Source organism: Faecalibacterium sp. i25-0019-C1 (assembly GCF_042854225.1).
Classification (GTDB): Bacteria; Bacillota; Clostridia; order Oscillospirales; family Ruminococcaceae; genus Faecalibacterium; species Faecalibacterium taiwanense.
The window spans coordinates 115,344-170,084 of sequence record NZ_AP031428.1 but is presented as its reverse complement, the minus strand read 5'-3'; the positions used below and the strand labels follow the sequence as shown (position 1 = coordinate 170,084).

At 59.0% G+C, this 54,741-nt stretch carries 57 protein-coding genes (2 of these 57 running past the window's edge); 17 read left to right on the top strand and 40 right to left on the bottom strand.

Annotation, left to right across the window (positions count from 1 at the left end; genetic code table 11):
* A protein-coding gene (gene trxA, locus ACGHUK_RS00830) for a thioredoxin (RefSeq protein WP_005943661.1) crosses the window boundary here: on the bottom strand, positions 1-160 show its 5' portion. Its footprint begins 149 nt before the window's first position; the window shows 160 of its 309 coding nt (coding positions 1-160); it begins with the start codon at positions 158-160; its stop codon lies off the left edge, out of view.
* Between the two features lie 175 nt (positions 161-335).
* Positions 336-2,390 (bottom strand): FAD-dependent oxidoreductase, encoded by a 2,055-nt coding sequence (locus ACGHUK_RS00825; protein WP_223388350.1) that lies wholly within the window; start codon positions 2,388-2,390, stop codon positions 336-338.
* A 202-nt stretch (positions 2,391-2,592) separates the two neighbouring features.
* On the opposite strand from ACGHUK_RS00825, the gene ACGHUK_RS00820 reads away from it, so the two are divergent.
* The gene (locus ACGHUK_RS00820; RefSeq protein ID WP_223388351.1) at positions 2,593-3,483 is read left to right on the top strand and encodes a LysR family transcriptional regulator; all 891 of its coding nucleotides are present in this window, start codon (positions 2,593-2,595) and stop codon (positions 3,481-3,483) included.
* A gap of 78 nt (positions 3,484-3,561) precedes the next feature.
* Here the strand turns inward: ACGHUK_RS00820 and ACGHUK_RS00815 are convergent, their stop codons facing one another.
* Together ACGHUK_RS00815 and ACGHUK_RS00810 are read right to left on the bottom strand one after the other, a co-directional pair.
* Complete coding sequence (locus tag ACGHUK_RS00815) at positions 3,562-4,509, bottom strand: transketolase family protein (RefSeq protein WP_223388352.1); 948 nt, start codon at positions 4,507-4,509, stop codon at positions 3,562-3,564.
* 1 nt (position 4,510) lies between these two features.
* On the bottom strand, positions 4,511-5,362 hold the full coding sequence (locus ACGHUK_RS00810; protein ID WP_097774567.1) for a transketolase: 852 nt from the start codon (positions 5,360-5,362) through the stop codon (positions 4,511-4,513).
* Between the two features lie 14 nt (positions 5,363-5,376).
* On the opposite strand from ACGHUK_RS00810, the gene ACGHUK_RS00805 reads away from it, so the two are divergent.
* Together ACGHUK_RS00805 and ACGHUK_RS00800 are read left to right on the top strand one after the other, a co-directional pair.
* The gene (locus tag ACGHUK_RS00805; protein ID WP_223388353.1) at positions 5,377-5,796 is read left to right on the top strand and encodes a hypothetical protein; all 420 of its coding nucleotides are present in this window, start codon (positions 5,377-5,379) and stop codon (positions 5,794-5,796) included.
* Between the two features lie 51 nt (positions 5,797-5,847).
* Positions 5,848-6,378, top strand: a complete 531-nt coding sequence (locus ACGHUK_RS00800; RefSeq protein WP_390575824.1) for an ECF transporter S component — start codon at positions 5,848-5,850, stop codon at positions 6,376-6,378.
* A gap of 341 nt (positions 6,379-6,719) precedes the next feature.
* On the opposite strand, the gene sstT is transcribed toward ACGHUK_RS00800, so the two are convergent.
* The 11 genes from sstT to ACGHUK_RS00745 form a co-directional block, all read right to left on the bottom strand.
* Entirely contained in the window at positions 6,720-7,967 is a 1,248-nt protein-coding gene (gene sstT / locus ACGHUK_RS00795; RefSeq protein ID WP_371290345.1) for a serine/threonine transporter SstT, read from the bottom strand.
* Positions 7,968-8,313: 346 nt separating this feature from the next.
* Positions 8,314-8,817 carry an N-acetyltransferase family protein gene (locus ACGHUK_RS00790; protein ID WP_371290147.1) on the bottom strand — a complete coding sequence of 168 codons (504 nt, stop codon included), beginning with the start codon at positions 8,815-8,817 and terminating at the stop codon, positions 8,314-8,316.
* A 200-nt stretch (positions 8,818-9,017) separates the two neighbouring features.
* Positions 9,018-9,407, bottom strand: coding sequence for a helix-turn-helix transcriptional regulator (locus ACGHUK_RS00785; protein WP_120080402.1), 390 nt, complete (start codon positions 9,405-9,407; stop codon positions 9,018-9,020).
* A 400-nt stretch (positions 9,408-9,807) separates the two neighbouring features.
* A complete protein-coding gene (gene phoU, locus ACGHUK_RS00780; protein ID WP_332375802.1) occupies positions 9,808-10,476 on the bottom strand; it encodes a phosphate signaling complex protein PhoU in 669 nt (222 codons plus the stop codon).
* Positions 10,477-10,490: 14 nt separating this feature from the next.
* Complete coding sequence (gene pstB / locus ACGHUK_RS00775) at positions 10,491-11,258, bottom strand: phosphate ABC transporter ATP-binding protein PstB (RefSeq protein ID WP_097774560.1); 768 nt, start codon at positions 11,256-11,258, stop codon at positions 10,491-10,493.
* 167 nt (positions 11,259-11,425) lie between these two features.
* Positions 11,426-12,283, bottom strand: a complete 858-nt coding sequence (pstA, locus tag ACGHUK_RS00770; protein ID WP_097774559.1) for a phosphate ABC transporter permease PstA — start codon at positions 12,281-12,283, stop codon at positions 11,426-11,428.
* Positions 12,276-13,187 (bottom strand): phosphate ABC transporter permease subunit PstC, encoded by a 912-nt coding sequence (pstC, locus tag ACGHUK_RS00765; RefSeq protein WP_390574606.1) that lies wholly within the window; start codon positions 13,185-13,187, stop codon positions 12,276-12,278. The genes pstA and pstC overlap by 8 nt, the downstream gene beginning before the upstream one ends.
* Positions 13,188-13,278: 91 nt before the next feature.
* Positions 13,279-14,172, bottom strand: coding sequence for a phosphate ABC transporter substrate-binding protein (locus ACGHUK_RS00760; RefSeq protein ID WP_390574605.1), 894 nt, complete (start codon positions 14,170-14,172; stop codon positions 13,279-13,281).
* A gap of 318 nt (positions 14,173-14,490) precedes the next feature.
* Positions 14,491-15,039, bottom strand: a complete 549-nt coding sequence (locus ACGHUK_RS00755; RefSeq protein ID WP_390574604.1) for a twin-arginine translocation signal domain-containing protein — start codon at positions 15,037-15,039, stop codon at positions 14,491-14,493.
* Positions 15,040-15,161: 122 nt separating this feature from the next.
* Entirely contained in the window at positions 15,162-15,761 is a 600-nt protein-coding gene (locus ACGHUK_RS00750; RefSeq protein ID WP_097774556.1) for a GNAT family N-acetyltransferase, read from the bottom strand.
* Positions 15,762-15,925: 164 nt separating this feature from the next.
* On the bottom strand, positions 15,926-17,392 hold the full coding sequence (locus tag ACGHUK_RS00745; protein WP_044953914.1) for a PTS transporter subunit EIIC: 1,467 nt from the start codon (positions 17,390-17,392) through the stop codon (positions 15,926-15,928).
* A gap of 456 nt (positions 17,393-17,848) precedes the next feature.
* On the opposite strand from ACGHUK_RS00745, the gene prmA reads away from it, so the two are divergent.
* Together prmA and ACGHUK_RS00735 are read left to right on the top strand one after the other, a co-directional pair.
* Positions 17,849-18,763 (top strand): 50S ribosomal protein L11 methyltransferase, encoded by a 915-nt coding sequence (gene prmA, locus ACGHUK_RS00740; protein WP_005943732.1) that lies wholly within the window; start codon positions 17,849-17,851, stop codon positions 18,761-18,763.
* Between the two features lie 239 nt (positions 18,764-19,002).
* Positions 19,003-19,746, top strand: a complete 744-nt coding sequence (locus ACGHUK_RS00735; protein WP_349137309.1) for an RsmE family RNA methyltransferase — start codon at positions 19,003-19,005, stop codon at positions 19,744-19,746.
* Between the two features lie 46 nt (positions 19,747-19,792).
* On the opposite strand, the gene ACGHUK_RS00730 is transcribed toward ACGHUK_RS00735, so the two are convergent.
* A complete protein-coding gene (locus tag ACGHUK_RS00730) occupies positions 19,793-21,400 on the bottom strand; it encodes a phosphoenolpyruvate--protein phosphotransferase (RefSeq protein ID WP_097781137.1) in 1,608 nt (535 codons plus the stop codon).
* Positions 21,387-22,577, bottom strand: a complete 1,191-nt coding sequence (locus ACGHUK_RS00725; protein WP_097774552.1) for a patatin-like phospholipase family protein — start codon at positions 22,575-22,577, stop codon at positions 21,387-21,389. Before ACGHUK_RS00725 ends, ACGHUK_RS00730 begins: the two co-directional genes overlap by 14 nt.
* Before the next feature lie 146 nt (positions 22,578-22,723).
* On the opposite strand from ACGHUK_RS00725, the gene ACGHUK_RS00720 reads away from it, so the two are divergent.
* Positions 22,724-23,374: an HAD family phosphatase gene (locus ACGHUK_RS00720; protein WP_097781135.1), complete on the top strand. Its 651-nt coding sequence runs from the start codon at positions 22,724-22,726 to the stop codon at positions 23,372-23,374.
* A gap of 188 nt (positions 23,375-23,562) precedes the next feature.
* Positions 23,563-24,549, top strand: a complete 987-nt coding sequence (locus ACGHUK_RS00715) for a glycosyltransferase (protein WP_120080428.1) — start codon at positions 23,563-23,565, stop codon at positions 24,547-24,549.
* 53 nt (positions 24,550-24,602) lie between these two features.
* Here ACGHUK_RS00715 and ACGHUK_RS00710 read toward each other — a convergent pair whose 3' ends face one another.
* Positions 24,603-25,325, bottom strand: coding sequence for a LytTR family DNA-binding domain-containing protein (locus ACGHUK_RS00710; protein WP_005943753.1), 723 nt, complete (start codon positions 25,323-25,325; stop codon positions 24,603-24,605).
* Positions 25,326-25,433: 108 nt separating this feature from the next.
* Here ACGHUK_RS00710 and ACGHUK_RS00705 point away from each other — a divergent pair, with 108 nt between their 5' ends.
* Both ACGHUK_RS00705 and ACGHUK_RS00700 read left to right on the top strand, forming a co-directional pair.
* A complete protein-coding gene (locus ACGHUK_RS00705; RefSeq protein WP_097774548.1) occupies positions 25,434-26,306 on the top strand; it encodes a glycosyltransferase in 873 nt (290 codons plus the stop codon).
* Between the two features lie 14 nt (positions 26,307-26,320).
* Positions 26,321-27,226, top strand: a complete 906-nt coding sequence (locus tag ACGHUK_RS00700) for a glycosyltransferase family 2 protein (protein WP_390574602.1) — start codon at positions 26,321-26,323, stop codon at positions 27,224-27,226.
* Between the two features lie 75 nt (positions 27,227-27,301).
* Here the strand turns inward: ACGHUK_RS00700 and ACGHUK_RS00695 are convergent, their stop codons facing one another.
* The gene (locus ACGHUK_RS00695; RefSeq protein WP_390574601.1) at positions 27,302-29,101 is read right to left on the bottom strand and encodes an aminopeptidase P family N-terminal domain-containing protein; all 1,800 of its coding nucleotides are present in this window, start codon (positions 29,099-29,101) and stop codon (positions 27,302-27,304) included.
* 471 nt (positions 29,102-29,572) lie between these two features.
* On the opposite strand from ACGHUK_RS00695, the gene ACGHUK_RS00690 reads away from it, so the two are divergent.
* The 3 genes from ACGHUK_RS00690 to ACGHUK_RS00680 are packed head-to-tail and all read left to right on the top strand — an operon-like array spanning position 29,573 to position 32,266.
* A complete protein-coding gene (locus ACGHUK_RS00690) occupies positions 29,573-30,802 on the top strand; it encodes a CobW family GTP-binding protein (RefSeq protein WP_332375798.1) in 1,230 nt (409 codons plus the stop codon).
* Between the two features lie 29 nt (positions 30,803-30,831).
* Positions 30,832-31,794 (top strand): outer membrane insertion C- signal, encoded by a 963-nt coding sequence (locus tag ACGHUK_RS00685; RefSeq protein ID WP_390574600.1) that lies wholly within the window; start codon positions 30,832-30,834, stop codon positions 31,792-31,794.
* Between the two features lie 25 nt (positions 31,795-31,819).
* On the top strand, positions 31,820-32,266 hold the full coding sequence (locus ACGHUK_RS00680; RefSeq protein ID WP_005943772.1) for a hypothetical protein: 447 nt from the start codon (positions 31,820-31,822) through the stop codon (positions 32,264-32,266).
* Between the two features lie 49 nt (positions 32,267-32,315).
* On the opposite strand, the gene ACGHUK_RS00675 is transcribed toward ACGHUK_RS00680, so the two are convergent.
* The 4 genes from ACGHUK_RS00675 to ACGHUK_RS00660 all read right to left on the bottom strand — a co-directional run bounded on the left by ACGHUK_RS00675 (position 32,316) and on the right by ACGHUK_RS00660 (position 35,151).
* On the bottom strand, positions 32,316-33,005 hold the full coding sequence (locus ACGHUK_RS00675) for a Crp/Fnr family transcriptional regulator (protein WP_005943776.1): 690 nt from the start codon (positions 33,003-33,005) through the stop codon (positions 32,316-32,318).
* A 6-nt stretch (positions 33,006-33,011) separates the two neighbouring features.
* Positions 33,012-33,869: an NAD(P)/FAD-dependent oxidoreductase gene (locus ACGHUK_RS00670; protein WP_223388366.1), complete on the bottom strand. Its 858-nt coding sequence runs from the start codon at positions 33,867-33,869 to the stop codon at positions 33,012-33,014.
* Between the two features lie 188 nt (positions 33,870-34,057).
* Entirely contained in the window at positions 34,058-34,387 is a 330-nt protein-coding gene (locus tag ACGHUK_RS00665) for a branched-chain amino acid transporter permease (protein ID WP_005943786.1), read from the bottom strand.
* Positions 34,384-35,151: an AzlC family ABC transporter permease gene (locus ACGHUK_RS00660; RefSeq protein ID WP_223388367.1), complete on the bottom strand. Its 768-nt coding sequence runs from the start codon at positions 35,149-35,151 to the stop codon at positions 34,384-34,386. Before ACGHUK_RS00660 ends, ACGHUK_RS00665 begins: the two co-directional genes overlap by 4 nt.
* A gap of 401 nt (positions 35,152-35,552) precedes the next feature.
* Here ACGHUK_RS00660 and ACGHUK_RS00655 point away from each other — a divergent pair, with 401 nt between their 5' ends.
* Positions 35,553-35,858 (top strand): hypothetical protein, encoded by a 306-nt coding sequence (locus ACGHUK_RS00655; protein WP_338427759.1) that lies wholly within the window; start codon positions 35,553-35,555, stop codon positions 35,856-35,858.
* A 49-nt stretch (positions 35,859-35,907) separates the two neighbouring features.
* On the opposite strand, the gene ACGHUK_RS00650 is transcribed toward ACGHUK_RS00655, so the two are convergent.
* Both ACGHUK_RS00650 and ACGHUK_RS00645 read right to left on the bottom strand, forming a co-directional pair.
* Positions 35,908-36,369: a MarR family winged helix-turn-helix transcriptional regulator gene (locus tag ACGHUK_RS00650; protein ID WP_005943797.1), complete on the bottom strand. Its 462-nt coding sequence runs from the start codon at positions 36,367-36,369 to the stop codon at positions 35,908-35,910.
* A 90-nt stretch (positions 36,370-36,459) separates the two neighbouring features.
* Positions 36,460-38,124 (bottom strand): Na+/H+ antiporter NhaC family protein, encoded by a 1,665-nt coding sequence (locus ACGHUK_RS00645; protein WP_097781122.1) that lies wholly within the window; start codon positions 38,122-38,124, stop codon positions 36,460-36,462.
* A gap of 72 nt (positions 38,125-38,196) precedes the next feature.
* Between ACGHUK_RS00645 and ACGHUK_RS00640 the strand changes: the two genes are divergently transcribed.
* Positions 38,197-38,376, top strand: a complete 180-nt coding sequence (locus ACGHUK_RS00640; protein ID WP_097774539.1) for a hypothetical protein — start codon at positions 38,197-38,199, stop codon at positions 38,374-38,376.
* A gap of 201 nt (positions 38,377-38,577) precedes the next feature.
* Here the strand turns inward: ACGHUK_RS00640 and ACGHUK_RS00635 are convergent, their stop codons facing one another.
* Together ACGHUK_RS00635 and ACGHUK_RS00630 are read right to left on the bottom strand one after the other, a co-directional pair.
* Positions 38,578-38,967: a thioesterase family protein gene (locus ACGHUK_RS00635; protein ID WP_120080450.1), complete on the bottom strand. Its 390-nt coding sequence runs from the start codon at positions 38,965-38,967 to the stop codon at positions 38,578-38,580.
* 37 nt (positions 38,968-39,004) lie between these two features.
* Positions 39,005-39,172 carry a hypothetical protein gene (locus tag ACGHUK_RS00630; protein WP_154255759.1) on the bottom strand — a complete coding sequence of 56 codons (168 nt, stop codon included), beginning with the start codon at positions 39,170-39,172 and terminating at the stop codon, positions 39,005-39,007.
* 212 nt (positions 39,173-39,384) lie between these two features.
* Here ACGHUK_RS00630 and ACGHUK_RS00625 point away from each other — a divergent pair, with 212 nt between their 5' ends.
* The 3 genes from ACGHUK_RS00625 (at position 39,385) to ACGHUK_RS00615 (ending at position 42,408) form a co-directional block, all read left to right on the top strand.
* The gene (locus ACGHUK_RS00625; protein ID WP_390574599.1) at positions 39,385-39,720 is read left to right on the top strand and encodes an ArsR/SmtB family transcription factor; all 336 of its coding nucleotides are present in this window, start codon (positions 39,385-39,387) and stop codon (positions 39,718-39,720) included.
* A gap of 19 nt (positions 39,721-39,739) precedes the next feature.
* On the top strand, positions 39,740-39,961 hold the full coding sequence (locus ACGHUK_RS00620) for a cation transporter (RefSeq protein WP_390574598.1): 222 nt from the start codon (positions 39,740-39,742) through the stop codon (positions 39,959-39,961).
* A gap of 554 nt (positions 39,962-40,515) precedes the next feature.
* Positions 40,516-42,408, top strand: coding sequence for a heavy metal translocating P-type ATPase (locus ACGHUK_RS00615; RefSeq protein ID WP_390574597.1), 1,893 nt, complete (start codon positions 40,516-40,518; stop codon positions 42,406-42,408).
* Between the two features lie 41 nt (positions 42,409-42,449).
* Here the strand turns inward: ACGHUK_RS00615 and ACGHUK_RS00610 are convergent, their stop codons facing one another.
* The 13 genes from ACGHUK_RS00610 to ACGHUK_RS00550 form a co-directional block, all read right to left on the bottom strand.
* A complete protein-coding gene (locus ACGHUK_RS00610) occupies positions 42,450-43,328 on the bottom strand; it encodes a beta-1,6-N-acetylglucosaminyltransferase (protein ID WP_120080454.1) in 879 nt (292 codons plus the stop codon).
* Between the two features lie 169 nt (positions 43,329-43,497).
* A complete protein-coding gene (locus ACGHUK_RS00605; protein WP_120080456.1) occupies positions 43,498-44,658 on the bottom strand; it encodes an iron-containing alcohol dehydrogenase in 1,161 nt (386 codons plus the stop codon).
* Between the two features lie 15 nt (positions 44,659-44,673).
* Positions 44,674-45,903 carry an FAD-dependent oxidoreductase gene (locus ACGHUK_RS00600; protein ID WP_120080458.1) on the bottom strand — a complete coding sequence of 410 codons (1,230 nt, stop codon included), beginning with the start codon at positions 45,901-45,903 and terminating at the stop codon, positions 44,674-44,676.
* Between the two features lie 61 nt (positions 45,904-45,964).
* On the bottom strand, positions 45,965-46,225 hold the full coding sequence (locus ACGHUK_RS00595) for a EutN/CcmL family microcompartment protein (RefSeq protein ID WP_005939597.1): 261 nt from the start codon (positions 46,223-46,225) through the stop codon (positions 45,965-45,967).
* 3 nt (positions 46,226-46,228) lie between these two features.
* Positions 46,229-46,885, bottom strand: coding sequence for a phosphate propanoyltransferase (locus ACGHUK_RS00590; RefSeq protein ID WP_207653429.1), 657 nt, complete (start codon positions 46,883-46,885; stop codon positions 46,229-46,231).
* 39 nt (positions 46,886-46,924) lie between these two features.
* Positions 46,925-47,515 (bottom strand): BMC domain-containing protein, encoded by a 591-nt coding sequence (locus ACGHUK_RS00585; RefSeq protein ID WP_005939592.1) that lies wholly within the window; start codon positions 47,513-47,515, stop codon positions 46,925-46,927.
* Positions 47,516-47,577: 62 nt separating this feature from the next.
* On the bottom strand, positions 47,578-49,023 hold the full coding sequence (locus ACGHUK_RS00580) for an aldehyde dehydrogenase family protein (protein WP_332375788.1): 1,446 nt from the start codon (positions 49,021-49,023) through the stop codon (positions 47,578-47,580).
* Positions 49,024-49,078: 55 nt separating this feature from the next.
* A complete protein-coding gene (locus tag ACGHUK_RS00575) occupies positions 49,079-50,023 on the bottom strand; it encodes a class II aldolase/adducin family protein (RefSeq protein ID WP_154260112.1) in 945 nt (314 codons plus the stop codon).
* A gap of 18 nt (positions 50,024-50,041) precedes the next feature.
* Positions 50,042-50,866: a 3-keto-5-aminohexanoate cleavage protein gene (locus tag ACGHUK_RS00570; protein ID WP_097774529.1), complete on the bottom strand. Its 825-nt coding sequence runs from the start codon at positions 50,864-50,866 to the stop codon at positions 50,042-50,044.
* 134 nt (positions 50,867-51,000) lie between these two features.
* On the bottom strand, positions 51,001-51,720 hold the full coding sequence (locus tag ACGHUK_RS00565) for a FadR/GntR family transcriptional regulator (RefSeq protein WP_120080464.1): 720 nt from the start codon (positions 51,718-51,720) through the stop codon (positions 51,001-51,003).
* Positions 51,721-51,855: 135 nt separating this feature from the next.
* On the bottom strand, positions 51,856-53,133 hold the full coding sequence (locus ACGHUK_RS00560) for a TRAP transporter large permease (RefSeq protein WP_097781114.1): 1,278 nt from the start codon (positions 53,131-53,133) through the stop codon (positions 51,856-51,858).
* Entirely contained in the window at positions 53,130-53,624 is a 495-nt protein-coding gene (locus tag ACGHUK_RS00555) for a TRAP transporter small permease (RefSeq protein WP_371292344.1), read from the bottom strand. Before ACGHUK_RS00555 ends, ACGHUK_RS00560 begins: the two co-directional genes overlap by 4 nt.
* A gap of 109 nt (positions 53,625-53,733) precedes the next feature.
* A protein-coding gene (locus ACGHUK_RS00550; protein WP_118527537.1) for a TRAP transporter substrate-binding protein crosses the window boundary here: on the bottom strand, positions 53,734-54,741 show its 3' portion. Its footprint extends 66 nt past the window's final position; the window shows 1,008 of its 1,074 coding nt (coding positions 67-1,074); its start codon lies off the right edge, out of view — the gene reads right to left on this strand; its stop codon occupies positions 53,734-53,736.

Genomic DNA, 54,741 nt, shown 5'->3' with positions numbered 1-54,741 from the left:
CCACCTTCACATCGGTGCGCTCCTCGGCCACCTCGTCCACAACGGGACTGAGCATGCGGCAGGGGCCGCACCAGCTGGCCCAGAAGTCCAGCAGGACAGGCTTTGCGCTCTGCAGTACCTCCTGCTCAAAATTTTCCTTCGTGATCGTAACAACTGCCATATTTCTACCTCCTGAAAGGGTTCGCTCGTGGTTGTTCTTATGGCATCAGTATACCCAAAACGCCGGGGCTTTTCCGTAACCGGGTCACATTGGGGCGCAAAAAAGCCCGGAGCAGGAAGAAAGAATACTGCTCCGGGCAGGGAAACGCTTATTTCAGTGTTCTGTCAGCAGGGTATCAGACACCGGCCACGCAGTTCTTGCCGGCGATGTAGCCGTAGTAGACGCACAGGCTGTGGCTGATGCCGCGCATGCAGATGGGGTATTCCACTGCGTAGCGGCTGCCCTGCACATTGCCGCAGACATACAGGCCCTTGATGATGTCGCGCTTGGGGCTGGCGGGGTCCTCCTCGGTGAAGGTGTGGCAGTTCTCGTCGCTCTCCAGGCCGCCCACGCACACCAGCATGGAAGTGGTGCCCCACTGGCATGCATAGTACGGGGGATTCTCCAGCGCGAACATCCGGCTTGCGGGCTTGCCGAAGTCATCGTCGGAACCGGCCTTGGCCAGCTCGTTGTAGCGCTCGACGGAAGCCAGTGCATTATCCAGTGCATCGCCCTCAAAGCCGCACTGGGTCAGCAGGTCTTCCAGTGTATCGGCCTTGAACTGGTAAGCCTCGGCCTTTGCGCTGATCTTGGTGTACTGACGGTCGGTGTAGTTGGGGTTGGACTCATCCTCATCCTCGGGGATGATGTAGCACAGGCCGCCGTGGTTTGCGGGCATGTAGGGCACCTCTTCGCCCCACTTGGAGTCGTACAGCTGGAAGGAGGTGCACTCGGGCTGCAGCTCGATCTGGTTTTCCAGCTGCTGGCCGGGGATGCACTCGTTCATGAAACGGTCGCCGCGCTTGTTGATCTGCAGGAAGGGGGTCACGCCCATGCCGCTGCCCATGTGGTGGGTCATCGGTGCGTGGAAATCCTGCACCTTTGCGCCGATCCATGCGCCCATGCGCAGGCCGTCGCCGGTCTCCACGGTCTTGCCCTCCACGTCAACGCCCAGCATACCCATGGCACCCATGTTGGCGATCTTCTTCTCCACGATCTCGGGAGCAAAATGCTTCATGATCTTCTCGTCGCCGGAGTTGTCGCCGGTAGCCAGGATCACGCCCTTGGAAGCGTTGAGCTGGATGTACTTGTTGTCATTCTGTGCGTCGCGGATGATCACGCCGGTCACGCGGCCGTCGCTGTCCTTCAGCAGCTTGGTGCCGAAGCAGCCGAAGAAGGTCTGTGCACCGTTCTCAACGGCCTTGTTCAGGTTGGCTTCCACTATAAAGCCCTGCTGATCCTTGCGGGAAGAGCGGAACTCCATGCTGGAAGGGAAGGTGGGGAACTCTTCGTTGCGGTAATCGTAGTGCTCGGGCTGAGGCCATGCCAGCGGCACCAGAATACCCTTGTCGAACTGCTCCTGGGTCACGGCCTCACGGGTGGAGTCGCAGATGGTCAGCTCGGGGTAAGCCTCGATGAACCAGTCCATGACCTCGTGTGCATGGGAAGCCCACTTTTTCAGGATGGAGCGCTTGTTGCGGTAGGTGCACTCGCGCATCAGGCGGTCGACCACAACATCCTCGTCCACGATGTTCTCACGGCCCCAGCGCTTGTTCAGGCTGCCGTTCAGCAGGGCATACTCGCCGCTGCGGCAGTTGAAGGAAGAGCTCTTTTCCACGATGGCAACTTTTGCGCCCTCCTCGGCAGCCGCACGGGCAGCGCAGACGCCGGACAGACCGGCGCCGATGATGACCACATCAAAGTCCTGGGTCTCACTGGCCTGCACGTCCGGCTCTTCGCCCAGCCAGTCATCGCCGGTATCCCCGGCGGTATCTGCAGCAGGCTCTTCGGAAGCAACGCCCATAGCCTGCTCGATGCAGCTGGCGGCAGCCTTCTTGACCGCGTTGGTGGTGACGGTGGCGCCGGAGATGTTGTCGATCTCGGTACCCTGTGCGGCCATGATGGCCTCCTGCAGGGTGGGTGCGGCCACGCCGCCGATGCTTTCGGTCTCGTTGGAGGCATCGATGACCACCTCGGTGATGGCGGTCTCGCTGAAGGTCATGGTCACCTTCACCTCACCGATGCCGGTGGCCGTGCCGGTGTAGGTACCGGCGGTGTAGATGGCATCGCCGGTAGCGGCGGTGCTGGAAGAAGCTGCGGAGTTGCAGGCAGCCAGTGCACCGGCGGTGACACCGCTCATGGCGGCAGCGGCGGCGACCTTCAAAAAGCCTTTGCGGGAGATCTTTTCCATTTGGATTTCCTCTTTCTTCTCATCAATTTCTCTTCGTCTCTGCGGGAGTTTTTCCCGCGCTGCACTTAGTATAAAATATAACGAAGTAAAAGGGAAACAAAAAAATTTTGCCACCCTGATAAAAAGTGTTTATAACTGTCTCCCGCCATGTTATACTGAGAGCAGACGGAGCTTTCCCTGCACAGAAAGGAGCTTTTTTCGGATGAACGACCACCAGCTGCTGTGTTTTCTCACCGTGAGCCGGACCCTGAATTTTACCACAGCCGCCCGGGAGCTGTACTGCACCCAGCCCGCCCTCAGCTACCAGATCCGCAGTCTGGAAAAGGAGCTGGATCTGGCCCTGTTTGAGCGCAGCACCACCCGCGTGGCGCTGACCGAAGCAGGCCGGGCCTTTGTGCCGCAGGCGGAGGGGATCTATCGCAGCATCCTGAACGCCCGCACCGCACTGAAGGGCTTTGCCCGGCGGCGCACACTGACCCTGCGCCTGCCGCCGGTGCTGCTGCAGCGGGATCCCATTTATCCCATCCTGATGGCACGGCTGCACGCCGCACTGCCGAGATATAAGTTTGCGGTGGACACTCGGCCCGTGTCACGCAACCCCCACGAAATGCTCTGCAGCGAGGCAGACGCAGCCCTCTATCTGCCCTTTGGGCCGCTGCAGCCGGAGATCGAGCGCACCCCCATCCTGCACAACACCTTTTACCTGATCGTATCGCCGGAGCACCCGCTCACAGGGCGCAGCACTCTGGCGCTGGCCGATCTTGCCGGGCAGCAGCTGTTTTATGAGCCGCTGTATCAGGAAATGGTGGATCTTGCCGTTGTTCAGCCCGGCCTGCCGTTTTCCGCACCAAGCTGGCACATGGTGGAAAACTACGAGTGTGTTTACAACGATCTGCTTGCTGGGCGCGGCATGTTTTTGTGTCCGATGAAATACCCGGCCTTTCCGGCTGCATGGTATCTGCCGCTGCAGCTGCCGTTGCCGGACACCTGTCTGCTGACCCTGCGGGACGACCCGCGTCCCGAGATCCAACGGCTGCGGGAGGTATTTACCGCTGTATACGCCAGCCGTGCAAAGCTGCTGGGCGAAGAATGAACGCAAAAAGGGGCTGCTGCACCTCGTTTTGAACGAACGTGCAGCAGCCCTTCAGCTCTTATAATATTCCGGACAGCTTTATTTGCCCAGCATTTCGTGGGCAGTCTTGCAGATGGTAGCGGCATCCAGACCGTAGAACTTCAGCAGGTCCCATGCAGGGCCGGAGCAGCCGAACACGTCCTGCACGCCCACGCGGCGCACAGGGGTGGGCAGCTTTTCGCTCAGCACGGCGCAGACGGCCTCGCCCAGACCTCCGATGACATTGTGCTCCTCGGCGGTGATGACCTTGCCGCACTCCTTTGCAGCCTTGAGGACGATCTCCTCGTCCAGAGGCTTGATGGTGTGGATGTTGATGACCCGGGCATGGATGCCCTCAGCGGCCAGCTGCTCCGCGGCAATGCGGGCTTCGTTGACCATCAGGCCGGTGGCGATGATGGCAATGTCGCTGCCCTCAGTGATCTGCTCACCCTTGCCGATCTCGAAGTGATAGTTCTCGGCATCGTGGAACACAGGCACAGCCAAACGGCCAAAGCGCAGATAGACGGGGCCTTCCATTGCGTAGGCAGCACGCACAGCGGCGCGGGCCTCCACATCGTCGGCGGGGCAGATCACGGTCATGCCGGGGATGCTGCGCATGAGGGCAAAGTCCTCGCAGCACTGATGGGAAGCGCCGTCCTCGCCCACCGAGATGCCGCCGTGGGTGGCACCGATCTTCACGTTCAGGTGGGGATAGCCAATGGAGTTGCGCACCTGCTCAAAGGCACGGCCGGCGGCGAACATGGCAAAGCTGGAAACAAAGGGCACGTAGCCCATGGTGGACAGGCCCGCAGCCACGCCCATCATGTTTTCCTCGGCAATGCCGCAGTCAAAATGACGATCCGGGTAAGCCTTGCGGAACATACCGGTCTTGGTGGCAGCAGCAAGGTCTGCGTCCAGCACCACCAGATCCTCGTGGCCTTCGGCGGCCAGCTCCTTCAGGGTGTTGCCGTAGCTTTCACGGGTAGCGATCTTCTTCACATCTGCCATCTTAGTTTTCCTCCTGCTCCAGTGCGGCGTATGCGGCGTTCAGTTCCTCAATTGCGATCTTGTACTCGTCATCGTTGGGGCCCTTGCCGTGCCAGTCCACAGAGTTGGTCATATAGGAAACGCCCTTGCCCTTTGTGGTGTCCATAATGATGCAGGTGGGCTTTGCAGTCTCTGCATGGAATGCCTGCATGGCGGCTTCGATCTGGTCGTAGTCGTGGCCGTCGATGGTGACAACATTGAAGTTGAAGGCCTTCAGCTTCTCTTCCAGCGGGGCGCTGTTCATCACGGTCTCGGTGGTGCCGTCGATCTGCAGGTGGTTGCGGTCCAGCACAACGCACAGGTTGGAAAGGCCGTAGTGTGCGGCAAACATGAAGGCTTCCCAGCACTCGCCCTCTTCCACCTCGCCGTCGCCCAGGATGGTGTAGACGTTGATGGGCTTACCGGCGTGCTTGGCACCCAGTGCCATGCCGCAGGCGGCAGACACGCCCTGACCCAGACTGCCGGTGGACATATCCACACCCGGGGTCTCGTTCATGTTGGGGTGGCCCTGCAGATAGCTGCCGATCTTACGCAGGGTCTTAAGGTCTTCCACCGGGAAATAGCCGCGCTCTGCCAGCGCTGCATACAGTGCCGGTGCAGCATGGCCCTTGGACAGCACCAGACGGTCGCGGTCGGCCTTCTTGGGGTCCTTCGGGTCAATGTTCATTTCCACGAAATAGAGGTAGCTCAGCAGCTCGGCGATATCCAGACTGCCGCCCGGATGGCCGCACTTTGCGCTGTGCGTGCCCTCGATCACGCCCATGCGGATGTGGCAGGCGTGCTTGGCCAGAGTAAGTTTTTCTGCATTTGTCATGATGGTCCTCCCGTATGAACCTCAGATTTGCACATGTTCAAAAAAGCCTTTCGTCAGCGCCGGTGCAGTCCTGCTGCCCGCAGCGCGCTCTTTTTCAAGTTTATATTAGCTATTCTATGCAAAAAGGTCAAGCTTCTTCATGCAAAATGTACACACGCGGGGAAATATTCATTGAAATTTGCCGCTTTTTGGTTAAATTGCAGGCTTTTTGCCGTATCTTGACAAAGCCAGAGGCATCTGCTATATTTTTCACAGATTCCGGCAGGAAGCCGGGTGCGCGGACAGAAGTCCGTGTTCTCCATCCTGATGGAGCATTTTATCCACCGCTGCGCTTACGCAGCGGTGCAGCGCAAAGCCCACAGGGGGCCTTTGCGTTCTGCCATCTTATTTTTGCTGCTATAGACACCACGAAGGGGTCTGCCGTTGGCTTGTAAGCCGGGCAGACCTCTTTTTTGTCTGGCCAAAGGAGGAAGCTTTTTATGAAAATGAACCCCCATTCCACCACCCGCAGCCTCGTGCTGGCTGCACTGTTCCTTGCACTGGCCTTTGTGCTGCCCATGATCACCGGCCATGTGCCGCAGGTGGGCAACATGCTGTGCCCGATGCACTTTCCCATTCTGCTGTGCGGCTTTGTGCTGGGCGGCCCATGGGGCCTTGCCGTGGGCTTCATTGCTCCGCTGGTGCGGTCGGTGCTGTTCGGCATGCCGCCGATGTTCCCCATCGCCATCTCCATGGCCTTTGAGCTGGCCGCCTACGGCCTTGTGTCCGGCGTGCTCTGGCACAAGGTGAAGCATACCGTGCCCATGATGTACGCTTCTCTTGTCACCGCCATGGTGGCAGGCCGTTTGGTCTGGGGTGCAGTACGCTTTGTGCTGGCCGGCCTGACCGGTTCCAGCTTCCCGTTCAGCGCGTTTTTGTCCGGCGCGCTGCTCACCGCCGTGCCGGGCATCGCGGCACAGCTGGTGCTCATCCCGCTGATTTTGGTGGCTTTGCAGAAGGCAAAGGTCATCGATTGACTTACGATTTAGGCTGCCCTCCGCTTTGCTCTAGGCATAAACAGCGGAAATTTTATTTTTATTATTACAGAAGAGCAGCGGCTGCGGCCGCTGCTCTTCTGTTTTTTCACGGGAGGGGCCGTAATGAAAACGCCCTGCTGCCCGTTACATCTTTTCCCGTAAAAAGCGAAGGGGCTGTTGCCAAGGACTCCCTCAGTCACGGCTTCGCCGCGCCAGCTCCCTCACGGAGGGAGCCTGACATGACGGTAAGCTGTGAAGCCTCCCTCATTGAGGGAGGTGGCATCGCGTAAGCGATGTCGGAAGGAGTTTGGCAACAGCCCTTTTCTATATTTTTAAATTTTTCAGTTCTTCTTACCAGTTAAAAACTCCGGCAGGGACTTGCCCTGCTTGCGCCACTGATGGTACTCGGCGGTGGCAGCGAACTCCACGTCACCGGCAGAGTTCAGGGCAGTCTCAACAGAGTCCTGCACCACGCCGATGATGAAGCCGACACCCACCATCTGCATGGCGACATCGTTGGAGATGCCGAACAGGGAGCAGGCCATGGGGATCAGCAGCAGGGAACCGCCGGCCACGCCGGAAGCACCGCAGGCACCCAGAGCGCTCATAGCGCTCAGCACGATGGCTGCAGGCAGAGACACCTGAATGCCCAAGGTGTTAGCAGCGGCCAGCGTCATGATGGTGATGGTGATGGCGGCACCGTCCATGTTGATGGTGGCGCCCAGCGGAATGGAGACGGAGTACATATCCTTGTCCAGACCCAGCTTTTCGCACAGGGCCATGTTCACGGGGATGTTGGCGGCGGAGCTGCGGGTGAAGAAGGCGGTCAGGCCGGACTCACGCAGGCAGCGGAACACCAGCGGATAGGGGTTGCAGCCCAGATAGATAAACATGATGAAGGGGGAGACGATGAGGGCCATGAACAGCATGGTGCCCACCAGCAGAGCCAGCAGCTTGCCGTACTGGGTAAAGATGGCAAGGCCGTTGCCGGAAACATTGGTGTAGACCAGACCCATGATGCCGAAGGGTGCCAGATTGATGATCCAGCGCACGATCTGGGAGACCGCATCGGCGGTGTTTGCCATAAAGGTCTTGGTGGTGTCAGAGCCGATCTTCTTCATGGCCACGCCGAACATGCAGGCCCAGAACAGGATGCCGATGTAGTTGCCGCTCATGATGGCACTGACGGGGTTTGCCACAAAGTTGGTGAGCAGAGTGCCCATCACTTCGCCCAGACCCTGCGGCACCACGTCCGACTGGGCAGCGTCTGCCAGCACGACCGTGACCGGGAACATAAAGCTGGTCGCCACTGCGATGGCCGCAGCCAGAAAGGTGGTGAGCATGTACAGCCAGATGACCGTGCCGAAGCGGCGGTCCAGCTTGGAAGAGCCCTGTGCCAGAGCACTTGCCACGATCACGAACACCAGCACCGGGGCGATGCCCTTCAGTGCGCCAACGAACAGGTTGCCCAGTTCACCCACCCAGCCTGCACCGGGGGCCACCAGAGCCAGCACCGCACCGATGAACAGGCCGATCAGAATGCGAACGATCAGACTGATGCCGTTGTAGCGGGCAACTGCCTTATTCAACGTTTTCATATAGACACTCCTCTTTCCTATTGTACGCCAATGGCGTACAGTTTCCTGTCTCTTACACAAGGACGGGTGTTATTATAGCACATACGGCAGAGAAATGAAAGCGTTTTCAGACATTTTTCGTTCACAAATTTGCATTCAGGTCGGTGCCCATGAGGGTTTTCCGTTGATCTGTATTTGTAGTGAGGACAGATTTAACCGTTCGCGGCTTCGTTCTCTCCGTCACCGTCGAGCGGCGCAGGGCAGAGCGAGCGGGGGCAAACAAAAAAGCCTGCGTGCGCAGTCCTGCATGGCAGGCTCTGCATCCGCAGACCGGGGCTCTTTGGGGGTGTATTCTGTTTCAACCCAGCGGCTGGGTGGGGGCAAGCTTCTGGTAGGCAAAGCGGGGCGAGCCGTCTGCCACATGGATGATGCCGCAGCGGGTAAAGCCGTTCTTTTCCAGCAGATGCTGCATGATCTTGTTGTCGGCGTGGGTGTCGGCACGCAGGCTCTGGCAGTGCTCCATGCTCCAGTCCAGCACGGCCTTGCCCACGCCCTTGTGCTTTCCGGCCGATGCCAGACGGTGCACCGTGCCATAGGGCAGGGTATCGTCCAGCCACTGGCCGTCCTCAATGGCGGCGTAGGTGGGGTCTGCCCCCAGAATAAAGGCAAACACGGCCTCGATCTGGCCGTTGACCACATAGAGGAACAACCGGTTCGAGTCGATATCCTCCTCCAGCAGTTCCTGCGGCGGGAAATTATCCCCCCACTGGGTCGGGTTACCGGATGCCTTCATGACTGCACGTGCATGGGCGTAGATCTTCAGGATCTGGGGCAGATCCCCTCTCACTGCTCCACGAAACATTCATTCCACCTCGTCTTTTCTGCGCTGCGCTCGGTCCGGCACAGCACTTTGAGAATTGTTCTTATTGTACTACAAATTACCATAAAAATCCAGTTCCCGCACCAAAGTACCTTAAAATGCTCCAAAACGGCAAAAAGCAGGGGCTGCTGCACTTTCGGCTAAAACGATGTGCAGCAGTCCCTGCTGTTAGAGCAAGTACCTTATGCGCTGGCGCGGCCATGGCCGGTGCGCACCAGCCGGTATTCCCGCGGGCTGAGACCATACCGCTCGTGGAACAGGCGGTAGAAATAGCTGGTGTTCTCGTAGCCCACCAGAGAAATGATCTGCTGGATGTTCATGTCGCTGCGGCGCAGCATGCGGGCAGCGGTCTCCATACGGTGCTTTTGCAGCAATTCCTTATAGGTGCGTCCGGTCTGGGCACGCACGCACTCGCTGACATATGCCAGCGAAACGCCGTACTCCCGTGCCACGTTGGAAAGGCTTGCTTCGCGGTAATTCTGGGTGATCTCTTTGAGTGCCGCCTGCACCAGTGCTTCGCGGCTGACCGTCTCGCTGCGTGCTTCCAGCGGAAAATGCTTCATCTGTGTCATTTTGATCTTCCTCCATAAAGGTGCGGCGGGCGGGGACTGGGGGAAGCCGGACACCCGCCGCACAGAGATCGCAGGCCCTTTGCCGGCCCTTACACTTCTGATACGAACCGGCCTGCCGGAATATTGCAGAAAGCTAAAAAACTTTTATTATTTTTCGTTGTAGGAGTCAGACCCCTCTCAGTCACGCCTGACGGCGTGCCAGCTCCCCCGAAGGGGGAGCTTTATCGGCACGAACCGGTAGATGCTTAAAAGCTCCCCCCTTCGGGGGAGCTGGCGAACGCAGTGAGCCTGAGAGGGTTTTCGTCTTACAGAAAAAGACCGCTTCCGCACCGGGCAGAAACGGCCTTTTTCAGGAGAAATAAAGAAAACACGAACCCTCAAACATGAGGAAGGGAAATGCTCAGAACATGCTCTCGTCCTTATAGCGGCCGGTGCGCACGAACTGCACCCACTCGGCCACATTCACGGCGTGGTCGCCGATGCGCTCCAGATACTTAATGACCATCAGCAGGTCCAGCGCTGCGTCCACCTTGCCGGGATCTTCGGCGATCTCCTGCGCCAGCTGATGCTTGATGGCGTTGAAGTCGTAATCCACCTCGTCGTCTGCGGCGATCACCCTGCGGGCGGCATTTTCGTCCTCTGCCGTCAGGGCATCGAGGGCATTCAGGATCATCTGGTGAGCCTTTTTGCCCATGGCAATGGCCTGACTTACCGCCGCGTCGCCCTCTTTGCGGACGGTGACAAGGTGGGGGATGATCTCGGCGATGTCGGCGGCATGGTCGCCGATGCGCTCGATGTCCGTGACCACCTTCATGGCAGTGGAGATGCGGCGCAGATCGCCTGCCACCGGCTGCTGACGCAGCAGCAATGTCATGCAGCGGTGCTCGATATCCCGCTCCATATTGTTGATGCGGGCATCCTCCTTCACGATGGCCGCAGCCGCATCGGCATCAGCAACGCAGAGCGCTTCCAGAGCGTTCTCCACGGCATCGGCAGAGTTGCGGCCCATTTCGGTCAGCGAATTTTTCAGCGATTCCAGATCGGTGTCGTACTGTTTACGGATACTCATAGCTGTTTCCTCCTTTAACCGAACCGACCGGAAATGTAGTCCTCGGTGCGTTTATCCTGCGGTGCGCTGAAGATCTGGGCCGTGGGGCCCACTTCCACCAGCTCGCCCAGCAGGAAGAAGGCGGTGCGGTCGCTGATACGGGCCGCCTGCTGCATGTTGTGGGTAACGATGACCACCGTGTAGTTCTTCTTCAGTTCACTCATCAGCTCCTCCACCTTCATGGTGGAGCCGGGGTCCAATGCGCTGGTAGGCTCGTCCATCAGCAGCACTTCGGGCTTCACCGCCAGTGCGCGTGCGATGCACAGACGCTGCTGCTGTCCGCCGGAAAGGCCCAGCGCGCTCTTTTTCAGGCGGTCCTTCACCTCGTCCCACAGGGCCGCGCCCCGCAGCGAGCTTTCCACCAGCTCGTCCAGCTCAGCCTTATTGCGCACGCCGTGCAGCTTGGGGCCGTAGGTGATGTTGTCGTAAATGCTCATGGGGAAGGGATTGGCCTTCTGGAACACCATGCCCACCCGGCGGCGCAGGTCGGTAAGCTGCATTTCCCGGGCAAAAATATCCTCGCCCTTCAGCCGCACATCGCCCTCGATGCGCACATTCGGCACAAGGTCGTTCATGCGGTTGAGGGTCTTTAAAAAGGTGGACTTTCCGCAGCCGGAAGGGCCGATGAGCGCGGTGATCTCCCGCTCGCCCACGTCCAGCGAGATGCCTTTCAGCGCCTTGAAGTCGCCGTACCAGAGGTTCAGGTCTTTTGCCGATATCACCGGCATGTTCGTGTTTTCCATAGAGTACCTCATTGTTGAATTGGAACGAACCCTCTCAGTCACGCCTGATGGCGTGCCAGCTCCCCCGAAGGGGGAGCTTTTGATCATCTGCCGGTCAGCACCACTCTAGCTCCTCCTTTGGGGGAGCTGGCATTGCGCAGCAATGACTGAGAGGGTTTCTTCTCTTTTTACTGTTTCTGTTTCAGCTTGGTCTTTGCCAGCCGCGCCGCAAGGTTGATGGCCAATACCAGCACCAGCAGCACCGCACCGATGCCCCATGCGGAAGCAAAATCGCCGTCCTCAAAGGCACGCAGGTACAGCAGCACCGACAGGGTGGCACCGTTGGAGGTGTAGGCTTTGGCCACGCTCTTGGCAATGACCTCTGCGGCACCGGCGGTGAAGAGCAGGGCGGCACTTTCGCCCACGATGCGGCCCACAGCCAGAATGCAGCCGGTCACGATGCCGTCGATGCTGCAGGGCAGCACGATGGTGCGGATGATGTGCCACTTGCCTGCACCCAAGCCCATGGCACCCTCACGGTAGCCCTGCGGCACCGTCTTGAGGGATTCCTGCGTGGTTCGGATGATGGTGGGCAGGTTCATGACCACCAGCGTAAGTGAACCGGACAGCAGACAAGTCTGGAAGCCCAGCGCCTGACTGAACACCAGCATACCCACCAGACCGTAGATGATGCTGGGGATGCCCGCCAGCGTTTCGTTGGTGAACTCAATGACCTCGATGAGCCGCCGGTTGGATGCATACTCGGTCAGGTAGACCGCCGCGCCCACGCCCAGAGGCAGTACGATCAGTAATGTCAGCACAATGACATACAGTGTGTTGAGGATGGCAGGCAGGATGCCGTCGGTCTTTTTCAGCACACTGGCGGTGGTGGAAAGGAACTTCCAGCTGATGTGGGGGATGCCCCGCACCAGCACCATGCCGATGATACCGGCCACCAGAACCATCACCAGAACGGCGCTGGCCCAGACCAGTGCGGTCATGACCCGGTTCCACATCTGACGGGAAGGCGAAAGGCCCTTATTCATCCCGGCTTCCTCCCTTCAGCACAACGTTCAGCACAACATTGATGATCATGATAAAGACGAACAGCACCAGCGCGATGCTGAACAGCGCCTGCCGCTGCAGACCGCCGGCATAGCTCATCTCCTTGGCGATGGCGGTGGTCAGGAAGGTGACGCTGCGGAAGGGGCCGTCCGGCATGTTGGGGCTGTTGCCTGCCACCATCATCACCGCCATGGCCTCGCCGATGGCACGGCCGATGCCCAGCACAATGCCTGCGGCAATGCCGCTTTTGGCTGCCGGAATGCTGATCTTGAACCATGTTTCGGTGTCGGTGGCACCCAGTGCCAGACTGCCCTGCTCATACTCCGGCGGCACGGCGTTCAGTGCCGTGACCGACACGGACACGATGCTGGGCAAAATCATGATGGAAAGCACCACGATAGCGCTCAGCAGGCAGGCACCGGAAGCCTTGCCGAAGGTCTTTGCCACGGCGGGCACCAGCACCTGCATGCCCAGCAGGCCGAACACCACGCTGGGGATGCCGGACAGCAGCTCGATGGCGGTGACCACCACGGTGCGCAGCTTGGGGTCGGCGGCCTTGGAGAGGAACACCGCCGTCAGCAGGCCGATGGGCACACCGATGATGGCAGCGCCCAGCGTGCCGTAGATGCTGGACAGGATAAAGGGCAGGATGCCGAACAGCGGCTGGGCCGCCGTGGAGGCCCACTTTGTGCCGAACAGGAATTGGAACAGGCCGATCTTGTGGATGGCCGGCACGCCGGAGATCACCATGTACACCGAGATGAGCACCACGCAGCCCACAGCCAGCATACCGCACAGGAAGAAGATGAAGTTCATCACCGCTTCCAGCCATTCGGCGGGGGTGCGGGGCAGCCGCACCCGGCTCAGATAGGATTTTTTGTTCATAGCTGAAATCCTTTATAAAAGCCGCGTCGGCCCGCAGAAACGGCAGCCCGACGCGGCGGGGTATTTTGTGAACGGCCTTGCCCTCTAACCGTTACTCGTTCACCGGCACAGCGCCTGCGGTGCGGATGAGGTCGGCAGCGTCCTTGCTGGTGGCAAAGTCCACAAAGGCCTGTGCCTGCTCCGACAGGGTCACGCTCTTGTTGGTGACGAACACGAAGGGACGCTGGATCTTGTAGCTGCCGTCCTTGACGGTATCCTCGCTGCACTCCACACCCTCCACAGTGACCATGGCGACGGTGTCGCCCACAGCGGACAGGGAAGCGTAGCCGACAGCCAGAGGATTGGCCTCCACAGCGCTGATGACAGCGCCGGTAGCGGTCAGCTCCTGTGCGTACTTGCAGCTGTCCTTCACGTCCACGATGCTCTCAAAGCCATCACGGGTGCCGGAACCGGCCTCGCGGCCCACCAGAACGATCTCGCCGTCGTCGCCGCCCACATCCTTCCAGTTGGTGATCTCGCCGGTGAACATCTGCTTCAGCTGGTCCACGGTCAGGTCTGCCACCTTGCTGGCCTTGTTGACAACGATGGCGATGCCGTCCAGAGCCACGGTGGTGCCGTCCACATCGTTCTTCTCGTCGTCCTTCAGGGCGCGGGAGGACAGGCCGATGTCCAGCGTCTTATCGGTAGCACCGGTGATGCCTGCGCCGGAACCGGTGGGGTCGTAGCTGACGGTGACACCCGGCTCCACCTCGGCAAAGCCCTCGGTCAGGGCTGCGATGACGTTCTTCATAGAGGTAGAACCGCCGGTAGCCACATTGCCGGACAGGGTGCCTGCAGCGGTCTCAGCAGCGGCAGAAGAAGAGGTGGACTCCGCAGCAGAGGATGCCACAGTGGAAGAGGCTGTGCCGCCGCAGGCGGTCAGAGCCATAGCCGCAGCAGCAGCGCCGCAGACAGTGATAAACGAACGACGAGTGATCTTTTTCATAACCCTTTTCCTCCAATAAATGCCGGAACGCCGTTCCGGCCGATGTTTTCTTGTGTTTTCCTTGGGAACGGCCTAATTGTACCGCACCGCCGTGTGCGCTGCGACCATGTACGCGCAAAATGGAGGTAAAGCTTTTGCACAGGCTCCGGCGGCTGTGTCAAGCCTGCGTAAAGCCGGCATGAAAAGCCTGTACTCAAATTTTACAAACAGGATAAATATGCCGAAAATGCCATTTTCTGGCTGGGCAAAGTGACAAAAAGCCGCCGGGCACTCCTTTTCAGGAATGCCCGGCGGCATGACGCTCACGGGATGATTTTATTATGCCTGCGGTGCGGCATTGGTCACGACCAGACCGTTCTGCTCACCGTTCCAGTACAGATACAGATAGCCCGGTGTATTGTTGATGGTAATGGTCAGCTTGACCGGTGTGCCATTCTTAAACGCTGCAAAATCCTCTTCCTTCTCAAAGCTCAGTTTCAACTCCACTTCGGTCTTTTTTAGAAATGCGCTCAGAAAAGGCATGTTGGAAGCGACCAGACTGTCGCTTCCGTTCGGTGCATTCGTGCTCAGTGCAGAATCACCAATGGTGCCCACAAACATGCCCTGATACTGCTGCGAAACAAAGGTGCTGTTTTTCGTGTCCAGCGTCAGCCGTGCAGTGGCTGTGATATAATTGCTGCTGTTGGTGCCCGTGCCGCCGACCCAGAAAGCCTTTGCATTGTAGACTTTTGCGGTAAATGCGCCGATCTGTACCTCATCCTGTGCCAGACCGCCGCCGCAGCCGGTCAGCACGCCGGACAAAGAGATCGCTGCAGCCGCAGCTGCTGCGCTCTTCATAAAGGTACGCCGGGTCATTTTTTCTGCCATAACATTGCCCTCCTCTAAAAGCGTTTTTCTGTGCTTTTAGCGTACCACTTTTTGGGAGTCTGTCAACAAAAATATGACAAAAAGGCGCTCTGTACACATAATTTGCACAGAGCGCCTTCTGCTCAGCAGTATTTTGTTCCGTCCGGGCAGTAGAACTGCACGTACTTCTGCCACTCGGTCTCGCTGATGGTGCGGCGGTAGCAGTCCACCAGGGCATCCACGGCCTGCCGGTCCGCAAAGGTACCGGCACCCGGGCAGTCCAGCACCAGAATGCGGAACCATGCATCAAACAAGTGCTCGGTGAAGCCGGTGTCCCGCGCGCCGCACCGGGAGTAAAAGCCCAGCCGCCGCACAGCCATAGCTTCGTCCTCTGCCTTATCCGGGCATTCGGCCTCAATGAGGATGGCCTGCGCACCGCGCTCGTGCTGCGGCAGGTCGGCCAGCAGCTGCGCGCCCAGCCCTGCAGCACGGTATTCCGGCAGCACGGCAAAGTAATCCAGCTGGCTCACCCTGCTGCCTGCCGGGCGCACCATGAGCAGGTACGCCGCCAGTGTTTCGCCGTCGAACACGCCCCATGTGTGGGCTGTGCCGTCCGCTTCGCTGTTCAGGATCATGCTCAGGGGCTTTAGCTCCGTGGGCGGAAAGTCCCGCCGCATTTCGTCCAGATAGACCCGCGTCAGTTCTTTTTCGTTCAGTTTCCGCCAGCTGTACACTTTGCTCATGGTTTTTCCTCCCGTATCTGCCTTTTGAACCAGTATAGCACACTCCGCGCGGGAACGCAAAAAGCCGCCGGGAGCGGCAGGTTCTGCCCTTCTCCCGGCGGCTTTTATGGGAATGCAGGAGCAACCAGTCTCCCGCACAAACTCCGTTCAGAATGCTGTGTGCGTTACAGCATCTTCTTCAGCTCGTCGTACACGAACTGAACCTTGGTGCCGATGATCACCTGGCAAGCGTTCTTGCTGGGGCGGATGACACCGGCAGCACCAGCGGCCTTGACAGCCTTCTCGTCCACCTTGGCGTTATCCTTGACCTCAAAGCGCAGACGGGTTGCGCAGTAACCAACTTCCTTCACGTTCTCCTTGCCGCCGACAGCAGCCAGAACAGCGGAAGCGACTTCGGTATAGTTGTTGTTTGCCAGAACGACCTTCTTCTCGGCCTCTTCGTCCTCGTCCTCACGGCCGGGGGTCTTCAGGTCGAACTTGGTGATGGCAAAGTAGAACACTGCGTAGAACACCACGAAGGCTGCGATGCCCAGAGGAATGATCATCCAAGTCTTGGCAGCTGCGGGCAGGGAAGCGGAGAACACCAGGTCGGTGGCACCTGCGGAGAAGCAGAAGCCGGCACGGAAACCGGAGTAGTAGGTGATGACGGTAAAGATGCCGTACAGAGCAGCGTACACAACGTACAGGGGGAAGCACAGGAACATGAAGCCGAACTCGAAGGGCTCGGTAACGCCGCAGACGAAGGCGCAGATTGCAGCGGACAGAACCAGGCCGATGGCAGCCTTCTTGTTCTTAGCGGTCTTGACCATAGCCAGAGCAGCGCCCAGGACACCGAACATCATGCAGGGGAAGAAGCCGGACATGTACATACCAAGGCTCCAGCCCACATCAGCAGAGGTCTCGCCAGCCCAGAAGTGGCTCAGGTCGCCCAGACCGATGGTGTCGAACCAGAACACGTTGTTCAGAGCGTGGTGCAGGCCGGTGGGGATGAGCAGACGGTTCAGGAAGGCGTAGATGCCGGCGCCGATGCCGTCCATGCCAGCGATGCCGTTGCCGATTGCGACCAGAGCGTCGAAGATGACGGGCCAGACGAACAGCAGAACAACGGACACCAGAATGGAGATCAGACCGGTAGCGATTGCAACGAAGCGCTTGCCGGAGAAGAATGCCAGCCAGTCAGGCAGCTGGATATCCTTGAACTTGTTGTAGCAGGCAGCGCCCACAACAGCGGCCAGAATGCCGATGAAGGAGTTGCCGGCGACCTTCTGGAAGGCGATGTAGGTAGCAGTGCCTTCTTCCAGGTGACGGACCATGCCGACCACACCGGGGTTCAGCAGCTGCTGCATCATCAGGAAGCTGACCAGACCGGCCAGACCTGCGGTGCCGTCGTTGTCTGCAAGGCCGACAGCGGCACCAATGGCAAACAGCCATGCCATGTTATCGATCAGAGCGCCGCCTGCCTTGACCAGCAGGAAGCCAACGGTGTAAGCTGCACCGGAGGTTGCAGCACCGGGAACGCCCATAACGCCCGGAGCAAGGGCATAACCAAGACCCATCAGGATGCCGCAGATCGGCAGGACCGCGACGGGAAGCATCAAAGCTTTGCCCAGTTTCTGGAGATACTTCATCATAAAGCACATTCCTCCTTAAGAAATGTTTGTGTTTACAGACGCCTCTGGTTGCAGGCCGTCCATAATTCCGTAATAGAATAGTAACATATTTCCGCAAAAAAAGAAAGTCCCTTTCGCCTTTTTTCTATCAAAATGCATCAAAAGTCCTCATTTGGCAGTTTTTCAGTCGATAATTTTTAGTTTTTCCGCACAAGGGTCGTCTTTGTGTTGAAAATTCTTTTCTTTTTACGTACATTTTGCCCAAAGGCTTGCATCCCACAGCCGAATCGGGTACTATACTATTATAAAGAACATGCGCCCTCTCAGGCCGCTTCGCGTCCAGCTCTCCCAAAGGGAGAGCCCTTGGCAAAACCGCAAACTTTGCATGGACTGCCAAAGCCTCCCACTTTGGGGGAGGTGGCATTGCGCAAGCAATGACGGAGAGGGCGAGGATGCAAAATAAAAGGAGACAGCATTATGGAATGGACTGATATCCGCCTGACCGTGGCCAAGGCCGATGCCGACAACGCCGAAGCCGTTGCCACCATGATCGCCGAGGGCGGCATCTATATCGAAGACTACAGCGACATCGAGCAGCAGGTGGCCGAGATCGCCCATGTGGATCTGATCGAGCAGGAGCTGCTGGACAAGCCCCGCGATACCGTTATCATCCATATGTATCTGGAGCCGGGCGCTTCCCCCGTGGAGACGCTGGCCCTCATTGCCGCCCGCATGGAAGCTGCAAACATCGCCTACACCGTGGAGACCGAAGGCGTGGAGCAGGAGGACTGGCAGAACGGCTGGCGCAAGTATTACCACCCCCTGGAGATCGGCAAACGGCTGGCGGTGGTGCCCTCGTGGCAGCAGTACGACACCGACCGGGTGAAGCTGATCCTTGACCCGGGCCTTGCCTTCGGCACCGGCGGTCACGAGACCACCAGCCTGTGCATGGAAGCGCTGGACGAGCGGGTGACCGGCGGCGAGCGGGTGCTGGACATCGGCACCGGCAGCGGCATCCTTGCCATTGCGGCGCTGAAGCTGGGCGCTGCCGTGGCCGAGGGCGTGGACATCGACCCTGTGGCCGTGCGCACCGCAGGCGAGAACGCCGCGTTGAACGGTGTGCAGGACAAGCTGACCGTGCTGGTGGGCGACCTTTCCGATAAGGCCAGCGGCAAATACGACATCATCACCGCCAACATCGTGGCCAATGCCATCCTGTCTCTGGCTCCTGCCGTGCCCGGCCTGATGGCGGAGGGTGCCACCTTTATTGCCAGCGGCATCATCGACAGCCGCAAGGACGAAGTGATCGCCGGGCTGGAAAAAGCCGGCCTTGCCGTTGTGGAAGTGAAGGAGAAGCGCGGCTGGGAGTGCATCGTCTGCAAGAAGGCGTAATTACAGAAGCTTTCATGATTTCTTTCAGCTGGCTTGCCCTCTCCGTCACCTTCGGTGCCACCTCTCCCAAAGGGAGAGGCCTTGGCAAAGAGATGAAGTTTGCGTGGACTGCCAAGGGCTCCCACTTTGAGGAAAGACTTCCCCCGGCCGGGGGAAGATGTCACCGTAGGTGACAAAAGGGGGAATCTGGATTTGCGAAGCAAAGACTGAGAGGGCGAGGACGTTTAAGGAGAACCACTATGCCGCACCGTTATTTTACCACCGAGATCTCTGACGGCACCGCCACCCTGCGCGGGGCCGATGCCCACCATCTTGCCCGCGTGATGCGCGCAAGGCTGGGCGATACTGTTATTTTATGCGACGGCAATGCCGTGGAATACACCGCCACCATCACCGGCTTTGGCGATGAGTGTGTGGAGTTCCGGGTGGAGCCGGGCTATCCCAGCGCCGCCGAACCCAGCGTGGAGGTCACTCTGCTGGCCGGCTACCCCAAGCAGGACAAGCTGGAGCAGATCATCAAGCACGGCGTGGAGCTGGGCGCAGCCCACATCGTGCCCTTCTTCAGCCGGTACTGCGTGGCGGCCCCCAAAAAAGAGGAGCAGAAGAACGAGCGCTACAACCGCATTGCAGCGGAAGCCGCCAAGCAGTGCGGCCGGGGCATTCTGCCGGATGTGGCCCTGCCGCTGGCAAACTTCGGTGCCGTGTGCCGCACCTTTGCACAGTACGACCTTGTGCTGTTCTGCTACGAGTGCGGCGGCGCGCCCCTGCGCGACCTGCTGGCCGCAGCAAAGCCCGCCGATGGTGAAAAACTGAAAATCGCCATCGTGACCGGAGCCGAGGGCGGCTTTGCCGCCGAGGAAGCCGAGATGGCCGCAAAGGCCGGTGCCAGAACGGTGGGCCTTGGCCCCCGCATCCTGCGGTGCGAGACCGCCCCGCTGGCCGTGCTTGCTTCGGTAATGACCCTGACGGGGAATCTGGAATAACAAAAAAGCAGCTGCGTTGCAGCTGCTTTTTTGTTATTTTCAGGGTTTATGTCTCTGCTTCCAGCAGAGCTTTCTTCACATTCAAAAGGTTCTGCGGACTCACCGAGAAGCTGCGCAGGCCCAGCTGCAAATACTGCACCGTGTTGGCTTGGTTGCCCACCGCAAGGCCGCAGATGGTCACCGGCACATTGCGAACCTTTGCGGCATCCATCACCATGGTGATGAGCTTTTTCATGGCCTTGCTGGCCGGACGGTAGTAGTGCTCGGCGCTAGCAAGCTCCCGGTCTGCCGCGTGGGTATACTGGGTCAGGTCGTTGGTGCCGACCACAAGAAAATCGACCCCGTGCTCTACAAATTCCTCAGCGGTCAGGCAGGCAGCGGGTACGCTGAGCATCACGCCGAACTTTGTATCTTCGTTGAACGCCACGCCGCGCTCCCGCAGGTGCTCGCGGCAGCGCTCCACCACACGCATGGCTGCGTCCCAGTCCTCTACATTCGTCACCATGGGGAACATCACCCGCAGCGGGCCGCGGGCGGCGGCGCGCAGCAGCGCACAGAGCTGCGTCTCGAACTGGTGGGGCTGGCGCAGACTGTTGCGGATGCCCCGCAGGCCAAGCTTGGAAGACTGCAGGCCCTGATAGGCGTCGGAAATGGTGCGGTCTGAGCCAAAGTCGAAGGTGCGCACCGTTACCGGGCAGCCCTTGGCGGCAGCAAGACAGGAGCAGTAGAAGAAATACTGTTCCTGCTCGTCCAGAATGCGGCCCGGCAGCATCATGTAGCCGGTGCGCAGCAGGCCCACGCCCTGTGCACCGGACTGCATGGCCGTGTCGATGTCCTCCGGCCCAAAGCAGTTGGCCAGCAGCTCAAAGGGCTGGCCGTCCTTTGTCCTGCTGGGCAGAGCATGCAGCTGCCCCATCTCTTCGTTCTCCCGCTGCAGCTCGCAGATGCGGGTCTCGGCCTGCTGGCGGGCGGCAGCGTCCGGGTCCAGCGTGCACTGGCCCCCGGTGGCATCCAGAATCACGGTGCGGCCGTCGCAGTCGTCCAGAAAATCCCGGCCCACCTGCACGATGCCCGGGATATTCATTGCCCGGGCAATGATGGCCGCGTGGCTCTGGCCGCTGCCCTCTGCCGTGATGATGCCTAAAATCATGCCGGAGGGCACGCTGAACAGGTCGGTGGGCATCAGCCGCTCTGCGGCAAGGATCACCGGGTGATCCAGCGCCAGCCACATGCGGGGGCGGTTGGTGATGATGTTGATGACCCGGCGGCTTGCGTCGAGGATATCCACACTGCGCAGCTGCATGTAGGGGTTATCCTTCATGTTGGCCAGCTGGTCAGCGTAGCGCTGGCCCACCTGATTCATGGCCGCTGCCGCGCCAATGCCTGCATTGATGCAGAAGCGCACCTCGTTCATCATGCCCTCGTCGTCCAGCATCATGCTCTGGAACTGGAAGATGGCCTGCTCGCTGGGTGCGGCACGGTCTGCCATGGATTCCAGCTCGTCCTGTGCGGTGCGGATGGCATCGGTGAGCAGCTGCAGCTCCCGGGACGGTTTAAAGGGGCCCACGGTCGTGGTCTCCACATGGTGCTCCAGACGGCTCACCTGCCCCAGCACAAGGCCGGGAGAAGCGCAGGAACCTTTATACACTTTCATGTTCGGTCACCTCCGGCAAAAGCTCGGCTTCCGGCGTGGTCAGGGTGCGCCAGACCAGCGCCTGCAAAAAGGTATTGGGCAGCAGCGCGGCCAGTGCGGCCCGCGCCGCATCGGCACTGCCCTCAAACAGCGGTGCAAAGCTCTGCATCCGTGCCTGATCGCACTTTGCAAGGAATGCATCGCACAAAGTATGGGTGGTGTAGTAATGGGCCGGGTCCACACCGGCATCTTCCGCGGCGGCTTCCAGCGGGGCAAGGTCGGCATCCTTCATCTTGGCCAGCAGCAGGGCCGCATCCGCCGTCAGGGTGACCGGGTATTTCTCCCGCACGGCCTTTTGCACCCGCTCAAATTTTGCGTGGAACGCAGCAGCGTCCGCGCAGCTCTGGGCATCACAGGAGACAGCATAGGCACACCCCCGCAGATATCCCATAGCGCGGCGGGTATCATAGTAGCCCAGCTCGATGTTGCGGCGGGCGGTGTCGGGGTCAAAGTGCAGGATATCGCCCAGCTCCCAGTAGCTGCGCACCATCACGGTGGGCAGGCCGGTGAGGTTGGGGCGGGTGATGCCCACGCCTTCCAGATCGACGCACACCAGTTCATCCGCGCCCATGCGTTTGGCAAGGCCGGTGGGCATGTTGTCGCTGTAGCCGCCATCCAGAAACTTGACCCCGTCGATCTCCCGCGCACGCAGCGCCGGGAAGCAGGCAGCGGAGGCCATCAGGTAGTCCTTGACCTTTCCTGCCGGGATCTCGTCCAGCGTCAGCTCCCGGGGCTTTAAGCCCCGCTGCTCCACAGTGACAAGGCCGAAGCGGATGGGAGCCGCGCGCAGGGCATCCTCGTCCAGAACCCGCTCCACGATCTCTTCCAGCGGGGTCACATCCATGCCGCCGGCTTTCACCACGCTGCGCAGGAACTGGTGCAGGGCCGAAAGGTCGGCATCCTCCTCCGGCAGCTCCATCACATCCTTGCTGCGGATGGCCAGCCACATATCGCGGGCCGTCTCGTACTGGTCCAGCACGAACATGGCACCGTTCAGGCTGCCAACGCTGGTGCCGGTAATGATCTGCGGGTGCCAGTCCAGCTCCATCAGCGCGCGCCACACACCCACCTGATAGCTGCCCCTGGCTCCGCCGCCCGCCAGCACCAGAGCTTTGCACGGAGCACTGCGTTCATCCATTGCATCCGCCTCCTTTGATCGTTTCCGGTTTTGTTCAGATTATAGCATATTTCCAGAGAGATTTCTTCCGTTTTTTGTAAATTGATGCCTTTCTCCCGGCAAAGAAACATGGTATACTTGTCAGGATTTCAAAAGGAGGCATTCTAATGCACTGCAAGCAATGGATCTTTGATATGGACGGCACCCTGACCGACAGCATGACCGTGGTGTGGGAGGGTGCCCCCGACGCACTGCTGCGCCGCTATGGCCGCACCCCGCGGGGGGATCTGCGCGCCACACTGCTGAACATGGGAATGCAGGAGGGCGCACAGTATCTGATCCGGGAGTACGGCCTGCCGCTGACCGAGGAAAGCTATTTTTCCGTGATGCGCGAGGTGATCGCCGAATTGTACGAGACCGTGGAGCTGAAACCCGGCGTGCGCACGATGCTGGCAAAGCTGCAGGCCGAGGGCGCACGCATGTGCATCTGCTCCAACACCTGGGCCGAACAGTGCCGCACCGTGCTTACCCGGCTGGGCATCGCGCAGTATTTCTCCTTCATCGTGGAAGCGCAGGGCGTGCTGCACAAAAGCCGCCCGGAGGTGTTCTTTGAGTGCATGAGCCGTCTGGGCGGTGCAGATCCCGCCGCCTGCGCCGTGTGCGAGGATGCCGTATACGCCGCCGCCACCGCCCACAAGGCCGGGTATTACGTCATTGGCATTGCAGACCGCACCTCTGCCGCCGACGAGCCGGAGATGCGCCGCATCTGCAGCCAGTTCGTGCCCCGGTGGGATGCGCTGGACTGGACACGTGTGTAAGAAAAAAGGGCCGCAGCGTGCGGTTCTTTTCTTTATCTGATCCTTCTTTGCTCTTGCATTTTGTGCGCAAGAAGAGTATGATATTATAAATAGGACTGCCCCAAGGGGGAAGTGTCCTCATTTGTGAGAATACACTCTGTGATTTTTAATATAAAGGTATAATATCCGTAAAGAGGAGACCTTCCGTCATGAACAACCCACTCGTCAGCATTATCGTGCCTGTGTACAACGTGCAGAATAGTGTTGCCCGCTGTCTGGAGAGCATTTGTGCCCAGACATGGAAGAATATCGAGGTCATTCTGGTCAACGACGGGTCCCGGGACGAAAGCTTTTCCATCTGTGAGCAATTCCGTGAAAAGGACCCCCGCATCGTTCTGGTGGACAAATCCAATTCCGGTGTGTCGGAGACCCGCAACTGCGGCATGTCCCTTGCAAGGGGCAAGTATGTGCAGTTTGTGGACAGCGACGATTATCTCGACCCTGATTTTACTGAGCGGCTGGTGACTGCCGCCGAAGCGAACAACGCTGATCTGGTCATTGCACCTTACTGGATGGTGATTCCCGCCAACTCTTCCAAGGCCACGCAGGCACTGGAAAACCTGCAGGAGAACCTTGGCATCGATGCCGAGAAAAAGCCCGATGATATCCGTGAATACGGCTTCCTGCCCGAGGGCATCTACGACCGCGATACCTTTGCCCTGCGCCTGATGGAGAAGCCCGCATCCTTCTTCTACAGCGTGCTGTGGAACAAGCTCTACCGCCGGGATATTCTGGCAGACCATCATCTGCAGTTCACCAGCGAGGTGCGCTGGGCCGAAGACCTGGTTTTCAACCTGGAATACATTTTGTACGCCAATGTTTTCGTATCCATTTCCAAAGCGGGCTACCACTATGTGCAGAACCCCCAGAGCATCTGCCACACCCAGATCAATCTGGCTTCCATCGTGCAGAACAAACTGCAGGTGTTCCGCTATTACAAGGAGCTGTACACAAAGCTGGGCCTGTACGATCAGGTGCAGCCACAGCTGTATAAATTCCTGACCGCGTTCTCCGAGAACGCCTATCCCTCCGGTTCTCCCCAGAAGATCATCATGGACATGGCCAACCACTGGGGCTTTGGTGTTCTGGATGCTTCCGACAAGGAAAAGAAACACAAAACCGAACCCGATGCCTGACCTCCGGGCACGAAAAAAAGAGCCGTGAAAGCGGCTCTTTTTTGTTTGCCATTTTACCGGTCGATCCAGCTGCGGAAGGCTTCGCGCACTGCACCCTCCCGTCCGCGCGGGATGGGGATGCGCGCACCGCTGCACATCTGCAGCTCGCCCGCCGTCAGCAGCTGTGCCGCCGCCAGATTGACCACATAGGAGCGGTGCGGCTGCAAAAAACGCCCGTCTTCCAGCAGCGGCTTTGCTACCTCGGCAAAGGACACCCGCAGCGAAAGGGACACTACATCCTCGCCGCTGAGCAGATGGAAGTGCACCACATGGTGGGTGCACTCCAGATATTCGATCTGCGCATAGGCCAGCGCCCGCAGGCCTTCGGCGGTGACAACGGTCATTGCCGGGCCGTACTCCGGCTCGGTGGCGCGGGCAAGCAGGGCCGAAAGCTCCTGCTGGTGCACCGGCAGAAGCAGATACTGCATGGCATCCACCCGGAAAGCGCTGTAGGCGTGGGCCGGTGTGCGGGCCGCAAAGGCCAGCGGAGCCCTGCGGCCCCGGCGGCGCAGCTCCGCAGCCGCCGAAAGCCCTGCCGGAGCCGCTACAGCGCCCAGCTCGATGAGATACAGGTCAAACCGTTCTCCATCGGTGTCCCGGCGCAGCAGCGCATCTGCATCCGGCAGCTGCTGCACGATGCACGCATCCTGCCGCCGGGCAAAATATTCCATGCACTGGCGTTCCAGCCCGCTGCGCAAGGCCGCGTCCGGGCTGCATACCGCAATGTGAAATACCATCTCACATTCTCCTTTCCGCCAGCCGCCCGCCTTGATTTTTGCGCAGGGCTGGAGTATGATAAATAAAACTTTGCTGCATCGAAAAAAGAAAAAACGGAGGGACCCGCCATGCCGCAGCCGCTTGTCAGCGTTATTGTGCCCGCCTATAACGCGGCGGGCTTCATCTCCCGCTGTGTGGAGAGCATCACATCCCAGAGCTACCCGGAGCTTGAGATCCTTCTGCTGAACGACGGCTCCACCGACGACACCCTTGCTGTCTGCCGGAAGCTTGCTGCCGCCGACAGCCGCATCCGTGTGGTGGACAAGCCCAACACCGGCGCAGCAGACACCCGCAGCTGCGGCCTTGCCCTTGCCCACGGCGAATACATCCAGTTTGCGGACAGCGACGATCACCTGCTGCCGGGCTGCACCGCAAACCTGGTGGCTGCTATGCAGCGCAGCCATGCCGACCTTGTGCTGGCTCCCTACCGGATGATGGTGCCCCGCAAGGATGGCGGCTATGACACCCGGGAGTACAGCCTGCTGCCCGCCGGGGTGTACAACAAGGTGGATTACCTGTGGCAGCTCACCGGCAATGCCGCTGCCTTTTACTACGGCGTGCTCTGGAACAAGCTCTACCGCCGGGATCTCATCCAGATGGCGCACATCCGGTTCGAGCATGTGGTATACGCCGAGGACCAGCTGTTCAATACCCGGTATCTGCAGGTGGCACAGCGGTTTGCCGCCATCGACGAAGCCGCCTACTGCTACATCCAGAACCCGCAGAGCGTATGCCATACGCAGGTGAGCGCGGCGGACATGCTGCGCCACCGCAGCCGGATGTACCACACTTACAAGGAACTGTGCATCCAGCTGGGCGTGTACGATAAATTCCGCCTGCGGCTGCACGGCATCTATCTGAGCCTGTTTGAAAGCCCTCTGCCCAACGGCCCGGTGCAGAAGCTTTCCGACGCATTTGCCCGCACCCACAGCCGCATCTGAGAAAAGGAGAACCTATGGAATTTCCCCTTGTAAGCATCATCGTGCCCATGTACAACACTGCCGGGTGCATTGCCCGCTGTGTCAAAAGCATCTGCGCCCAGACTTATAAAAGCATTGAGATCCTGCTGCTGAACGATGGCTCCACCGACGACACCCTTGCCGTCTGCCGCGCCCTTTCCGCCAGCGACCACCGCATTGCACTGGTGGATAAAACCAACACCGGCGCAGCGGATACCCGCAATCAGGGCATTGCGCTGGCCCACGGCAAATACATCCAGTTTGTGGACAGCGACGACTGGCTGGCCCCCGATTTTACGGAAAAGCTGGTCTCCGCCGCCGAGGCCCACACCGCCGATCTTGTGATCGCGCCCTTCTGGATGGTGTACCCGGAAAACTATGTGGAGCACATCCGCCCATGGGAAAAGGCACTGCAGCATGTGCTCCAGCGCAATCCGCCCCGCACCCGGGCCTATGGCTATCTGCCTGCCGGGGTGTACACCGGACAGGAGTACGCAAAGCATCTGATCCAGAAGCCGAACACCTTCTACTATGGCAGTCCCTGCAACAAGCTCTACCGCCGTGACCTCCTGCGGAAGCACAGCCTCCATTTCCGCAAAGAATTGTTTGCGGAGGATCAGCTGTTCAACACCGAATATCTGCGCTATGTGCGCACCGCCGTTTCCATCCCGGACATCGGCTATTACTACCTGCAGAACAGCCAGAGCGTCTCCCACTCCAGAGTGACCACCGCCGACATCCTTCGGCTGCGGCGGCGGGTGATGCTCCTGTACCGGGACATCTACACCGAACTTGGCATCTACCCGGAAACGCGGGCGGCCATCCTGCGTTCGCCCTTTGGCGAAAACGAGTTCACTCTTCCGCCGCTGGACACCCCACAGACGCACTGCTGCAAGCTGTGACCCTATAAAAAGCACCCGGCTGCCGCCGAGAGCCGCTCTGGCTCCTGCACGGCTCCGGGTGTTTTTTGCGCTTTCTCAGCAGCCGATGGCGGCACACTTCTCCGCCAGCCAGCTGCGCTCTTCGTCGTTCAGGTGCGGTGCCAGCTTTGCAAACACCTGACGGTGGTAATCGTTCAGCCATGCGATCTCGTCCTTATCCAGCACACCGGGCAGGATGGGAGAGGTGGCAATGGGCACGAACATCAGCGGTTCAAAACCAAGGAAGGTACCGTACTGGTTATCGGCCTTGTGCACGCACACCAGCTCGTTCTCGATGCGGATGCCCACGAGGTCGGTCTCGTAAACGCCCGGCTCGTCGGTGACCACCATGCCGGGACGCATAAGCACGGAGTTGGTGCCGCGCAGGCTGTGGGGGCCTTCGTGCACATTGCCCACAAAGCTGACGCTGTGACCGGTGCCGCAGCGGTAGTTGATGAGGTGCCGCCACAGCGGTTCCCGGGCAATGGTGTCGATCATCTTACACTCGCAGTAATCCAGCCAGACGGCCTTGGCAAGGTCGATGTGGCTCTGCAGAGTCCATGTGTAGAAGCGCTTTTCGTCCTCGGTCAGCGGGCCAAGCGGGTAGGTGCGGGTGATGTCGGTGGTGCCGTCCATGTAGGTGGCACCGCTGTCCACCAGCAGAAAGCCCTTCTTTTCCAGCACAGCGTGATCTTCCGGGGTTGCGTGGTAGTGCATCATGGCTGCGTTGCCGCCGTAGGCCGCAATGGTGCCAAAGCTTTCCACAAGGAATTTATCGTCCGCACTGCGGTACTTGTGCAGAATTTCATCCACCGTCAGCTCGGTCAGGGTCTCACCGGCAGCAAGGCGGCTTTCCAGCTCGATCTGGAACCGCACCATGGCCACAGCGTCCCGGATATGGGCCTGCTTTGTGTGGGCAAGCTCCGTTTCGTTCTTCACGCCCTTCATCATCAGCAGCGGGTCGGTGCCGTCCTTCACGGTGAAGGCAGGGTTCTGCTCCAGCACCTGATACACGGCGTAGTTCACCGTGGAGCACTCGGCCAGCACGGTCTGGGGTTCCGTCTCAGCAGCGAGGAACTTCAGCACATCGTCGTACTCCGCCAGCGTGATGCCGTTGGCTTCCAGCTCTGCCTTTGCCTCCGGGGTGACGCGGGCCGTGTTGATGAAGAGTACCGCGCGGCTGGGGGTCACATAGCAGTAGGCCATGGCATAGGGAGTGCACTCAATGTCCATGGCGCGCAGGTTCAAAAGCCATGCCAGATTATCCAGCTTGCCCACAAACTGAGCAGTGCAGCCCAGCTCCTTGAGCTTGCTGCGCAGCTGATCCAGCTTTTCCGCCGGGGAGAAGCCCGCATATTCCTTCGGCAGGATCCACGCTGGGGTATCCGGCAGGGCAGGGCGGCCCTCTGTCCACAGCTCGTCCTCAAGGTTCAGGGTCTTGATGGAAGCGCCCTTCTTTTCCAGTGCCTTTTTCAGGTCGTTCACGAGGGCCGTGCTGGCGGTCAGGCCGCACAGGCCCAGTGCTTCGCCCTCATTCAGGGCATTTGCGCAGTATTCCTCCACGGTGGGCACGCCGGGTTCCCCCATGCGCTGCAGCTTGATCTCGGTACCCGCAATTTCCTTCTCGGCCTGCACAAAATAACGGCCGTCGGCCCACAGGGCGCTCTCGGTGCGGGTGACCACGAAGTTGGAGTTCTCGCCGTGGAACCCGGAGAACCAGGTCAGGCTGGTGTAATGGCAGGGCAGGTATTCGCTGGCGTGGGGATCACCCACAGGGATCAGATAAACGGCCACGCCGTTTGCAGCCATGGCGGCACGCAGCGCGGCAAGGCGCTCGGGTACGGTATTCATGCTCATAATGACAGCTTCCTTTTTTCTATGGCCGGACCGCCGGAAAAGCCCCCGGCGGCAGGGAATTTTTCTGTGTCCTATTGTATCATTCCGGGAAAAAGATTGCAATGCAGGGGCGGGACGGTTTGGAATGACCTCCGCTTGCCGGGGAGCATCCTCGCCCTCTCAGTCTCGCATTCGCTCGACAGCTCCCCCAAAGTGGGAGCCTTTGGCAGTCCATGCAAAGTATATCATTATGCCAAGGCCTCTCCCTTTGGGAGAGGTGTCACCGTAGGTGACGGAGAGGGCGAGCCCGCTGAAGAAGAGAACATTTTTCGCCTTTTCCCCGAAAACGCAACTTTCTTGCAAAAAAAGTTACAATTTTTTCTTGAAAAAGGCCGTTTTCCCATTGACAGCCTTGTTATAATAGGAGTGTAAGTTTTTTGAGCCAGCACTCTGCGGCTCTGTGTGCTATTCGAAGAAAGAGGCAATTGAATCATGACCAAAATCGATATTTTCTCCGGCTTCCTTGGTGCCGGTAAAACTACCCTGATCAAAAAGCTCATCAAAGAGGCCTTTGCCGGCCAGCAGGTGGTGCTGATCGAGAACGAGTTCGGCGAGATCGGCATTGACGGCGGCTTTCTGAAGGAAAGCGGCATCCAGATCAACGAGCTGAACGCCGGCTGCATCTGCTGCTCTCTGGTGGGCGACTTCCGCACCGCCCTGCAGCAGGTGGTGGAGCAGTACCACCCCGACCGCATCGTCATCGAGCCCTCCGGCGTGGGCAAGCTCTCCGATGTGACCCGCGCTGTGGAAGGCGTGGCCGAGCATCTGGATGTGCAGCTGAACAGCTTTGTCACCGTGGCCGATGTGAACAAGGTGAAGATGTATATGAAGAACTTCGGCGAGTTCTACGACGACCAGATCAGCCACGCAAGCTGCATCCTGCTCAGCCGCACCCAGACCGCCAGCGAAGAGAAGATCGCCGCTGCGGTCGCCATGCTGCGCGAGAAGAACCCCACCGCTACCATCGTGACCACCGCATGGGACGAACTGACCGGTGAGCAGATCCTGAAGGCCATGTCCACCAAGGACGACTTCAAGGCAGAGCTGATCGCCATGGCTGCAAAGGCCAATGAGGAGCACGCCCACGAGGACGAGGAAGAAGAGCATCACCACGATCATGACGACCACGACCATTGCTGCTGCGGCCACCATCACGACCACGATGATGACGACGAGGACGAGCACGAGCATCACCACGATCACGATGAAGATGATGATCACGATGAGCATGAGCACCATCATCACGATCATGATGACCATGACCATTGCTGCTGCGGCCACCATCACGACCACGATGATGACGATGATGACGACGAGCACGAGCATCATCACGACCATGACGGCCACTGCTGCTGCGGCCATCACCACCATCATCATGACCACGATGCCGACGAGGTATTCACCAGCTGGGGCGTCGAGACGGCCCGCAAATTCACCAAGGCAGAAGTGGAGCACGCCCTCACCGAGCTGGATACCGGCAATTACGGCATGATCCTGCGCAGCAAGGGCATCGTGAACGGCGGCGCAGACGGCTGGCTGGAGTTCGACTATGTGCCCGGCGAATGGGAAGTGCGTGCCCGCGGTGCAGATGTGGGCGGCAAGCTGGTCGTGATCGGCTCCAAGCTGAACGAAAAGGCCATTGCAGAGCTGTTCGGCTGCTGAGCTTAAAGTAAAAAGGAGAAACCATTCCTATGGCAAAAGAAATTCCGGTCTACCTGTTTGTGGGCTTTCTGGAAAGCGGCAAGACCAAATTCATTCAGGAGACCTTTGAAGACCCCAACTTCGACTCCGGCGACAAGACCCTGCTGCTGATCTGCGAGGAGGGCGAAGAAGAGTATAATCCCAAAAAGTTCGCCTTTCCCGGTGTGACCGTCAAGGTGCTGGAAGACAAGGCCGAGCTGAACCCGCAGAATCTGTTCAAGCTGGAAAAGGAATCCGGTGCAGGCCGTGTGGTCATTGAGTACAACGGCATGTGGCTGCTGCAGGATCTGGCCGAGGCTCTGCCCGAGAGCTGGATCGTGTACCAGTGCATCGCCACCGCCGACGGCACCACCGCCCTGACCTACGCCCGCGACAACTCCATGCGCAGCCTGCTGCTGGACAAGATCGCCCGCAGTGAGCTGATCGTGTTCAACCGCGCTGAGGCCGTGAACAACGATGCCGCCCGTCAGGAGCTGCACAAGCTGGTGCGTCAGGCTTCCCGCAAGTGCGATATCGCCTACGAGTTTGCCGACGGCAGCGTGGCCTACGACGATATCCCTGATCCGCTGCCCTTTGACATCAACGCGGACATCATCGACATTCCGGATGACGATTTCGGCATCTGGTATATGGACTGTCAGGACGAGCCCCAGAAGTACACCGGCAAAACGGTCAAATTCCTTGCACAGGTGTGTCAGACCAATCGTGCCGGCAAGAACAGCTTCGTGCCGGGCCGTTTCGCCATGACCTGCTGCGTGCAGGACATCCAGTTCGTTGGCTTCCCCTGCAGCTACGATGGCTACAAGGCGCTGGAGCAGCGTGCATGGGTGCGGGTGACCGCAAAGGTAGGCTACAAGTTCCACAACATCTACCGCGGCAAAGGCCCGGTGCTCACCGCCATTTCGGTGGAGCCTGCCGAAAAGCCGCTGAACGATGTGGTAACATTCTCTTGATCTGATCTTTCAAGGAGGTCCCGGCATGAAAACACTGTTTCGTATCCTTGGCACGGCCGCTGCTGTGGCCGTTACCGGTGCTGCCATTGTGGCACTGGACAAGATCCTGAACCAGAAAGACCCGCTCCATGTGGAGGAAGTAGAGTTCCCGGAGGACGCCGAGCAGAACGCTGAGGAAGCCGCCAAGACTGCCGAAGCCTACGCCGAAGCGGAAACCAAAGCCTCCGATGCTGCCAACGAAAAGGCTGCAGAAGAAGCTGCGCCGGAAGCTCCTGCCGAAGAAGCCTCTGCCCCGGCGGCACCCGCGGAGGGCGGTGAGAAGCCGGTGTTCGACCCGGAAGCTCCCAACCAGAACCCTGTGGAAGCAGGCCCCGCCGTTGCTCCCAAAGACGAGAGCGGAAAATTCGACCCCACCAAGATCGCCGAAGCCAGCGACTTCGGCGACTGGGAAGAACAGGGCTGCAAAGGATAACCTATGACCCAAAAAGGGACGATGTGATGTTCACATCGTCCCTTTTTTGTTATTCTCCTCTTGCCAGCTGCTGCAGCTTTTTCCTGTCCAGCACCTGCACGCCGCCCCGGAACAGCCGCACCCAGCCCTCCTGCGCAAAGTATTTCAGCATCCGGCTCACCACCTCGCGGGCAGACCCCATGTATTTTGCCATCTGGTCGTGGGTCATGCGTACCTCATCACCGCCGGTCTTGGCCAGCTCATCGGTAAGAAAAATGGCAAGCCTGCGGTCTGCGCTCATGAACAGCACCTGCTGCATGGTCCACATGCTGTCGGAAAAGCGCTCCGCCGTCATTTGGTAGGCGTAGCAGCGCACATGCACGTTCTGCTGCATCAGCCTGCGGAAAACGCCCGCGCTGATGCAGTAGGCCTCGGTGTCCTCTTCGGCATCAATATACAGGTCGATGTTCACCGAGTCCATCACGCAGGAGGCCGACAGGATGCACACCTCCCCGCCGAACAGGCGGTAGAGCGTCACGTCCCGCCCGTCCTCCGAGAGCAGGTAGGCCCGCAGCTGGCCCGAGCGCAGCAGCAGGATGCCCACACAGCTTTCCAGCGGGCTGTGCACCCTTGCCCCCTTTGCGTAGTGCACCGGCCGGGTGTAGCGGCAGAGCATGTCCTGTTCGTCAGGTGTCAGGTCGTTCCAGAAGGGAAAACCTTTGGCCAGACAATCGCGGTGTTCCTTTGTTGTTTCCGACATTGCTTTTCATCCTTTCCGCAGGGCCTTGGCGGCTTCAGTGCCCGCCTGCGCGCCCTCATACACGGCCTTTGCCATCTGCAGAAGGCCGCCGGTGCAGTCGCCCGCCGCATACAGGCCGGGCACGGTGGTCTGCATTTTTTCGTCCACCACGATGCGGTTCCCGTCCACCTCTGCGCCGATCTTCCTAGCCAGTGCGGTGCTGCCCGCCACGCCCAGTGCCACAAATACACCGCTGACAGGCAGCTGCACACCGCCGGACAGCTGCACGCCGGTGACAACGGTTTCGCCCAGAACAGCCTCCACGGCCTGCGGATGGACTGTGACCTCCGGCGGGAAGTCCGCCGTCAGCGGTGCGCCGTTGGTCAGCAGAGCAACACTTTTTGCCACCGGCAGCAGGGCCTGCACCTCGTGCAGGGCATACTCGCCGCTGCCCAGCACCGCCACGTCCTTTCCACGGTAAAAAAAGGCGTCACAGGCGGCACAATAGCTCACGCCGTGCCCCTCCAGCCCGGCAAGGCCCGGGATGCGCGGCACCGCCCGGGATGCACCCGTGGCAAGGATCACAGCGTCCGCCGGGTAATTTTTATCCACTGTTTCTACGGTGAGTTTATCCGTATAGGTCAGGCCCACGGCTTCGGCTGTGACGAATCTCACACCAAGGCGCTTTGCATTCTCGATGCTGCGGCGTTCCAGTTCCGCACCGGAGACCGGCTCGGCAAAGCCATAATAGTTTTCAATTTTTTCGGCGCGGTCCAGCGCACCGGGGCCTTTGGTGAGCACCGTGGTATCCACCCCGGCGCGGACAGCGTACAGCGCGGCGGAAATGCCTGCCGGGCCGGAACCTATAATGATGATGCTGGGCATGGGAAAACCCTCCTTCGGATGCATTTTTCTACAGTATACACCTTTTTTTGAAAAATTTCCGTGACCGGGTCGCAAAGCATCGGTTTTTCGGACGGTCCTGCTCCGGTTCGCTGTCAGCGGATCGTCCCATGCACAAACGCGCTGTCGTACAGGAATCTTCCTGCTCGGCAGCGCGCTTTTTTCTTTCTTCAGAACACCAACTGCACCAGCAGCACATAGCACAGCGTACCGCCTGCGACACTGAGCAGGGTCTCATGCTTCCACTTGTGCAGGCCCACCGTTACCAGCAGGGCGATGGCCTCCGGAATGCCGCGGCTGCCCGCAAAAGGGGTGACGCTTTTCAGGCAGTAGACGATCAGCATACCAAAGATGGCGGCGGGCAGCACCCTGCCCAGATACCGCACCACCTCCGGCGGCTGCTGATCCTTGGAAGAGAACACCACAAAGGGCAGAAAGCGGGTGAGCATGGTGGCGGCGGTGCACACTGCAATGGTCAGGCCCATCTGGACTGCGGTCATGCGCCCACCTCCTCGCCGCTTTTTTCTGCTTCAGTGCCTTCGGCCTTTTCGATCGGTTTACGCAGAGCCAGCAGCAGGATCAGGATGCATCCCATGGAGGGCAGCAAAAAGCTGCTGGAGCCAAAAAGCACCAGACACGCCAATGGGGCAGCAAGGCCGATCAGGGCGCTGTAGTGCTGCCGGTCCTTTTCCCACTGGTTGAGGAAGATTACCGTGAACATGGCGGTCATCACAAAGTCCACACCCTCGGTGCTGAAGGGCAGCACCGAGCCCACCACCGCGCCAAGACCGGCACTGGCCACCCAGTAGCACTGATCCAGCAGGGTGATGAAGAACATGAACCAGCCCCTGTCCACCCCTTCCGGCGGCTCGGCCGAACAGGTGATGGAAAAGGTCTCGTCGCTCATGGCAAAGATCATATAAAAGCTGCGCAGGCCGTAGCCCTTGTAGCGTTCCAGCATGGCAAGGCCGTAGAACAGATGCCGCGCCTGGATCATGAGCGCCATCAGAAACGCCGAAAGGGGTGAGAACGCACTCAGCAGCAGGCTTGCCAGCACAAACTCCAGCGAACCGCCGTACACCACGGTGCCCATGAGCATGGGCATCCACACCGGCAGGCCCAGCGATTGCACATAAATGCCATAGCCCATCCCCAGCACAAAATAGCCCGCCAGCACCGGAATGGTCTGCGGTGCGGCGGCACGCAGTGCCCGCCATACGGTGCTCTGCCGCCTTGTCAATTGTTGTTCGGTTACGTGTTCCATTGGCCTTTCCCTCAAAATACGATGCCGGTTTCCTCTTTGGCCTCATTGCCGCCGATAAACCCATTCTCTCGATATGAATATGTCTGTATTATAACAGGTCTCACGGCTTTTGCAAAGGTGTATCCCCACTGCTTTTGGCAGAACGACAGATTTTTTCTTTAAATTTTATGCAATTTTTAACGGATACAAAGTGACTCGCGGTCAGCGCTTTATTATTTTAATGCAGTAAAGGTTCTTTGCGGGATCCTGTTCCTGAAATATTCCTAAAATGCCGTTTGTGCTTTCGTCATACTCATTTGACAGATGCCTTCTTTTCCGGTATCCTGTCCGTATCGCAAGGACGGCGGGCCGAAAGCACCCGCCTTTTTTCGTTCATTCTGTATTTGGCGGGAGGACATTTTATGGCAACCATGAAGGACATCATCCAGAGCCCGCTGCTGCCGGCCCTGTTCGGCTCCATGGCGCTGGGCCTGTTCGCCAGCTCTGCCAGCGGCAGCAAGGTGGTCAAGGGCGGCATCAAGGGCGTGCTGCCGGTGCTCATCATCATGACGGTGCTCTCCCTCGCCGCACGCCTTGCAGGCTACGGCTCCGTGCTGGGCGGCCTTGTGGGCATCTTCATCATCGTAATGCTGCCCATCGGCGTCCTTACCTCCTATGTGCTGTGGAAAAAGGGCAAGATCCAGGTAGTAGATAAAGAGCAGAAGTAAGGGGAAACAAAAGAACTCCCGGACATCCGTCCGGGAGTTCTTTTGTTTCTTATTCTGCCTTTTCGTCCTTCTTGAGCATATCCAACTCGGGCATCAGCTCGGTGCTCACAATGGTGAGCATCTCCTCCAGCTTTGCACAGTCCTCGGGTGAGAAGCGCTCTCTTGCGCGCTCCACCACAGTGTGCAGGTAGGAATAGCTGATGTTGTAGTAATCGATATACTTCTGGGTGGGGCGCAGGTGATACTCGCGCCGGTCGGTGGTGGACTGGATTTTTTCCACATAGCCCTTCTTCACCAGACTGCCGATCTTATACGCCGCGTTGGGGGTGGAGATCTGCATCATGCGGGAAAACTCCGCAATGGTGGGTTCGCCCATGGCCATGATGCCCTCCATGCAGAAGGACTCCACCGTGGTCAGCGTGGCTTCCCGGGTGGCAAAACGCTGAAAAATGTTCTGGTAGAAATGCAGCTTGAATTTGGTGTATACGTCCTGAAATGCCTGTTCCAGCATAGGTCGTGTGCCTCCGATAGTTCATTTTATTTAAAAATACCACGTTTTGGCCGCGGCGCAAAGCGAAACAGCTGAATTTTGGGCAGGAATTTATTCTGCCGCCTTTTTGTTCGTGCGCACACGGATCACGCTGAGCACCACCAGCTCTACGGCAATGGCAACGGCCAGCAGGATCAGCGAGGTGAACAGGCTGCCGTTTGCGCCAAGGAAAGCCTGTGCAATGCCCGTGATCACATAGCACACTGCCGCGCAGGAAGCCGCCGTAATGGCGTAGGGCAGCTGGGTGGACACATGGTTCACATGGCTGCAGTGGGCACCGGCGGATGCCATAATGGTGGTGTCCGAGATGGGGGAGCAGTGGTCGCCGCAGACGGCACCGGACAGGCATGCCGCAATGGAGATGACCAGCATCTCGCCCTCCGGGAAGGCATGGCACACGATGGGGATGAGGATGGAGAAGGTGCCCCAGCTCGTGCCGGTGGCAAAGGCAAGGAACACTGCCACAAGGAAGATGATGACCGGCAGCATGTACTGCAGCGCCGCAGCAGAGCCACTCAGCAGGTTGGCAACGTAATATTTTGCGCCCAGCAGGCCGGTCATGCCGGACAGGGTCCATGCAAGGGAGAGGATCAGCATGGGGCTGACCATGGCCTTGAAGCCCTCGGGAATGCAGGCGGCAAAGTCCTGAAAGGTCATCACATTGCGCACGCGGTAGAACACAAAGGTGAACAGCAGGGCAATGCTGCTGCCCAGCACCAGACCTGCAGAAGCGTTGCAGTCCGCAAAGGCGGTAACGAAGTCCACGCCCTCAAAGAAGCCGCCGGTGTAGATCATGCCGAAGATGCAGGCCACGATCAGCACCAGCACCGGGGCGAGCAGGTCTGCAACATGGCCGCAGGTATCGGTGCCATCGTCCACATCGTTGCCGTAGGGACGGTCGGCGGTGGTAAACAGGTCGCCGTTTTTGGCGTTGTCCTCGTTGAGCTTCATAGAGCCAAAGTCCGTGCCGGTGAAGATGAGGAACAGGCTCATCACGATGGTGAGCAGGGCATAGTAGTTATAAGGAATGGTGCGCAGGAACATGGTAAAGCCGTTGATGCCGGAGCCTTCCGGCACGCTGGAAGTGACCGCAGCTGCCCAGCTGGACACCGGCGCAATGATGCACACGGGTGCTGCGGTGGCATCGATCAGATAAGCCAGCTTTGCGCGGGACACCTTCTGCCGGTCGGTGACGGGGCGCATGACAGAGCCCACGGTCAGGCAGTTGAAGTAGTCGTCCACAAAGATCATCACACCCAGCAGCAGAGTGGAAAACTGCGCACCGGCCCGGGAGTGGATGTGGGTGGAGGCCCAGCGGCCGAAAGCTGCCGAGCCGCCGGCCTTGTTCATGAGGGCCACCAGAATGCCCAGCATCACCAGAAAGATCAGAATGCCCACATTGCTGCTGTCCGACAACTTGGCCACCATGCCGCCGTCTTCGTTGAAGAACAGGGTGTTGATGGCCAGCTCCAGATTGCCGTTGGCATACAGCAGTGCACCGGATGCGATGCCCACCAGCAGAGAGGTGTACACCTCCTTGGTGTTCAGCGCCAGTACAATGGCGATCACCGGCGGCAGCAGCGAAAAGATGGTGCTGTACACCGCACAGGTATAGGTGGACGGGTCCGCGATCTTGCCGGGCGTTGCCGCTGTGCACCACAGCAGCAGGGCAAACACCAGCAGAGCTGCGAACCATGAAAGGTTCTTGTTTTTCATAACGGATTCCTCTTTTTTCAAATTTCCGGGGATGCATACCCCTCTTTGCGCAGGAAAAACTATCCCCATCGAATGCAAAGGGAGGTGTGCGCCGCGCCGGACTATAAAGCGATGTATTTTGAGCTGTTCCGGGCCAGCGTGCAGGCCGCCCAGCTCTTGCAGGACGCGCAGAAGCGTGCCGAGCAGCACCTGCTGGAAGCTGACCCGCCGCCGATCCGATTGGAGCAAACAGAGCAGACGGATGAAGAATAGTTTTCTTCGGTCAGCGTCCTCGCCCTCTCAGTCACCTTCGGTGCCAGCTCTCCCAAGGGGAGAGCCTTTGGCAAAACCGGGAACTTTACCGTACTGCCAAAGCCTCCCTCATTGAGAAAGACTTCCCCCGGCCGGGGGAAGATGTCGTGTAAGCGACAAAAAGGGGAACGGTGGCATCGCGCAGCGATGACGGAAGGAGTTTTACCCCTTCTTTGCCTCCGCCTTGGCTGCGAACTTGGCGTTGTTGATGACAAAACGTTCGTGGGTGCCGCCGCCTACAGGGCCTTTTTCGTCGTGCAGGGCCACCTTGAAGGTGAGCTTGCGGCCTTCCACCGCCACCAGCTCGCTCTCGCAGGTCACGGTCATGCCCACGGGGGTGGGGGCGGTGTGCTCCAGCTCGAGCTTGGTGCCCACCGAGCCATTGCCTTCGCCCAGCGCGTCGGCAACGCTCATCCAGCAGGTCTTTTCCGCCAGAGCCACAAGGGCCGGGGTGGCAAACACCTCCAGCGTGCCGCTGCCCATGGTCTTTGCGGTGTTGGCTGCGGTGACGAGCACGCTTTGTTCCCCGCGGATACCGGTTTCCAATGTCATATACTTTCCTCTCCTTTTGCGCGCCGTATGGCGCATTTTATTTTTGAACACCTTTATAAGATACCACATTTTGCACCAGAACGCACCCTATTTTGCACTTTTTTGTGAATTTCTCTTTTTCTTTTTGCGCAAACGGGCTGCCAAGTCCTCTCTCTTTGGGAGAGGTGGCACCGAAGGTGACGGAGAGGGCGAGGACACTGACCATGCGGCGACCTCTTTTTTGTTTTCGCCTTCCCTCCAATCCGCATCCTTATTGCGATTCAAAAACGCAAATTTTCTGCGTTTTAAGGCAAATTTCATTAATTTAGAGCAGACACCGAAAATCTTTAAAAAAGCCTTGACAAGGAGCATTCCGTGTGCTACTATGAACACATGAACAAGCGTTCATGTGAATCCACAGCGAAGGGAGACATCAACATGGCGGAAATAAAGGAAGCAATGCCCGTGCCGCAGCCGGAGGCCTTGGATATGCCGGACGACGAGGTGCTGTACGAGTTGGCCGACCTGTTCCGGGTGTTCGGCGACTCCACCCGCATCAAGATCCTGTATGCACTGCACGACAACGAGCTGTGCGTGCAGGACATTGCAAACGCCGTGCAGCTGAGCCAGTCGGCGGTGAGCCATCAGCTGCGGGTGCTCAAGGATTCCAAGCTCGTGCGGTTCCGGCGCGAGGGCAAAACCGTTTACTACGCACTGGACGATGACCATGTGCGCAGCATCCTCTCCATGGGGATGGATCATATCGAAGAATAACGAAAGGCTGGTATTACTTATGAAGAAGAGCTACAAGATCGAAGTGGACTGCGCAAACTGCGCACAGAAGATGGAGAACGCTGCCAACAAGGTCGCAGGCGTGGCAAATGCTACCGTCAGCTTTATGACCCAGAAGATGAAGGTGGAGTTCTCTGAAGGTGCAGACCCCCACGACACCATGGTGAACGTTCTGGCCGCCTGCAAGAAGGTGGAGGACGACTGCGAGATCTTTGACATCTGATGCGCGGCAGGTTGCTGCACACGATCAACAGCCTCGCCCTCTCCGTCACCTGCGGTGACACACTCCCCCTTTTGTCGCTACGCGACATCTTCCCCCGGCCGGGGGAAGTCTTTCCTCAAAGGGAGAGGCCTTGGCAAAGAGATGAAGTTTGCGTGGACTGCCAAGGGCTCTCCCTTTGGGAGAGCTGGCAAATCCAAAGGATTTGACTGAGAGGGCGAGCCCGCTAAAGAAAAAAGCATCTGCAGCAAGAATTCGTAGATTTTCTGAGAGCTCAAACGAATGTGCAGATGCTTTTTACTTTGTGTGCGATTGTGTTGTGCAATAACTTTTTCTGTTGAAAAATCAGACAGTTTTCAACAGTTTCCACTCAGTTTTCAACACCGTTTGCGGAAAAAGCATAAAATAAACGTGGAAAAGCGCTTTTACGCCTGAAAAACTGTGTGGAAAACACGGGTAAAACCGTGGAATATCCATTTTTATGGGGAAAAGTTGTTGAAATCCCCGCCCGCCGCAGCGTGATGCGGCCCATGGATCCCGCAAAAGGAGAGTTTTGTATGAACAAAAAGCAGAAAAAGAACCTGCAGCGCATCATCATTGCGCTGATTTTGGTGCTCATCCTCAAGCTTTTGCCCCAGTTCCCCACGCCGGTGGAGCTGGTACTGTACTGCATCCCGTATCTCGTGGTCGGCTGGGACGTGCTGCGCAAGGCACTGCTTGGCATCAAGAACCGTCAGCCCTTTGACGAGTGCTTCCTGATGGCCGTTGCCACTGTGGGTGCATTTGCACTGGGCGACTACGTGGAGGGCTGTGCCGTTATCATCTTCTACCAGATCGGCGAGCTGTTCCAGAGCGTGGCCGTGGGCAAGAGCCGGCAGAGCATTTCCAGCCTGATGGACATCCGCCCGGACTACGCCAACATTGAGGGCGAGGACGGCAGGCTGGAGCAGATGGACCCGGACGATGTGGAGATCGGCACCGTGATCGTGGTCCAGCCCGGTGAGCGCGTGCCCATCGACGGCGTGATCGTGGAGGGCGCTTCTGCCCTGAACACCGCCGCCCTGACCGGCGAGAGCCTGCCCCGCGATGTGCAGACCGGCGATGAGGTCATCAGCGGCTGCGTGAACATGACCGGCCTGCTGAAGGTAAAGACCACCAAGGAATTCGGCGAATCCACCGTTTCCAAAATTCTCGATCTGGTGGAAAATTCCAGCATGAAGAAGGCCCGCGCCGAGAACTTCATCACCCGTTTTGCCCGTGTGTACACCCCCGCCGTGTGCTATGGCGCATTGGCTCTGGCCTTTATCCCGCCCATCGTGCTGCTGCTCATGGGCCAGCCCGCCCGCTTTGGTGACTGGGTCTACCGTGCCCTGACCTTCCTTGTTATCAGCTGCCCCTGCGCACTGGTCATCAGCATTCCCCTGAGCTTCTTCGGCGGCATCGGCGGTGCATCTGCCTGCGGCATTCTGGTCAAGGGTTCCACCTATCTGGAAGAGCTGGCCCGCACCGGCATCGTTGTGTTCGACAAGACCGGCACCCTGACCCAGGGCACCTTTAAAGTGGCCGGCATCCACCCCGCAGAGGGCACCAGCGAGGAGCAGCTGGTGGAAGCTGCCGCGCTGGCCGAGAGCTGGTCCAAGCACCCCATCTCCCTCAGCATCAAGGCCGCTTACGGCAGGGAGATCGATCCGAACCGTGTCACCGATGTGCAGGAGCTTGGCGGCCACGGCGTGACCGCCAAGGTGGACGGCAGGACCGTTGCTGCCGGCAACGCCCGCCTGATGGAAAAGCTGGGCCTGAAGGCTCCCGCCGTCAGCGAGACCGGCACCATCGTGCATGTGGCCATCGAGGGCATGTACGCCGGTTATCTTCTGATCGCCGATGTGGTGAAGCCCCACAGTGCACAGGCCATCCGGGGCCTGAAGGATGCCGGTGTGCGCAAGACCGTGATGCTGACCGGCGATGCCGAGCCGGTTGCAAAGGCCGTTTCCGCAGAGCTTGGGCTGGATGAATACCATGCGGGCCTGCTGCCGGGCGACAAGGTAGACCAGATCGAAACGCTGCTCGCCGCAAAGCGGCCCAAAGAGAACCTTGCCTTTGTGGGCGACGGCATCAACGATGCCCCGGTGCTGTCACGTGCCGATGTGGGCATTGCAATGGGCGCTCTTGGCTCTGACGCTGCCATTGAGGCCGCTGACGTGGTGCTGATGGACGACGACCCCGCCAAGATCGCACTGGCCATGCGCATTGCCCGCCGCACGTTACGCATCGTGTACCAGAACATCGTGTTTGCACTGGCCATCAAGTTTGCCTGCCTTGTGCTGGGCGCGATCGGCATGGCCAGCATGTGGACCGCCATCTTTGCCGATGTGGGCGTGATGGTGCTGGCTGTGCTCAACGCCACCCGTGCCCTGTACACCAAGGATCTGGCGAAAAAGAATGAACAGTAAAAAACAGTGCCGGACAGCCTGAAAACTGTCCGGCACTGTTTTTATATATGAGGTGCATACAGGCGTTCTATTTCATGCACAAGCTCCGGTTCTTTTTCGATATCAAATTTTCTGGCAAACATGCAGGGCGATGCTTTCAGCTGTTCCAGATCAGCGTATTTCCAGACCCACGGATTGCCTCTGTCCCAATCGATGGCACGGGCACTGGTATCACCCGGCCCCTGATAGATCTTATCCTGATACGGCGACTGCACGATCAGTGTCTGCACAAAGAACTCGTCCGAGCAAAAGGTCTTGTCCAGCACCTGCAGGACCCACTCTTCTTTTGTCAACAGATACCGTGCAAAGCCATCCGTGCAGCTGAACCATTGACTGCCCTTTGTGAAGTGAACGTCCTGATTGCGCTTTATTCTCAGCAGCTTCTGGCCCGACAGCAGGATTCCATTGATCACGCCGAGCACTGGATGGCGGCGCAGATCGATATTCTGGAAAAAGTGCCGGTAATAAACGCGCTCATCATTGAACGGGCTGAATGGGTGCGGGTCGAAATGAACAAATTCCTTGTCCGGGTTTGCCTCAAAGAATGCGCGGATATCTTCCGGTGGCTGAATCGGCAGATCCGCACCGGAGATCAGGTGGTAATGTTGGTATGGGCCGTGATCTACCGCTGCCTTGAGCAATACAAACTCTGCCTTTACTAAAGTAATACCACCCCAAACAGCGCTCGTTCTCTGTGCGTGGAAAACCTTGGCATATTTTACATATCGTTCAACGGTTTCTGGCTGGTAGTTTTCATTCTTGCTGTCCATATGGATGAAAATATCATTCCACGGTGCATCCAGCATCCGAAGCAAAGTCCAAAACATCTCATTGCACTGATGTGCCATAAGCATGTACGCCTGTTTTTCTCTTGGTTCCATCGCTTTTTCCTCTTACTTCTGCACCGCGTTTTCATTTTATTATAACAGAATCCTCTTTAAAAACAATCCCACCACCCCTTTTTTACAGCACAAAGCCGCTGCTTTCCCTTGCAGAGGGAGAGCGGCGGCTTTGTTTGGGTATGGAGAAAAATGGAGGAGGTCTCAAAGTTTATCCGCGGAAAGCAGCGGTATACACCGCCACCACCTCGCCGCGGGTGGGGGTGATCTGGTTGGTGGACATGCAGGTGTCGTGCAGGGCAAGTTCTGCCAGCGCGGCAAAATCTGCAGGGTCCACCTTGTTCAGCTGCGCAAGATTGGCGGGGATGCCCACGCCTGCACTGAGCTGACGGACAAACTGGATCACTGCCGGTGCGGCAGTGTCCGGGGTAAAAGTGCCCTGCAGGCCCATGGCAGCGGCAATGGTCATGAACCGCTCCCGGCACACCGGGCTGCGGCTGTTGAAGGCCAGCACGTAGGGCAGCAGCACCGCATTGCACACACCGTGGGGCAGGTTGTAGTGTCCGCCCAGCGCGTGTGCCATCGCATGCACCATGCCAAGGCCCGCGTTGGAGAAAGCCATGCCTGCCACATTTTCGGCGTAGGCCATCATGGTGCGGGCGGCTTCATCCTGACCGTTGGCAACGGCCCGGGGCAGGTTCTGCACGATCGCCTGTATGGCCCAGTAGGCATCCTTGTCCGTGAGCGGGTTGGCGTTTTTGGAAAGCGCCGCCTCGATGGCGTGGGTCAGCGCGTCCATACCGGTGGCTGCGGTGAGCTTGGGCGGCATGGAGGACATGAAGTCGGTGTCGTTCACCGCGATGCTGACCATGCAGTTGGGGTCCACCATGGCCATTTTGCTGTGGCGGACAGGGTCGGTGACGATGTAGAAGGAGGTGCACTCGCTGCCGGTACCGGCGGTGGTGTTCACCGCCACGATGGGCAGGCCGGGCTTGGAGGACTTGTTCTCGCCCTCGTACTGTTCCACGGTACCGCCGCAGGCCACCACGATGCTGGCTGCCTTAGCGGTATCGATGGCGCTGCCGCCGCCCAGAGCCACCAGCAGCTGCACCTGCAGGGTACGGGCTGCGGCAATGCAGTCGTTCACCACCTGTACGGTGGGGTTGGGCTGCACATTGTAGTACACGGCGTACTCCACACCGGCATCGGACAGTACCTGACCGACCCGGGCAGCGGCACCGGAATCATAGAGAAAGCGGTCCGTCACCAGCAAAGCACGGCGGATGCCCATCTTCTGAAGCTCCGGTCCCAGAAGACGGATGGCACCCTTGCCAAAAAAGCTGGTCTTGACGGCGTTGATGCGTTCTGCCATGTGTTCACCCTCCGCTTACTGTGCCTGACCGCAGACGATCTGCACCGGGTCCCAAATGGAACAGGACGAGGAGGAATAGACGAAATCCACCTGACCCAGTGCTTCCACGGTCATGCCAGCGCGGATGGCAACGGCAATGGCGTTGATGCGGGCCGAAACATTCTTTTCTCCCCATGCCTGCGCACCCAGCACCTGACGGGTATTGGCCTCATACACCAGCTTGATGGTGATGCGGTGGGGGTTCGGGCAGATGCCCGGACGGTCGGTGCCGGTGGCCATTGCACTCTTGACCCGCAGACCGGCCTTGCGGGCCTCGGTCTCGGTCAGGCCGGTGCGGGCGATCTCCAGATCCGCCACCTTCAGGCTGCTGGTGCGCAGAGAGCCGTCGCGGCAGGCTGCGCAGTCGCCCACGGCATAGATATTGGGCACACTGGTGGCAAGGTCGGCACCAATGAGCACAGCGCCATTGGGTGCCAGCTGCGCCCCGGTACCGGCCAGCAGGCCGGTGTTGGGGGTAACGCCGATGGCTACCACGCAAAGGTCACAGGGGTAGGTGCCGCGGTTGGTCTGCACCTGCTCCACGAAGGTACGGCCCGGGAAGGAGCGCACCTGCTCGCCCAGATTGAACTGCACGCCCTGCGCTTCCAGCTCCTTCTGGATCAGCTTGCTCACCTCAGGGTCAAACTGGGGCAAAAGCTGCTGCTCTTTTTCAATGATACGCACATTGCGGCCCAGCTTGAGGAAGGACTTTGCGATCTCCAAACCGGCCCAGCTGCCGCCCAGGATCACGATGTCCCGCACATAGGGGGTGCGGACGAACTCCTTGAGGAAGATCAGATCTTCCACGGTCTTGAGGGTCTGCACGCCCACGCGGTCACTGCCGGGCACCTGCGGCACACGGTTGGAAGAACCGGTGGCCAGCACCAGCTTGTCGTAGTGGTCTTCAAACACGCGTCCGGTGGCAAAATCACATACCGTCACCTTGCGGGCGGCTGCGTCGATGCCGCGCACCTCATGGCGCAGATGTGCGGTGATGCCCTGCGCGTTCAGCTCAGTCTCCTTGGCCTGAATGGCCTTGTTCAGGCTGTCCAGATCCTCGCACAGGTAATGGGGCAGGCCGCCGGTGCCGCAGGAGTAGAAGCCGCCTTTTTCGTAGACGGTGATCTGCGCTCCGCGCTGGGCGGCGGCAAGTCTGGCGGCGGCCGAAACCCCGGCGGCAATGCTGCCGATGATAATAATTTTCATTGTTTAAGCCTCACGATCCCGCCGGGAGGAAGCCCCTCTCTGCGGCAAAACTTGCAGGGTGTTACTTACTCAGGGTGGGAGGATTGTCCACGATGCCCACGATGAAAGCATCAATGGGCGACGGATGATCCAGACCATGCTGGGTGGTCTCGTCGGTGGTGACCAGAACCATCTCGCCTACACCCGCGCCGATGTTGTCGCCCGCCACGATGGTATCCTTTTTGGAGCCGAACACCGGCTCCACCAGCAGGAACTTATAGCCTACAAGCTCCGGCATTTTGCGGGTGGCGACAACGGTCCCCTTGACGATCCCTAAAATCATAGCTTACTCCTCTTTGCCCAGCACGGTGACCAGCTGCCCCTGCTTGAGCAGGAAGGCATTGCCATCGTCCGTGTCGATGTGAAAATCCAGTGCACATTTGTCGTTTGCGCGGATCAGCACCCCGCCCATCACGCCCGGCTTGGGGCCGTCGATTTTTACCTTCACGCGGTCGCCGTCGGCAAGGCCGAAGGCCGCTGCCTGTGCGGGAGTCATGTGGATGTGGCGGTCGGCGATCATCACGCCCTCCGGCACGGTCAGGGTGCCATTGGGGCCGCGCAGGGTCACGCCCGGCGTGCCCTTTGTATCCCCGCTGGAACGCACCGGCGCTTTGATGCCGATGTTGCGGCAGTCGGTCTGCGCCAGCTCGATCTGAGTGGCACTGCGCTCCGGGCCAAGGATGCGGACATGCTTCAGTTCGCCCTTGGGGCCGATGATGTCCAGACATTCCTCGCAGGCAAACTGGCCGGGCTGGCTCAGCGCCTTTTTGGGGGTGAGCTGGTAGCCATAGCCAAACAGCTTGTCCACATCATCGCGGGTAAGGTGGATGTGCCGCACCGAGATGCCTACCGGCACCTGACGGCTGCGCTTTTGCAGCTCTGCCTGCACGGCCTGCGTGATCAGGAGCAGCAGCTGTTCCTGACTGATGTCATGGTAAACCAAGGCACAGCGCTCCTTTCTTATGCAGCGTCAGCGCAGGGTTCAGCGCAGCTCAGGCATGCACTCGGACACGCTTGCGTGCGGGCGGGGAATGACCAGTGCGCTGACCACTTCGCCAATGCGGGAAGCAGCGGTCTGGCCTGCCTCAACAGCAGCCTTCACAGCGCCAACGTCGCCCTGCACGAACACGGTAACAAGGCCTGCGCCGATCTTCTCCTGACCCACCAGAGAGACATCTGCGCTCTTCAGCATGGCATCGGCTGCCTCGATGGAAGCGGTCAGGCCGTTGGTCTCGATCATGCCCAGAGCGGCATCCAGCGGCACCTGCTCGCCTGCGGGCAGGCCGGACTTGCCGGTCGCGGGGCCCTTGGCAGGCATGATGCGGGCCAGATCTGCGTGAGGGCGTGCAATGACGTTGACGCAGAACAGCTCACCCACGCGGGAAGCAGCCTCTTCGCCAGCCTCGGTAGCAGCCTTGACAGCGCCCACCTCGCCGGTAACGATCACGGTGGTCAGACCGGCACCGATGGTGTCGGAACCAATGAACTCAACGTCAGCAGCCTTCAGCATTGCATCGGTAGCGTCGATGTTGCCAACCAGACCCTTCGTCTCGATAAAACCCAGAGCTTTCATAAGTTGTTCCTCCTGTCAGAACACTGAAAAAATTGTATGTGATGGTTTCGTCCTTCAAAAACTCAGATGATGCGCAGCCCGCCCTCGGCCAGCATGCAGCGGCGGCGGCGGCAGAAACTCTTTGCGCAGGTGATGCCCTCGCCGGTGGGGCCGGCAATGGTCATGGTGCAGTGGCCCTCGCCGCCAATGCCAACACCGGCCTTGGTGGCGCTGTTCTTTACGTAGATGGTGGTCTCAATGACCCGGGCAAAGCGGGTCATGTGATCCACATCCTTGGAGAAGATAGAAGCGGTGTGGCGGTTGCCGTGCTCGGCCACCACGGCATTTTCCACTGCCTGTTCAAAGCTCTGGCAGCGCACGATGGGCAGCACCGGCATCATCTGCTCCACCAGAACGAACGGATGGTCGGCAGGCACCTCGCAGATGGCAAGGCGGCAAGTATCCGGCACATGCACGCCGATGGTCTCCAGAATGCGGGCGGCATCCTTGCCCACCCACTTTTTGTTCACCTCGTGGCCGCCGCCCTTCTTGGGCTGCAGCACGATGTTCACCAGCTGTTCGGTCTGGGCCTTGTTCAGCAGGTAGGCACCCTGCTTCTGCAGCTCGTGCAGCAGGCCGTCGTAGGCGGTGTTCACGGCGAACACTTCCTTCTCTGCAAAGCAGAGGATGTTGTTATCGAACGAAGCGCCTTCGTAGATCTTGCGGCCTGCCAGCTCGATGTCTGCGGTCTCGTCCACGATGACGGGCGGGTTGCCTGCACCGGCACCGATGCACTTTTTGCCGCTGCGCAGCAGGGCGTTCACCATGCCCATGCCACCGGTGCCTGCCATCAGGCGGATCTTGGGGTTTGCGGCCATCTTGTCCACATTCTCCATGGTCGGCTCACGGGTCATGGTAATGAGGTTTGCAGGGCCGCCCGCCTCGATGATGGCGGTATTCAGCGCCTGCAGGCAGTCGGCAGACACCCGCTTTGCGCGGGGGTGCACGTTGAACACCACGGTGTTGCCGCCTGCGATCATGCTGATGGTGTTGTTGATGATGGTCTCGGTGGGGTTGGTGGTGGGGGTGATGGAGCAGATCACACCAAAGGGTGCGTACTCTTCCAGCATCAGGCCCGCGTCACCGCTCTTGGCTTCGGTGGTCAGGCATTCGGGGCCAGGGGTCTTGTTGATGACGGCCAGATGTTTTTCCACCTTGTCCTCATAGCGGCCCATGCCGGTCTCTTCCACGATCTTGTGGCACCACTCCTCCACATGTGCCCGGGCACAGCGGCGGATGGCTTCAATGATGCGCTGGCGGTCCTCGATCTTGTAGTTGGCCGCCCAGTCGCGCTGGGCTTTCCATGCAGCCTCCACTGCGTCGTCTACGTTCTCGAACACGCCGCGGTCGCCTGCTGCACCGCCGGGTGCAGCGGTATAGGCTGCAGGGGCGGCGCTTGTCTGTGCACCACCCATACCGGCAAGCACCTGCTTGACGATCGCTTCAATTTCCTGCGAACTGATATCCATGGTTTTCGTTCCTTTCCGTAAAGGTCATATCCGTTGGATCAAACGAAACTTTTTGTTATTGAAAGCTCTTCAGCGTCCGGCGGATGACCTCGGCCATTGCGGCATCGCGGGCATTTGCGGACTTCGGTGCGGCCGGGGCCGCTTCCATTGCAGGGACTGCCGCAGGCTGTGCGGCGGGCACCGGGGCAGGGGCAGGAGCCGCCTGCTGTTTGGGCAGGGTGGGCAGCGCCATGCCCGGCTGGATCAGCCCGGTAACGCCCGGCAGGCTCACCGGCTGGGCAGGCTGTGCGGAGGGTACTGCCATTGCCACAGGCTGTGCAGCGGGCTGAGCCATGGGCTGCACGGCAGGTGCGCCGCACTTGCTGCAGCCGGTGCAGTGACCGCCGCAGCTGCCGCATTTGGAGCAGCCTGCGCAGCCCAGCTTTGCGGTGACGGCTGCGTAGTAATCCAGTGCTTCCACCAGATGGGCCGCATCTGCCGGGGTCTTGCCCCAGGTCAGGCAGCCGTCATTTTCCAGCAGGACAGCCTTATCGGTGCGGCACAACAGGCTGACAGCCTGTGCCTGTGCGTCCACGTTCTGGGCGGGCAGCAGCTGCACCCGTCCCAGCGCCCGCACTGCGGGGCTGAACGCTGCAGGCTGCACGGTCTGGCCCTGCATCCCCATCACAGCCGCGCAGGCCGGATAGGTGTGCATCACGCACTGGGCGTTCTCGTTTTCCTGATAGATTTTCAGATGGATGGGCAGGTCTTCGGGCAGGGGCTTGGGCTTTGCGCTGAGCATCGCCTTGCCATTCATATCCACGCGCACCAGCATATCCTGCGTGAGCGCGGCCTTGTCGGCACCGGCAACGGTCACCCACACGGCCTGCGGGCCGACGCGGACGCTCATGCTGCCGTCACCGGCCACCAGCCAGCCCTTGGCTTCCAGCCGACGTGCCATTTCCATGATGGCTTTTTTTGCCTCAAAGTCTGAGAGGTAAGTAACGCCTTGAATCACCATACGTTTCTTTCCTCCTTTTTAACGGCGCAGCGGCGGGATCTTGAGCATGGCGCGCACCTCGTCGGGAGTCATGGGCATCATGCCCTTGGACTTTACGATGTCCGACACCTTTGCGATCAGCGCTGCGTTGTTGTCCACATGGACACCCGGCGCGATCATGTCCGAATCCTCAAAGCCGATGCGCACGGTGGAAGCGCCCATATCCAGCGCAGTCTTGACCATTTCCCAGTCCTCGCGGTGGGCCTGCGTGTAGCCCCACAGGTAGTCGCCGTTTGGAAAGTTCTCTTCCAGCGCCTGGATCATGTGGCGCAGGGCCGGCACCGTGGCAGGCATCTCGCCGCCATGGCCGAACACCAGTGCAAACAGGATGGGTTTTACAAAGTGGAACTTGTCGTTCAGTTCCCGCACGGTGTTAATCATGCCCAGCTCAAAGACCTCGGTCTCCGGGATCTTCTTGTTGTCCATGATGGTCTTGACGCAGTACTCCACATCCTTGATGGGGTTCTGGTACACCGAGGTACCCAGATTCACCGAGCCGACATTCAGGCTGTTGGCTTCCACCCAGGAGGGGTAGCAGGGCTGCACGCGTTCCTCAATGGTCAGGTTGGACACGCCGCCGGTGGAGATCTCCACCACGATGTCGCACATCTCGCGGATGTAGGCCACCGTTTCTTCCAGCAGGCTCAGATCCGGGGTGAGGTTGCCGTTCAGGTCGCGGCAGTGCAGGTGCACCATGGACGCGCCGTTTTTGTAGCACTCATACACATCCCGGGCAATGGCCCGCGGATTGATGAGAATGTCTGTGGCCGCAACGGGGGCCACGGAGATCATGATTTTTTTCATTGGATGAACACTCCTTGCATGTCGCATTGGAGAAGCTTAACAAAGGATGCTAACGTCATTTTAGCACAAACATCCTATCTTGTAAACTCACAGTCCCCCGCCCGCCTTTTACGGCAGGCAGGAGGCCTGTATGCTTACTTCTTCCAGAAGATGTAGTGATCCTGCACTGTAGCGGCGATCTCGTCCACCTGCCTGCGCTCGATCACACTGAGCAGCTGGCGGTGCAGCTCTACGAACCGCTCGATCTCCTCTTCGCCCTTGGCCAGCACCTTGCGGGTGGTCTCCAGACGGCTGGGCATCGTCAGCCGGGTGATATACTCGGTGATGGTGGCCAGCATGGGGTTCTGGGCCGCATTGGCGATCTGGGTGTGGAACCGGCTGTCCAGCTCCAGCACCTTGTCCACCGAAGGCTCCGGCGAGTGCATTTCGGCAGAAAGCTCGCCGAAGGTGCGGTACAGGTCCGGCAGAAAGGATGTGATATCATTGCGCTGAATGATAATATTCAGCGTACCGATATCGATGACGGAGCGCAGTTCCACAAATTCCTGCCAGCTGTTCTTCTGCAGGATGATGCTGTACAGCATCGGGTCCAGCATTTTCTGGTTGTAGTTTTCGCTCACAAAGGTGCCGTCGGCACGCTTGATGTACAGGATGCCGTAGGCCTGCAGCTTTTTCACAGCTTCCCGCACCGAGTTGCGGCCCGCGCCGAACTGCTTGCACAGTTCCATTTCGGTAGGCAGCTTGTCGCCCGGATGCAGGGTGCCGTCGATGATCTGGGAGATGATCCCATCCATGACCTGATCGACTACAGACTTTACCGCATTCTTCTGTTTTTCAGGATGTTCCATTGACATAGTTCCGCCTCCAAATCCGGTTTGGTGGATATTCGGGGTCGTTCAACGTGGAACGTTCTGGGGCAAAAAGCCTCCAAACATCACACGTTGAACTTCCACCACTATTTTACCATATCTGAAAAGCGGACGCAACGGTTACGCCATCAAATAGGTGGGCAGCAGGATCAGCTGAGGGAAGGCGACCATCAGGGCAATGCAGACGAAGGTAGCCGCAATAAACGGCACCAATGTTGGGAACACCTCGCCGACCGTAACATCCATCAGATCGCAGGCAACGTAGATGCACATGCCCACCGGGGGAGTGACCAGACCAACACCGATGACCACGGTGATCAGGACACTGAGCACGATGGGGTTGATGCCCACGCCCAGAGCAATGGGATACAGGATGGGCATGAACAGGGTCAGCGTTGCGATGGACTCCATGAACATGGTGACGATGAAGAAGATCAGCAGGATCACGATGAGAATGACAGTGGGGTTGGTGGAGAAGCCCAGCATGGTCTTGGCCACCCACTTATCAAAGCCCGCAGTGGTCAGCATGACGGTGTACAGCTTTGCAGCGCCGATAACGATGAAGATACGACCGCTGGTGCGGACGGTCTCTGCAAAGGCAAACTTGATGTCCTCCCACTTGAGTTCGCGGTAGATGATGCCGCCGGCAAACAGACCGTAAACAACAGCGATCACGCCTGCCTCGGTGGGGCTGACGATACCCATGGTGATGGTGCCCACGATGATGATGGGCATGAGCAGGGCGGGCCAGCTCTCCCACAGGCCATGCAGCACGGGACCGATGGTGAAGTGGCCCGGCTCCTTGGGCACGCCTTCCTTCTTGGCCATGAAATAGCTGACGATCATCTGTGCCAGACCGCACAGGACACCGGGGATGATGCCGCCGAGGAACAGCTTACCGGTGGAAATGCCGCAGATACCGGCAATGACCACCATGGGGATGGACGGAGGAATGATGATGCCGATGGTGGAGGAAATGGCGGTAACGGCAACGGTAAAGTTCTTGGAGTAGCCCTTGCGCACCATTTCCGGCATGAACATACCGGAAACGCCTGCGGTATCGGCAACAGCGGAACCGGAGATGCCCGCAAAGATCATGCTGGAAAGCACGTTCACGTGAGCCAGACCGCCGTAGATGTGGCCGACGATGGAGTAACAGAAGTCCATCAGGCGCTTGGAAATACCGCCCTTGGACATGGTGAAGCCGGCAAAGGTGTACAGAGGGATGGCCAGCAGTGCAAAGCTGTTCATGCCCTCAAACATGCGCTGGGCAATGGTGACGGTGCTGCCGCCGCCCAGGAACAGGATGCCGCCCATGGCGGACAGGCCCAGACTCATGGCGATGGGCACACCCAGAAACAGCAGAACGAAGAATGAGATCAGCAGCCATGCGATCATTTGGATTCGCCTCCTTCAGGTTTCGTGGTAAGCTCAACCACCAGATTGAGAACGGCGGACAGGATGCACAGCACACCGGCAATGGGGAAGATGGTGTACACCTGACCCATGGTGAACTGCGGCATGGTGGAAACGGCCTGCTTTGCGCGGGTGCACAGCTGGTAGCCGCCGTAAGTGACCATGACGTAGAACAGGATGATGAACACATCACGGATGATGACAACGATCTTTTTGCCCAGCGGAGTCTTACCAAGGATGGAATCCACCACTTCCACGCGGAGGTTGGTACCCATGGCGTTGATGCCGATGCAGACAATGAGCATGGACCAGACGTTCAGATACTGGCTGCTCTCCATGTACCACTTGAAGCCGCCGATGCCGGGGATCAGGCGCAGCACAACGTTTGCGAACAGAATTACCATCATAGCTGCGCAGAGAATGGCGGAAATGAGGGTGGTGATCTTGTCCAGAGTGGTTTGCAGTTTTTTCACAGTACAAACTCCTTTCCAAGTGCGATTCAGATAAAATGCAAAGGGACGAAGGGCACGCCCCCTCGTCCCTTTGCTTCGGTTTTATTTCAAGGTTTTCTGGTCAGTGATCTCAGCGGGCTTCTTTCCATGCCTTCAGCTGATCCAGCAGGTCGCCGTAGGTATCAGCGTTGTCGGTCAGGACTTTTTCGGTCGCAGCTGCAAACGGAGCCAGTTCCGGGCTGTTGATCTTCATGCCCTTCTCTTCCAGAGCGGAGACCAAGTCGTTGGTCTGCTGCTCGTTCAGCTCACGGTCGTAATCGGCAGATGCCTTTGCAGCGTCGGAAACGATCTGCTGCTGGTCAGCGCTCAGCTTGTTCCAGCTGCTCTCGGCAATGGTAAAGCACATGCCGGAGTAGATGTGGTTGGTGATGCTCAGGTACTCCTGAACTTCGTAGAGGTTATTGTTGTAGATAACGGGGATGGGGTTCTCCTGTGCATCGTAGGTCTTCTGCTGCAGAGCCTGATACAGCTCAGAGAAGCTCAGCGGCTGGGGGTTGGCACCCAGAGCGGTCATGGTAGCCATGATGACGGGGTTCTCGGGGGTGCGGATCAGCAGACCGTTCATGTCGGCAGGGCTGTTGATGGGGCCCTTGGAGTTGGTCACGCAGCGGAAGCCGTTGCAGTAGTGGGCCAGCACACGCATATTCTGGCTCAGCAGGCCTTCCTCAGCGGCAGCCTCGATGTCGCTGTCCATGAATGCCCATGCATCGTCGAAGGTCTCGAACTGGAACGGCAGTGCGGAAATGCCCATCTTTGCATCGTAGGTGGCAAAGTTGGAAGCGTCGGTGATGATGATATCCACCGTGCCGGAATCCAGAGCGATAGAGTTGATCAGGTCAGCATCGCCGCCCAGCTGGCCGGAGGGGTACAGCTGAACTTCCACAGCGCCGCCGGTCTTTTCGGCAACTTCTTCTGCAAACTGCTTTGCGCCCTTTGCACGGGGGTCTTCTTCGTTGGTGGAGAAGCCCAGCTTCAGGGTGACAGCCGAGCCGGAAGCGGCAGCGGAAGAACCGGTGGAAGCTGCAGTAGAGGCAGTGGAAGCAGCAGTGCTGGTGCCGGAGCCGCCGCAGGCAGCCAG

Excerpts from the sequence above, each read along its gene's own strand:
- pstA (WP_097774559.1), bottom strand. The coding sequence starts at position 12,283 with ATGAATAAGGGCCTTTCGCCTTCCCGTCAGATGTGGAACCGGGTCATG.
- ACGHUK_RS00760 (WP_390574605.1), bottom strand. The coding sequence starts at position 14,172 with ATGAAAAAGATCACTCGTCGTTCGTTTATCACTGTCTGCGGCGCTGCT.
- ACGHUK_RS00655 (WP_338427759.1), top strand. The coding sequence starts at position 35,553 with ATGGCAACCATGAAGGACATCATCCAGAGCCCGCTGCTGCCGGCCCTG.
- ACGHUK_RS00735 (WP_349137309.1), top strand. The coding sequence starts at position 19,003 with ATGCCGCACCGTTATTTTACCACCGAGATCTCTGACGGCACCGCCACC.
- ACGHUK_RS00610 (WP_120080454.1), bottom strand. The coding sequence starts at position 43,328 with ATGGAACCAAGAGAAAAACAGGCGTACATGCTTATGGCACATCAGTGC.
- ACGHUK_RS00790 (WP_371290147.1), bottom strand. The coding sequence starts at position 8,817 with ATGTTTCGTGGAGCAGTGAGAGGGGATCTGCCCCAGATCCTGAAGATC.
- ACGHUK_RS00575 (WP_154260112.1), bottom strand. The coding sequence starts at position 50,023 with ATGGTGATTCAAGGCGTTACTTACCTCTCAGACTTTGAGGCAAAAAAA.
- ACGHUK_RS00665 (WP_005943786.1), bottom strand. The coding sequence starts at position 34,387 with ATGACCGCAGTCCAGATGGGCCTGACCATTGCAGTGTGCACCGCCGCC.
- ACGHUK_RS00750 (WP_097774556.1), bottom strand. The coding sequence starts at position 15,761 with ATGAGCAAAGTGTACAGCTGGCGGAAACTGAACGAAAAAGAACTGACG.
- ACGHUK_RS00660 (WP_223388367.1), bottom strand. The coding sequence starts at position 35,151 with ATGGAACACGTAACCGAACAACAATTGACAAGGCGGCAGAGCACCGTA.
- ACGHUK_RS00650 (WP_005943797.1), bottom strand. The coding sequence starts at position 36,369 with ATGCTGGAACAGGCATTTCAGGACGTATACACCAAATTCAAGCTGCAT.
- ACGHUK_RS00585 (WP_005939592.1), bottom strand. The coding sequence starts at position 47,515 with ATGAAAGCTCTGGGTTTTATCGAGACGAAGGGTCTGGTTGGCAACATC.
- prmA (WP_005943732.1), top strand. The coding sequence starts at position 17,849 with ATGGAATGGACTGATATCCGCCTGACCGTGGCCAAGGCCGATGCCGAC.
- ACGHUK_RS00560 (WP_097781114.1), bottom strand. The coding sequence starts at position 53,133 with ATGATCGCATGGCTGCTGATCTCATTCTTCGTTCTGCTGTTTCTGGGT.
- ACGHUK_RS00700 (WP_390574602.1), top strand. The coding sequence starts at position 26,321 with ATGGAATTTCCCCTTGTAAGCATCATCGTGCCCATGTACAACACTGCC.
- ACGHUK_RS00620 (WP_390574598.1), top strand. The coding sequence starts at position 39,740 with ATGAAGAAGAGCTACAAGATCGAAGTGGACTGCGCAAACTGCGCACAG.
- ACGHUK_RS00605 (WP_120080456.1), bottom strand. The coding sequence starts at position 44,658 with ATGGCAGAACGCATCAACGCCGTCAAGACCAGCTTTTTTGGCAAGGGT.
- ACGHUK_RS00685 (WP_390574600.1), top strand. The coding sequence starts at position 30,832 with ATGGCAAAAGAAATTCCGGTCTACCTGTTTGTGGGCTTTCTGGAAAGC.
- pstB (WP_097774560.1), bottom strand. The coding sequence starts at position 11,258 with ATGGAAAACACGAACATGCCGGTGATATCGGCAAAAGACCTGAACCTC.
- ACGHUK_RS00710 (WP_005943753.1), bottom strand. The coding sequence starts at position 25,325 with ATGGTATTTCACATTGCGGTATGCAGCCCGGACGCGGCCTTGCGCAGC.
- ACGHUK_RS00755 (WP_390574604.1), bottom strand. The coding sequence starts at position 15,039 with ATGGCAGAAAAAATGACCCGGCGTACCTTTATGAAGAGCGCAGCAGCT.
- ACGHUK_RS00570 (WP_097774529.1), bottom strand. The coding sequence starts at position 50,866 with ATGAAAAAAATCATGATCTCCGTGGCCCCCGTTGCGGCCACAGACATT.
- ACGHUK_RS00705 (WP_097774548.1), top strand. The coding sequence starts at position 25,434 with ATGCCGCAGCCGCTTGTCAGCGTTATTGTGCCCGCCTATAACGCGGCG.
- ACGHUK_RS00615 (WP_390574597.1), top strand. The coding sequence starts at position 40,516 with ATGAACAAAAAGCAGAAAAAGAACCTGCAGCGCATCATCATTGCGCTG.
- ACGHUK_RS00645 (WP_097781122.1), bottom strand. The coding sequence starts at position 38,124 with ATGAAAAACAAGAACCTTTCATGGTTCGCAGCTCTGCTGGTGTTTGCC.
- ACGHUK_RS00635 (WP_120080450.1), bottom strand. The coding sequence starts at position 38,967 with ATGACATTGGAAACCGGTATCCGCGGGGAACAAAGCGTGCTCGTCACC.
- ACGHUK_RS00745 (WP_044953914.1), bottom strand. The coding sequence starts at position 17,392 with ATGATGAAGTATCTCCAGAAACTGGGCAAAGCTTTGATGCTTCCCGTC.
- ACGHUK_RS00565 (WP_120080464.1), bottom strand. The coding sequence starts at position 51,720 with ATGTCAATGGAACATCCTGAAAAACAGAAGAATGCGGTAAAGTCTGTA.
- ACGHUK_RS00825 (WP_223388350.1), bottom strand. The coding sequence starts at position 2,390 with ATGGAAAAGATCTCCCGCAAAGGCTTTTTGAAGGTCGCCGCCGCTGCC.
- ACGHUK_RS00690 (WP_332375798.1), top strand. The coding sequence starts at position 29,573 with ATGACCAAAATCGATATTTTCTCCGGCTTCCTTGGTGCCGGTAAAACT.
- ACGHUK_RS00800 (WP_390575824.1), top strand. The coding sequence starts at position 5,848 with ATGAACCCCCATTCCACCACCCGCAGCCTCGTGCTGGCTGCACTGTTC.
- ACGHUK_RS00580 (WP_332375788.1), bottom strand. The coding sequence starts at position 49,023 with ATGGATATCAGTTCGCAGGAAATTGAAGCGATCGTCAAGCAGGTGCTT.
- ACGHUK_RS00595 (WP_005939597.1), bottom strand. The coding sequence starts at position 46,225 with ATGATTTTAGGGATCGTCAAGGGGACCGTTGTCGCCACCCGCAAAATG.
- ACGHUK_RS00730 (WP_097781137.1), bottom strand. The coding sequence starts at position 21,400 with ATGAAAGTGTATAAAGGTTCCTGCGCTTCTCCCGGCCTTGTGCTGGGG.
- ACGHUK_RS00695 (WP_390574601.1), bottom strand. The coding sequence starts at position 29,101 with ATGAGCATGAATACCGTACCCGAGCGCCTTGCCGCGCTGCGTGCCGCC.
- ACGHUK_RS00785 (WP_120080402.1), bottom strand. The coding sequence starts at position 9,407 with ATGACACAGATGAAGCATTTTCCGCTGGAAGCACGCAGCGAGACGGTC.
- ACGHUK_RS00725 (WP_097774552.1), bottom strand. The coding sequence starts at position 22,577 with ATGGATGAACGCAGTGCTCCGTGCAAAGCTCTGGTGCTGGCGGGCGGC.
- ACGHUK_RS00715 (WP_120080428.1), top strand. The coding sequence starts at position 23,563 with ATGAACAACCCACTCGTCAGCATTATCGTGCCTGTGTACAACGTGCAG.
- ACGHUK_RS00600 (WP_120080458.1), bottom strand. The coding sequence starts at position 45,903 with ATGAAAATTATTATCATCGGCAGCATTGCCGCCGGGGTTTCGGCCGCC.
- ACGHUK_RS00630 (WP_154255759.1), bottom strand. The coding sequence starts at position 39,172 with ATGGTCAGTGTCCTCGCCCTCTCCGTCACCTTCGGTGCCACCTCTCCC.
- ACGHUK_RS00680 (WP_005943772.1), top strand. The coding sequence starts at position 31,820 with ATGAAAACACTGTTTCGTATCCTTGGCACGGCCGCTGCTGTGGCCGTT.
- ACGHUK_RS00675 (WP_005943776.1), bottom strand. The coding sequence starts at position 33,005 with ATGTCGGAAACAACAAAGGAACACCGCGATTGTCTGGCCAAAGGTTTT.
- ACGHUK_RS00820 (WP_223388351.1), top strand. The coding sequence starts at position 2,593 with ATGAACGACCACCAGCTGCTGTGTTTTCTCACCGTGAGCCGGACCCTG.
- ACGHUK_RS00810 (WP_097774567.1), bottom strand. The coding sequence starts at position 5,362 with ATGACAAATGCAGAAAAACTTACTCTGGCCAAGCACGCCTGCCACATC.
- phoU (WP_332375802.1), bottom strand. The coding sequence starts at position 10,476 with ATGAGTATCCGTAAACAGTACGACACCGATCTGGAATCGCTGAAAAAT.
- ACGHUK_RS00670 (WP_223388366.1), bottom strand. The coding sequence starts at position 33,869 with ATGCCCAGCATCATCATTATAGGTTCCGGCCCGGCAGGCATTTCCGCC.
- pstC (WP_390574606.1), bottom strand. The coding sequence starts at position 13,187 with ATGAACAAAAAATCCTATCTGAGCCGGGTGCGGCTGCCCCGCACCCCC.
- ACGHUK_RS00640 (WP_097774539.1), top strand. The coding sequence starts at position 38,197 with ATGCAAAGGGAGGTGTGCGCCGCGCCGGACTATAAAGCGATGTATTTT.
- ACGHUK_RS00625 (WP_390574599.1), top strand. The coding sequence starts at position 39,385 with ATGGCGGAAATAAAGGAAGCAATGCCCGTGCCGCAGCCGGAGGCCTTG.
- ACGHUK_RS00815 (WP_223388352.1), bottom strand. The coding sequence starts at position 4,509 with ATGGCAGATGTGAAGAAGATCGCTACCCGTGAAAGCTACGGCAACACC.
- ACGHUK_RS00720 (WP_097781135.1), top strand. The coding sequence starts at position 22,724 with ATGCACTGCAAGCAATGGATCTTTGATATGGACGGCACCCTGACCGAC.
- ACGHUK_RS00805 (WP_223388353.1), top strand. The coding sequence starts at position 5,377 with ATGAACCTCAGATTTGCACATGTTCAAAAAAGCCTTTCGTCAGCGCCG.